The 57,494-nt window shown below is 62.1% G+C and carries 50 protein-coding genes and 2 pseudogenes (2 of these 52 running past the window's edge); 14 read left to right on the top strand and 38 right to left on the bottom strand.

Features of this window, described 5'->3' with window-relative positions:
• Window positions 1–357 carry the 3' end of an MFS transporter gene (locus OKW26_RS01850; protein ID WP_429352486.1) on the top strand. It extends 1,065 nt beyond the left edge of the window, so the window shows 357 of its 1,422 coding nt (coding positions 1,066–1,422); its start codon lies off the left edge, out of view; it ends in the stop codon at window positions 355–357.
• 109 nt (window positions 358–466) lie between these two features.
• Here OKW26_RS01850 and OKW26_RS01855 read toward each other — a convergent pair whose 3' ends face one another.
• Window positions 467–1,261: an IclR family transcriptional regulator gene (locus OKW26_RS01855; protein WP_429352487.1), complete on the bottom strand. Its 795-nt coding sequence runs from the start codon at window positions 1,259–1,261 to the stop codon at window positions 467–469.
• A 248-nt stretch (window positions 1,262–1,509) separates the two neighbouring features.
• Here OKW26_RS01855 and OKW26_RS01860 point away from each other — a divergent pair, with 248 nt between their 5' ends.
• Entirely contained in the window at window positions 1,510–2,274 is a 765-nt protein-coding gene (locus tag OKW26_RS01860) for an SDR family NAD(P)-dependent oxidoreductase (protein ID WP_018425469.1), read from the top strand.
• A 567-nt stretch (window positions 2,275–2,841) separates the two neighbouring features.
• Here OKW26_RS01860 and OKW26_RS01865 read toward each other — a convergent pair.
• A complete protein-coding gene (locus OKW26_RS01865; protein ID WP_090808861.1) occupies window positions 2,842–4,083 on the bottom strand; it encodes a CaiB/BaiF CoA transferase family protein in 1,242 nt (413 codons plus the stop codon).
• A 48-nt stretch (window positions 4,084–4,131) separates the two neighbouring features.
• On the bottom strand, window positions 4,132–4,926 hold the full coding sequence (locus OKW26_RS01870; RefSeq protein WP_429354162.1) for a crotonase/enoyl-CoA hydratase family protein: 795 nt from the start codon (window positions 4,924–4,926) through the stop codon (window positions 4,132–4,134).
• Between the two features lie 218 nt (window positions 4,927–5,144).
• On the opposite strand from OKW26_RS01870, the gene OKW26_RS01875 reads away from it, so the two are divergent.
• The 5 genes from OKW26_RS01875 to OKW26_RS01895 all read left to right on the top strand — a co-directional run bounded on the left by OKW26_RS01875 (window position 5,145) and on the right by OKW26_RS01895 (window position 10,750).
• Window positions 5,145–5,921 (top strand): enoyl-CoA hydratase, encoded by a 777-nt coding sequence (locus OKW26_RS01875; protein WP_429352488.1) that lies wholly within the window; start codon window positions 5,145–5,147, stop codon window positions 5,919–5,921.
• A 106-nt stretch (window positions 5,922–6,027) separates the two neighbouring features.
• Window positions 6,028–7,014, top strand: coding sequence for an NAD(P)H-dependent flavin oxidoreductase (locus OKW26_RS01880; RefSeq protein ID WP_187630157.1), 987 nt, complete (start codon window positions 6,028–6,030; stop codon window positions 7,012–7,014).
• A complete protein-coding gene (locus tag OKW26_RS01885) occupies window positions 7,011–8,198 on the top strand; it encodes a CaiB/BaiF CoA transferase family protein (RefSeq protein ID WP_429352489.1) in 1,188 nt (395 codons plus the stop codon). Before OKW26_RS01880 ends, OKW26_RS01885 begins: the two co-directional genes overlap by 4 nt.
• Window positions 8,199–8,211: 13 nt before the next feature.
• Window positions 8,212–9,504: an acetyl-CoA hydrolase/transferase family protein gene (locus tag OKW26_RS01890; protein ID WP_429352490.1), complete on the top strand. Its 1,293-nt coding sequence runs from the start codon at window positions 8,212–8,214 to the stop codon at window positions 9,502–9,504.
• A 49-nt stretch (window positions 9,505–9,553) separates the two neighbouring features.
• Window positions 9,554–10,750: an acetyl-CoA C-acetyltransferase gene (locus OKW26_RS01895; RefSeq protein WP_429352491.1), complete on the top strand. Its 1,197-nt coding sequence runs from the start codon at window positions 9,554–9,556 to the stop codon at window positions 10,748–10,750.
• 47 nt (window positions 10,751–10,797) lie between these two features.
• Here the strand turns inward: OKW26_RS01895 and OKW26_RS01900 are convergent, their stop codons facing one another.
• Window positions 10,798–10,968, bottom strand: coding sequence for a rubredoxin (locus OKW26_RS01900; protein WP_090808851.1), 171 nt, complete (start codon window positions 10,966–10,968; stop codon window positions 10,798–10,800).
• Window positions 10,969–11,001: 33 nt separating this feature from the next.
• The gene (locus OKW26_RS01905) at window positions 11,002–12,204 is read right to left on the bottom strand and encodes a cytochrome P450 (RefSeq protein WP_429352492.1); all 1,203 of its coding nucleotides are present in this window, start codon (window positions 12,202–12,204) and stop codon (window positions 11,002–11,004) included.
• Between the two features lie 152 nt (window positions 12,205–12,356).
• On the opposite strand from OKW26_RS01905, the gene OKW26_RS01910 reads away from it, so the two are divergent.
• Window positions 12,357–13,262: an SDR family NAD(P)-dependent oxidoreductase gene (locus OKW26_RS01910; RefSeq protein ID WP_429352493.1), complete on the top strand. Its 906-nt coding sequence runs from the start codon at window positions 12,357–12,359 to the stop codon at window positions 13,260–13,262.
• 74 nt (window positions 13,263–13,336) lie between these two features.
• Here the strand turns inward: OKW26_RS01910 and OKW26_RS01915 are convergent, their stop codons facing one another.
• The 6 genes and pseudogenes from OKW26_RS01915 to OKW26_RS01940 all read right to left on the bottom strand — a co-directional run bounded on the left by OKW26_RS01915 (window position 13,337) and on the right by OKW26_RS01940 (window position 19,972).
• Entirely contained in the window at window positions 13,337–14,158 is an 822-nt protein-coding gene (locus OKW26_RS01915; RefSeq protein WP_429352494.1) for an HpcH/HpaI aldolase/citrate lyase family protein, read from the bottom strand.
• Between the two features lie 68 nt (window positions 14,159–14,226).
• Window positions 14,227–15,078, bottom strand: a pseudogene (locus OKW26_RS01920) (FAS1-like dehydratase domain-containing protein); the annotation flags it as partial.
• Between the two features lie 8 nt (window positions 15,079–15,086).
• Window positions 15,087–16,253 carry a serine hydrolase domain-containing protein gene (locus OKW26_RS01925; protein WP_429352495.1) on the bottom strand — a complete coding sequence of 389 codons (1,167 nt, stop codon included), beginning with the start codon at window positions 16,251–16,253 and terminating at the stop codon, window positions 15,087–15,089.
• A 37-nt stretch (window positions 16,254–16,290) separates the two neighbouring features.
• Window positions 16,291–17,061: an enoyl-CoA hydratase/isomerase family protein gene (locus OKW26_RS01930; protein ID WP_429352496.1), complete on the bottom strand. Its 771-nt coding sequence runs from the start codon at window positions 17,059–17,061 to the stop codon at window positions 16,291–16,293.
• The gene (locus tag OKW26_RS01935; RefSeq protein ID WP_429352497.1) at window positions 17,061–18,659 is read right to left on the bottom strand and encodes a GMC family oxidoreductase; all 1,599 of its coding nucleotides are present in this window, start codon (window positions 18,657–18,659) and stop codon (window positions 17,061–17,063) included. The genes OKW26_RS01930 and OKW26_RS01935 overlap by 1 nt, the downstream gene beginning before the upstream one ends.
• Window positions 18,660–18,727: 68 nt before the next feature.
• Window positions 18,728–19,972: a cytochrome P450 gene (locus OKW26_RS01940; RefSeq protein ID WP_429352498.1), complete on the bottom strand. Its 1,245-nt coding sequence runs from the start codon at window positions 19,970–19,972 to the stop codon at window positions 18,728–18,730.
• A gap of 70 nt (window positions 19,973–20,042) precedes the next feature.
• Between OKW26_RS01940 and OKW26_RS01945 the strand changes: the two genes are divergently transcribed.
• The 3 genes from OKW26_RS01945 to OKW26_RS01955 all read left to right on the top strand — a co-directional run bounded on the left by OKW26_RS01945 (window position 20,043) and on the right by OKW26_RS01955 (window position 22,573).
• Complete coding sequence (locus tag OKW26_RS01945) at window positions 20,043–20,867, top strand: TetR/AcrR family transcriptional regulator (protein ID WP_429352499.1); 825 nt, start codon at window positions 20,043–20,045, stop codon at window positions 20,865–20,867.
• A 100-nt stretch (window positions 20,868–20,967) separates the two neighbouring features.
• A complete protein-coding gene (locus OKW26_RS01950) occupies window positions 20,968–22,221 on the top strand; it encodes an NAD(P)/FAD-dependent oxidoreductase (protein ID WP_429352500.1) in 1,254 nt (417 codons plus the stop codon).
• A 31-nt stretch (window positions 22,222–22,252) separates the two neighbouring features.
• Window positions 22,253–22,573, top strand: coding sequence for a 2Fe-2S iron-sulfur cluster-binding protein (locus OKW26_RS01955; RefSeq protein WP_184050275.1), 321 nt, complete (start codon window positions 22,253–22,255; stop codon window positions 22,571–22,573).
• A gap of 138 nt (window positions 22,574–22,711) precedes the next feature.
• On the opposite strand, the gene OKW26_RS01960 is transcribed toward OKW26_RS01955, so the two are convergent.
• From OKW26_RS01960 to OKW26_RS02030, 15 genes and pseudogenes are all read right to left on the bottom strand, one after another.
• On the bottom strand, window positions 22,712–23,290 hold the full coding sequence (locus tag OKW26_RS01960; RefSeq protein ID WP_429352501.1) for a nuclear transport factor 2 family protein: 579 nt from the start codon (window positions 23,288–23,290) through the stop codon (window positions 22,712–22,714).
• The gene (locus OKW26_RS01965; protein ID WP_429352502.1) at window positions 23,287–24,120 is read right to left on the bottom strand and encodes an SDR family oxidoreductase; all 834 of its coding nucleotides are present in this window, start codon (window positions 24,118–24,120) and stop codon (window positions 23,287–23,289) included. Before OKW26_RS01965 ends, OKW26_RS01960 begins: the two co-directional genes overlap by 4 nt.
• Before the next feature lie 15 nt (window positions 24,121–24,135).
• The gene (locus OKW26_RS01970; RefSeq protein ID WP_429352503.1) at window positions 24,136–25,278 is read right to left on the bottom strand and encodes an acyl-CoA dehydrogenase family protein; all 1,143 of its coding nucleotides are present in this window, start codon (window positions 25,276–25,278) and stop codon (window positions 24,136–24,138) included.
• A gap of 2 nt (window positions 25,279–25,280) precedes the next feature.
• Entirely contained in the window at window positions 25,281–26,483 is a 1,203-nt protein-coding gene (locus OKW26_RS01975) for an acyl-CoA dehydrogenase family protein (protein ID WP_429352504.1), read from the bottom strand.
• A 77-nt stretch (window positions 26,484–26,560) separates the two neighbouring features.
• Window positions 26,561–27,340 carry an enoyl-CoA hydratase/isomerase family protein gene (locus tag OKW26_RS01980; RefSeq protein WP_429352505.1) on the bottom strand — a complete coding sequence of 260 codons (780 nt, stop codon included), beginning with the start codon at window positions 27,338–27,340 and terminating at the stop codon, window positions 26,561–26,563.
• 48 nt (window positions 27,341–27,388) lie between these two features.
• Entirely contained in the window at window positions 27,389–28,282 is an 894-nt protein-coding gene (locus OKW26_RS01985) for a crotonase/enoyl-CoA hydratase family protein (RefSeq protein ID WP_429352506.1), read from the bottom strand.
• Window positions 28,283–28,314: 32 nt separating this feature from the next.
• Complete coding sequence (locus OKW26_RS01990) at window positions 28,315–29,847, bottom strand: class I adenylate-forming enzyme family protein (protein ID WP_429352507.1); 1,533 nt, start codon at window positions 29,845–29,847, stop codon at window positions 28,315–28,317.
• 33 nt (window positions 29,848–29,880) lie between these two features.
• The gene (locus OKW26_RS01995; RefSeq protein WP_429352508.1) at window positions 29,881–30,696 is read right to left on the bottom strand and encodes a 2-oxo acid dehydrogenase subunit E2; all 816 of its coding nucleotides are present in this window, start codon (window positions 30,694–30,696) and stop codon (window positions 29,881–29,883) included.
• 51 nt (window positions 30,697–30,747) lie between these two features.
• On the bottom strand, window positions 30,748–30,978 hold the full coding sequence (locus OKW26_RS02000) for a biotin/lipoyl-containing protein (RefSeq protein ID WP_018425497.1): 231 nt from the start codon (window positions 30,976–30,978) through the stop codon (window positions 30,748–30,750).
• A 43-nt stretch (window positions 30,979–31,021) separates the two neighbouring features.
• Window positions 31,022–32,015 (bottom strand): annotated as a pseudogene (locus OKW26_RS02005) (alpha-ketoacid dehydrogenase subunit beta).
• A complete protein-coding gene (locus OKW26_RS02010) occupies window positions 32,012–32,998 on the bottom strand; it encodes a thiamine pyrophosphate-dependent dehydrogenase E1 component subunit alpha (RefSeq protein ID WP_429352509.1) in 987 nt (328 codons plus the stop codon). The pseudogene OKW26_RS02005 and the gene OKW26_RS02010 overlap by 4 nt, the downstream one beginning before the upstream one ends.
• Before the next feature lie 16 nt (window positions 32,999–33,014).
• Window positions 33,015–34,724, bottom strand: a complete 1,710-nt coding sequence (locus OKW26_RS02015; protein WP_429352510.1) for an FAD-binding protein — start codon at window positions 34,722–34,724, stop codon at window positions 33,015–33,017.
• The gene (locus tag OKW26_RS02020; RefSeq protein ID WP_429352511.1) at window positions 34,724–36,082 is read right to left on the bottom strand and encodes an aromatic ring-hydroxylating oxygenase subunit alpha; all 1,359 of its coding nucleotides are present in this window, start codon (window positions 36,080–36,082) and stop codon (window positions 34,724–34,726) included. Before OKW26_RS02020 ends, OKW26_RS02015 begins: the two co-directional genes overlap by 1 nt.
• A 140-nt stretch (window positions 36,083–36,222) precedes the next feature.
• Window positions 36,223–37,155, bottom strand: a complete 933-nt coding sequence (locus OKW26_RS02025) for an electron transfer flavoprotein subunit alpha/FixB family protein (RefSeq protein WP_429352512.1) — start codon at window positions 37,153–37,155, stop codon at window positions 36,223–36,225.
• A gap of 2 nt (window positions 37,156–37,157) precedes the next feature.
• A complete protein-coding gene (locus OKW26_RS02030) occupies window positions 37,158–37,907 on the bottom strand; it encodes an electron transfer flavoprotein subunit beta/FixA family protein (protein ID WP_018425503.1) in 750 nt (249 codons plus the stop codon).
• A gap of 137 nt (window positions 37,908–38,044) precedes the next feature.
• Between OKW26_RS02030 and OKW26_RS02035 the strand changes: the two genes are divergently transcribed.
• Both OKW26_RS02035 and OKW26_RS02040 read left to right on the top strand, forming a co-directional pair.
• On the top strand, window positions 38,045–39,055 hold the full coding sequence (locus OKW26_RS02035; RefSeq protein ID WP_184061948.1) for a zinc-dependent alcohol dehydrogenase family protein: 1,011 nt from the start codon (window positions 38,045–38,047) through the stop codon (window positions 39,053–39,055).
• Between the two features lie 31 nt (window positions 39,056–39,086).
• On the top strand, window positions 39,087–39,869 hold the full coding sequence (locus OKW26_RS02040; protein ID WP_429352513.1) for an SDR family oxidoreductase: 783 nt from the start codon (window positions 39,087–39,089) through the stop codon (window positions 39,867–39,869).
• A 128-nt stretch (window positions 39,870–39,997) separates the two neighbouring features.
• Here OKW26_RS02040 and OKW26_RS02045 read toward each other — a convergent pair whose 3' ends face one another.
• The 4 genes from OKW26_RS02045 to OKW26_RS02060 form a co-directional block, all read right to left on the bottom strand.
• On the bottom strand, window positions 39,998–42,481 hold the full coding sequence (locus OKW26_RS02045; protein WP_429352514.1) for an efflux RND transporter permease subunit: 2,484 nt from the start codon (window positions 42,479–42,481) through the stop codon (window positions 39,998–40,000).
• Window positions 42,482–42,492: 11 nt separating this feature from the next.
• Window positions 42,493–43,557: a WD40/YVTN/BNR-like repeat-containing protein gene (locus tag OKW26_RS02050; protein ID WP_429352515.1), complete on the bottom strand. Its 1,065-nt coding sequence runs from the start codon at window positions 43,555–43,557 to the stop codon at window positions 42,493–42,495.
• A 180-nt stretch (window positions 43,558–43,737) separates the two neighbouring features.
• Window positions 43,738–45,087 (bottom strand): DUF1329 domain-containing protein, encoded by a 1,350-nt coding sequence (locus OKW26_RS02055; protein WP_311734815.1) that lies wholly within the window; start codon window positions 45,085–45,087, stop codon window positions 43,738–43,740.
• Between the two features lie 14 nt (window positions 45,088–45,101).
• A complete protein-coding gene (locus tag OKW26_RS02060; RefSeq protein WP_429352516.1) occupies window positions 45,102–46,799 on the bottom strand; it encodes a DUF1302 domain-containing protein in 1,698 nt (565 codons plus the stop codon).
• Window positions 46,800–48,160: 1,361 nt separating this feature from the next.
• Here OKW26_RS02060 and OKW26_RS02065 point away from each other — a divergent pair.
• Window positions 48,161–48,820, top strand: coding sequence for a TetR/AcrR family transcriptional regulator (locus tag OKW26_RS02065; protein ID WP_429352517.1), 660 nt, complete (start codon window positions 48,161–48,163; stop codon window positions 48,818–48,820).
• A gap of 144 nt (window positions 48,821–48,964) precedes the next feature.
• On the opposite strand, the gene OKW26_RS02070 is transcribed toward OKW26_RS02065, so the two are convergent.
• From OKW26_RS02070 to OKW26_RS02105, 8 genes are all read right to left on the bottom strand, one after another.
• Window positions 48,965–50,194 carry a cytochrome P450 gene (locus tag OKW26_RS02070; RefSeq protein WP_429352518.1) on the bottom strand — a complete coding sequence of 410 codons (1,230 nt, stop codon included), beginning with the start codon at window positions 50,192–50,194 and terminating at the stop codon, window positions 48,965–48,967.
• A 71-nt stretch (window positions 50,195–50,265) separates the two neighbouring features.
• Complete coding sequence (locus OKW26_RS02075) at window positions 50,266–51,399, bottom strand: acyl-CoA dehydrogenase family protein (protein ID WP_429352519.1); 1,134 nt, start codon at window positions 51,397–51,399, stop codon at window positions 50,266–50,268.
• 9 nt (window positions 51,400–51,408) lie between these two features.
• Complete coding sequence (locus OKW26_RS02080) at window positions 51,409–52,617, bottom strand: acyl-CoA dehydrogenase family protein (protein WP_184062012.1); 1,209 nt, start codon at window positions 52,615–52,617, stop codon at window positions 51,409–51,411.
• Between the two features lie 139 nt (window positions 52,618–52,756).
• Window positions 52,757–53,626, bottom strand: a complete 870-nt coding sequence (locus OKW26_RS02085) for a MaoC/PaaZ C-terminal domain-containing protein (protein ID WP_429352520.1) — start codon at window positions 53,624–53,626, stop codon at window positions 52,757–52,759.
• A 22-nt stretch (window positions 53,627–53,648) separates the two neighbouring features.
• On the bottom strand, window positions 53,649–54,455 hold the full coding sequence (locus OKW26_RS02090) for an enoyl-CoA hydratase (protein WP_429352521.1): 807 nt from the start codon (window positions 54,453–54,455) through the stop codon (window positions 53,649–53,651).
• Window positions 54,456–54,471: 16 nt separating this feature from the next.
• Complete coding sequence (locus OKW26_RS02095; RefSeq protein WP_429352522.1) at window positions 54,472–55,638, bottom strand: acyl-CoA dehydrogenase family protein; 1,167 nt, start codon at window positions 55,636–55,638, stop codon at window positions 54,472–54,474.
• A 34-nt stretch (window positions 55,639–55,672) separates the two neighbouring features.
• Window positions 55,673–56,827, bottom strand: a complete 1,155-nt coding sequence (locus OKW26_RS02100) for an acyl-CoA dehydrogenase family protein (protein ID WP_429352523.1) — start codon at window positions 56,825–56,827, stop codon at window positions 55,673–55,675.
• 31 nt (window positions 56,828–56,858) lie between these two features.
• A protein-coding gene (locus tag OKW26_RS02105; RefSeq protein WP_429352524.1) for an acyl-CoA dehydrogenase family protein crosses the window boundary here: on the bottom strand, window positions 56,859–57,494 show its 3' portion. 564 nt of this gene lie beyond the right edge of the window; the window shows 636 of its 1,200 coding nt (coding positions 565–1,200); the start codon falls outside the window, past its right edge; it ends in the stop codon at window positions 56,859–56,861.

Consider the following 57,494-nt stretch of genomic DNA (forward strand, 5'->3'; position numbering starts at 1 on the left):
TTGGGCTGGGCCTCGCTGATCGTGCTTCATCGCAGCCTGCTGCTCTTCGTTCCAGGTGCGGTGCTGTGCTCGTTCGGCCTCGCCTTCGCAAGCACGGCGCTGTACAACCAGATCGTGGAAGCGACGCCTGCACATCAGACAGGCGAGGCAACGGGCATGCTCTACGTTTTCTTCTCGTGTTTCTTCGCGGTAGGCGCCCAGGCGGTATTTGCGCTGCTGCGCAGCGCGACGGCGGGACACGACGGTGCATCGTTTCCGGCCGATAGTGGCTATGTTTCGGTATTCGTCTACATCGCCTGCAGTTCGATCGCCGGACTGCTGGTCGCCTTCATGCTGCCGAAGCGTCGTACACACTGACGCTCGTTGCGACCGATCCGTTGCGCGCGGGTACGACGCTTCTTCGACCGCACCGCGACCGCGGCGCATTGAAGCACCCGCTTCACTGCGCCGCCGGCCGACTGGCGAGTCACTCCTCTTCTGCCTCACCCAACGCAGACGCCCGCTGGGCGACTCTGATCATGTGCTCTTCGAGCCGGTGACGTTCGCGGTCGAAGCGTTCGAGCGGCGCACCAATTGCCATCGCCGCGATGACATTGCCATTCGGTCCGAAGATCGGCGACGACACGCCGGCCGAATCCGGCAGTAGTTCACCGCGACTCACCGACAGGCCGCTTTCGAGGATGTGGTCGAGTTCGTCACGCAACGCCTTCTTCGTTGCGATCGTTTGCGGGGTGCGGCGCTCGAATTTGACCGTCTTCATGTAGTCGGTAACGAAAGCGTCCGGTGCATGGGCGAGCAGCACGCGGCCCGCAGCCGTGCAATAGAGCGGGCGACGCAAACCGATGTGCATTGAATAGCGCACCGATTGCTCGCTCTCGATCACGTCGACATAGGTGATCTCTTTGTGTTCGACGTCAAGGACACCGACATACACGGTTTCATTGGTGCTCTTCGAGAGATCCACCAGGAACGGGCGCAGTATCTTCGAAAAATTCCACGCGGCCATCACGCCTGCCGACAACCGGAAGATCGACGGTCCCAGGCGATAGCGGCCCACGTCGTGCATCAAGTACCCCTCCGCCACCAGAGGTCGCAGCAGATTGAGCAGGCTGCTCTTCGGTGACTCGAGAGCGACATTCAGTTCTGCTAGCGACATCCCGTCCGGAGACTTCGCCAGCACATCGAAAATTCCGAGGAGTCGGGTCAGCGAGCGCGGCCCGCTGACGTCCCGGTCCGCCGGCGCTGAGGTCTCTTTCAACATGATTTTCCCCATGAATTGACTGTATAGATTATACGGGAACTATTCACATAGTTTTACATCGATCACAATCTGGCACACTTTTACACCACCCGAATGCGGGAATACGCCAGGGCGCTCTCTCACACCGCTTGAGATATATTTGAACATCGTTCGAAAAACTGAAATGTGGAAGCGTCATCTTCCAGACCATTTACGCAATACGCTCGCGCGTCGAACAGCAACATCAACCTTCACTTCTGGATTCACTCATGTACACGAAAAAACTGGCAGAAAAGGTCGCCATCGTGACCGGAGGCGGCCAAGGCGTTGGACTCGGCATCGCCCTTGCGCTTGCCACCGAGGGGGCGAGTCTGGTCCTCACTGGCCGCACGGAGGCCAAACTCACGCGGGCTGCTGAGGAACTGAGCGCCCTCGGTTCGCAAGTGCTGGTCGTGCCCGGCGATACGCGCAATCGCGCCGACGCCGTGCGGACGGTCGAGCTGGCCGTCGAGCGATTCGGACGTGTGGACGCACTCATCAACAATGCCCAAAGCAGCAGCCCGGGGGTGCCGCTCGAATCCGTTACCGACGATGACTGGAGCAACACGCTCGAATCGGGCTTGTACGGCACGCTGTATTTCATGCAGGCCGCATTGCCGCGAATGAAGTCGCAGGGCCGCGGCGCCATCATCAACTTCGGCTCGCGCACCGGTATCGAAGGCCTCAAGGGATTCGGCGCGTACGCCGCAACCAAGGAGGGCATTCGTGGGCTCTCGCGTGTTGCCGCGCGCGAATGGGGCGTCTACGGCATTACCGTCAACGTCATTTGCCCGGCAGCGCTCACGCCTGCCGCCGAAGCCTACCTCGAAGCCAATCCTCAGGAACGCACTCGCTATCTCTCTGAAATTGCGCTTGGCCGCTTCGGCGATCCTCAGCGCGATATTGGACGAACAGTTGCATTTCTATGTAGTGACGACGCTAATTTCATAACCGGGCAGACTATCAGTGTGGACGGCGGACAGTCAATGCTCTAGTGCGTCTTTTTGAACACGGTGCAATATATGAAACGTCCAGTTGCATTATCGCGAGCCTCGATCCGAGCAGTGAGCTTCCCGCCGGGCGCGTACCACGAAGCTTGAAGAGCGATCAGTTGTTTCTCCTCTCACACACTTCGCGAGAGCGTGTGGAGTTTGGCCTTGGCTGCGGGACACGGAGCCAAGGCGTTTTTTCGCCGTTACCTTTGGGACTCGATCGCGTCGGTTGAGAAATTTCTTAAAACCATTCCGACGTGAAGAACGGCAAGTGCACGTCCATCCAGTCGAACTCGCTGCGGCAGTTCGCCCAAGCCCAATGAGGTGACTTTCCGCTACGCACGGGAGTGTCCGAACGTTGATGCGGACGCGAGATATTCGGGGCGTCCCTACCGGAGTGGATACACCCGACTTCTACGTGGTCTGTACATACGATACGGCTGTTGCTTCTCTCAGTCGTCATGACTCCCCCTTAGCTGCAACTTTTCACCATCTCCTCGATCACCTTCTTCGCGTCGGCCGAACACGAGCACCACGTTGATCTTGCCGAACTCGCCGTTGATGTCCTTTCTATAGAATTTTCTTTTCGCGCAGGATATCGATATCCGACTGCGACATACTCAGCACATCACGCAGCACGTCGTCCGTATGTTGTCCGAGCATCGGCGGCGCCCCGTACGAATCGATAGGCGTGCCCGACATCTTGACCGGGTTGGCGACCATCCGAACCGCCTTATCCGTGAGCGGGTGCGCAACTTCGACGCACATCGCGCGTGCCTGCACATGCGGATCTGCGAACACCTGCTCCAGATTGTTGATCGGTCCGGCCGGCACCCCGGCGGCGTCGAGCGCTGCGAGCAGTTCATCGCTCTGCCATTGAAGGATCAGCGGCTCGAACACTTCGCCCAGCGCGCGACGATTCTTCACGCGCAGCGCAATCTCGCTGAATCGTGGATCGCTGACTAGCTCGGGGTGCCCCAGAACGTTACACATCCGCGCGTATTGCTCGTTGTTGCCCGCCACGATCATGATGTCGCGATCGGCGCAGCGGAACATGCGGGACGGCATACCACCGTTGCCCTCGGTACCGCGCCGGATGGGAATCTGGCCTGAAACGAGATACTGGCTTGCATAGTGCGATGTGGCAGCAATCATCGCGTCCAGCAACGCCAGGTCGATGTACTGCCCCTGCCCGGTACCGCCTTGCGCCGCGTCGCGATGATAAAGCGCTGCGATGATCGCCGAAGCGGCGTACTGACCACACAGGATGTCCGCAAGACTGGGCCCGGTTTTCATTGGCCCGCCGCCCGGCACGTCGTCGCCGTTTCCGGTCACGCTCATCAGGCCACCCATCGCCTGGAAAATCGAGTCGTAGCCGGGGCGCGGGCTATACGGTCCGGTCTGACCGAATCCGGTTATCGAACAGTAGATCAGGCGCGGATTGACCAGCTTGAGGCTGTCGTAGTCGAGCCCGTAACGCTTGAGGTCGCCAACCTTATAGTTCTCGATCAACACGTCGCAGTGCGCCGCCAACGAGCGGATCAGCGCCTGGCCTTCGGCCGTGGAGATATCGCACGTGATCGACTTCTTGCCTCGGTTCGCGCTGATAAAAAACGTCGACTCGCGCGTGACCTTTCCCTCCCGATCCATCAGGAACGGGGGGCCGAATTGCCGCGAATCGTCGCCCTTGCCCGGACGCTCGACCTTGATGACCTCCGCGCCGAAATCCGCCAGCATCTGAGCCCCCCAAGGCCCGGCGAGAATGCGGCTCAGGTCGAGTACGCGAACACCCGCCAATGCGCCTTTTGTCATAGCAAACGGTCCCCTTGAATTCACACCGGCTGCGCCGGAAGCCTTGCATCAGCGTCCGACGAACTTCGCCGTACGTTTTTCGATGAAGGACTGAACGCCTTCCTTCGCGTCTTCAGTGTTGTAGAGAAACTGCTGGGTCGACTGAATCGTCGCGTAAGCATCCTGCCAGCCTTGTCCCAGCGAAACGCGCGCGTTCTGCATCGTGGCCTGCACGGCTAGCGGTGCCTGCGCCGCGATTCGCTCGGCGATCGCGAGCGCCCGGTCGAACTCCTGCCCCGCAGGCACGACATCCTGCACGAAGTTCATGTGCCGTGCGTCGTCTGCGGTGAATTCGTCGCCGGTAAGCAGTACCTTCATTGCGTTGCCCCAGCCGGCTCGCTGCACCATGCGAAACGTCGCACCACAACCTGCCATGATCCCCCGCTTGACTTCAAGCTGGGAGAAACGGCAGTTGTCGGCCGCAACAGCCACTTCCGATGCAAGCATCAATTCGACCGCGACCGTGAAGCAGATTCCCTTCAGCGCAATGACGACCGGCTTGGTACGCAGCGGCGCGCGCAAGTTGAACGGATCGACCTCGCCTTCAGGAAGCAGCGGTTTCCCTTCGCGGCGCAACGGCGCGACCTTTGGCATGTCGAGCCCTGCCGTAAAATGATCGCCTTCGGCGTATACCAGCCCGCAAAAAATATCGCCGCTCTTCTCGAGCTGCGTGTAAGCCATCGCAAGCTCGGTGAACATTTTCGGCGTGAAACCATTGCGCTTTTCCGGCCGGTCAATGCCCATCAAGAGCAGGTTCCCACGCTGCTCAACGCGAATCTGTCCGTCCTCGTGACGAGTGGTCATGCAGTGTCTCCTCGCGGTGTTTTCCGTTAGCAATTCTGACCTCGCGCTCAATTGACAAAGCTGGGTCGCACATTCAGAATCATAAACGTCGTTCACAAAATTGGCAACGCACGATACGCTCGGACGCTGCCGAGCGGCGCACCGCAGACACGCAAATCATCGGCGAGCAGGCCCCATCCGGGTCTAGGTGTTCACCCTCATTCGTTCAAGGAAGAACCATGGCCTACGAGACGATCATCGTCGAAACGCACGGGAAATCCGGCTTGATCAAGCTGCACCGTCCGCAAGCCTACAACGCACTGAACAACCAGCTGATGGACGAGCTGACGGCGGCACTCGACGACCTCGAAACCGACCCCGCCATCGGCGCCATCGTGATGACCGGTAGCGAAAAGGCGTTCGCCGCCGGCGCCGACATCAAGATGATGAACGAATGGACGTACATGGACGTGTACAAGAATCAGTTCATCACGTCGAACTGGGAACGCACGTCGCGTTGCCGCAAGCCGGTCATCGCCGCGGTCGCGGGTCTTGCGTTAGGCGGAGGCTGCGAACTGGCCATGATGTGCGACTTCATTCTCGCCGCCGACAACGCCCGTTTCGCCCTGCCCGAAATCACGCTCGCGACCATTCCCGGCGCCGGCGGCACGCAGCGCCTTACGCGCGCGCTCGGCAAATCGAAGGCGATGGAAATGATCCTCACCGGCCGCAGGATGGACGCCATTGAAGCCGAACGATGCGGCCTTGTGAGCCGCATCGTGCCCGCCGACACGCTCGTCGAGGAAGCGCTGAAAACGGCCGACGAGATCGCGCGATACTCGCAACCCGTCGTAGCGATGGCCAAGGAGTGCGTCAACCGCGCCTACGAATCGAGCTTGGCAGAAGGCATCCTGTTCGAGCGGCGTATGGCGTATTCGACCTTCGCCACAGAAGATCGAAAGGAAGGCATGGCAGCCTTCGCCGAAAAGCGCAAACCCCAGTTTCGCGATTGTTGAATGGCTAAAAAGCGCCACGCTGTCGTGGCGAACAAAGCCCGCCAGGTTACGCGCGTCACGCGCATTCTCTGGCACCCATACTTCCTATCCAGGCTACAGGCGCGCGATGAAACCGTATGTCAATCGCATTACTGAATTACTCGGCATTCAATATCCCATCATTCAAGGCGGCATGCGCTGGGTGGCGCGAGCCGAACTGGCGGCGGCCGTGGGCAATGCCGGCGGTCTCGGCTTCATCTCCGCGCACACCCATGCAAGCGCCGATGCACTCGCGCGCGAAATCGACAGGGTGCGTTCGCTCACCGACAAGCCCTTTGGAGTCAACCTGACCGTTCTCGGCGCCAATGTCGGTCTCGACTATGACGCGTATGTGCGCACGATCGTGTCTCAAGGCGTCCAGGTCGTCGAGACAGCAGGCAGCAATCCGGCGAAATACATCGCCGAGTTCAAGGCGCAGGGCGTCAAGGTCGTGCACAAGTGCGTGACGGTTCGCCACGCGGTGAAGGCCGAATCGCTCGGCGCGGACGCCGTCAGCATCGACGGGTTCGAATGCGCGGGGCACCCTGGCGAAGACGACATCCCTGGACTGATCCTGATTCCCGCTGCCGCCGACAAGCTGAAGGTGCCGATTCTCGCGTCCGGCGGCTTTGCCGATGGCCGCGGGCTGATGGCGGCTCTCGCGCTCGGCGCGGACGGCATCAACATGGGAACCCGATTCATGCTTACGCAGGAGTCCCCCGTCCACCCTGCGATCAAGCAACGGCTGCTGGAAGCGAGCGAGCGCGATACGGTGCTGGTTGGCCGCTCGATCGGCGATTCAAGCCGGGTGGTCAGGAACAGCGTGAGTCTCGCCGCGCTCGAACTCGAGCGCGCCGGCAACGTGACGCGCTCGGACCTCTACGCGCTGACCGGAGCACAGCGCTGGATGGACGCATTCGTGACAGGAGAAGTGGAAGGCGGCGCCTTCCCCGCCGGTATCGTGACCGGCCTCATTCACGACTTGCCGACCTGTGCGGAATTGATCGGTCGCATCGTGAAGGAAGCCGCCGCGATTGCGCAACGCCAGCTCGGCTTCAGCGCTGCTCTGGCATGAAACTGACCGGCCTTCGCGTCGTGGACCTGTCGCAATTCATGCCGGGTCCGTTCCTCGCCGCCAACCTCGCCGATCACGGCGCGCACGTCGTCAAGATCGAACCGGTCACCGGCGACCCCACCCGCGGCGCACCCGGCACCGACGGCGCGTTCTTCGCCGCGATCAACCGCGGCAAGCGCAGCATCGCGCTCGATCTGAAACATCCGGACGCACGCGAGGTCGCGCTCAAGCTGATGAACGAGGCCGACGTCGTGATCGAATCGTCGAGGCCGGGCGTGGCCGCTCGGCTTGGCATCGACTACGACACGATCAGCCGGACGAACCCGGGAGTCGTTTATTGTGCGATTACCGCATTCGGCCAATCCGGCCCGCTCTCTCATTTGCCCGCACACGATCCGGTAGTTCAATCGCTTGCAGGCACGCTGCCGCGCGATGGCCGGGGAATCCCAATTGCCACGGGACCGTCGCTCGCTGCGCTGGCCGGTTCATTGACGGCGTTGTCCGCCGTGTTGATGGCGCTGCTGCGCGCGCGGGAAACGGGGCGCGGCGACTACATCGACATGGCGCTTTTCGATGCGGCGCTCACCTCGCAGCCGTATCTGAGCGGCCGCTTGCTCAACGCGCCGGACAGCCAATTGCGAGGGCCGACTGAAGGCGACAGCGGGCTCGCGTTGCTCGACACCTATGAGACCGCCGATTCGAAGTGGCTCTGCCTGGGCGGCCGGGAACACAGCTTTGCAACCAACCTGCTTACACCACTCGGCCGTCCGGATCTCGTCGCCGACGCGATCGGCCCAGCCGGTGAAGGCCAGATACGCGTCCGGGCGTGCCTGACCCAAATCTTCCTGACTCGCACACTCGATGAATGGCTCTGCTGGTTCGAAGGCCGAAACATCAGTGTGGCGCCGGTGCTCTCGCTCGCCGAAGCGCTCGACCATCCGCATGCGCACGAGCGCGGGATGGTCCAGAGGGATCCGTCCGGACGCAACCACGTTGCAAGCCCGATTCACTTCCGTTTGGAGCCTGGGTCGCCACCGCTCGCCGTTCCACACCTTGGCGAGCACACAGAACTCGTGCTGCGGAGCATCGGCTACAGCGACGAACGGATTGCAGAACTCGTCGCGACAGGCGCAGTACGTGGGCAGCACGATGAAGCCCAGGCCCTTGCGCAACCCGCCACCTGACGCAAACAACACCATGCCCTTACAGCTAGAGGCGGACGCCGTCGATTTCGCGTCCATCATCCGCCCCGGCGATACCGTCGCATGGGGCCAATCGAACGCAGAGCCCCTTGCGCTCACGCGCACTCTACTTCAGCAGCGGCACAGCATCGGCGCGTTCCGGGTCTTTCTCGGCGCCGGCAACTACGACACGTGCCGGCCTGAGCACGCGGACTGCATCGATTTCGTTTCGTACTGCGGGAGCGGCTCCAACCGCGCACTGGCCAAGGCTGGCGCGCTTGATATCCTGCCCTGCCATTATTCGCAGTTGCCGGAGATGATGGAGTCGGGTCAGCTATCGATCGACGTCCTGCTACTGCAGTTGGCGCCACCCGATGCGCACGGCCACTACAGCTTGTCCGTCGCGCATGAGTATCTGATCCCGGCGCTCGAGCGCGCGCGCGTCATCATTGCGGAAGTCAACGAACAGGCACCCTGGACGTACGGCGAGCGATATCTTCGCGACGACGACCTCGACTTCATGGTCCCGACGTCGCGCGCTTTGCCCGAGAGTTCGCCCAGCGCCGTCAGCCCGACGGAGCTGGCGATTGCACGGCACACGGCCGGTCTGATCGAAGACGGCGCCACCATTCAACTCGGTCTCGGCGCGATTCCAGAAGCGATCCTCGCCTGCCTCGGCGACCGGCGAGACCTTGGCATCCATTCCGGCACGATCGGCGACAAAGTCGCCGATCTGATGGAAAGCGGCGTGATCAACAATGTGCGCAAGACCATCGACACGGGCAAGACCATTGCTGGCGTGATGATGGGGGGTCGCCGCATACACGAGTTCGCGCATCGAAACGACGCCGTGCAGTTTCGTTCGACCCGCTACACGCACGATCCGAACGTGCTCGCAAGCATCGACCGGTTCGTCGCCATCAACTCGGCGGTCGAGGTCGATCTGAGTGGCCAGATCAACGCCGAAATTGCCGGTGGCGTGTATGTGGGCGCGGTGGGGGGCGCACTGGATTTCCTGCGCGGCGCGCGGCGCTCGCGTGGCGGCGTTCCTGTCATCGCATTACCGTCCACAGCGGGCAAAGGCGCGACCCGCATCGTCGCGTCGTTGAACGGACCGGTCAGCACGCCGCGCAGCGACGCCGCCATCGTGGTGACCGAATACGGCGTGGCCGATCTGCGCGGCCTGACGCTGCGCGAAAGGCGCGAACGCATGCTGGCAATCGCCCATCCGGATCATCGCAGCGCTCTCGATCAGATGGCGGGCGTCCCGCCTTCCAATCGCTTAAGAAGCGCGACGCTCGTCGGCTGATTGCAACCGCACCCGAATCAGAACTTCAAACCTTGCAAGGAAACGTCCGATGAAACGCGCGGCAATTGTCTCCCCTGTACGAACGCCCGTCGGCACCTTTGGCGGTAGCCTGCGCGGCGTTTGCGTCGAAGATCTCGGCGCGCTCGTTGCGAATGAAACGATCCGGCGCGCAGGACTCGATCCCGCTCGCATCGACGACGTCGTCTTCGCGCAAGCGTACGCAAACAGCGAAACACCTTGCGTGGGCCGCTGGATTGCGCTGCAGGCGGGCCTGCCCGTGGAGGTGCCGGGCATGCAGCTTGACCGACGTTGCGGCGGCGGCCTGCAGGCGCTCGTCACCGCCGCGATGATGGTGCAGACCGGCGCCGCCGACGTGGTGTTGGCCGGCGGCGTGGAAAGCATGAGCAATATCGAGTACTACAGCACGGACATGCGCTGGGGCGCACGGTCGGGCTCCGTCCAGTTTCACGACCGGCTCGCGCGGGGCCGCGAGCGCTCACAGCCGGAATCGCGCTTCGGCTTTATCTCCGGCATGATCGAGACCGCGGAAAATCTGGCCACCGACTATGGCATCAGCCGCGAGGCCGCCGACGAGTTCGCGCTGCGCAGCCATCAGCGCGCGGCCGCCGCATGGGAGTCCGGCCATATGGCCGAAGAGGTCGTGGCGGTCAGCGTTCCTCAGAAAAAAGGCCAGCCGCTTCTGTTTTCCAAAGATGAAGGATTCCGCGCCGACGCCAGCATGGAAAGCCTCGGCAAGCTTCGCGCGTTGATGCCGGGCGGCACAGTCACCGCAGGCAACTCCAGCCAGCAAAACGATGCCGCTGCCGCTTGCCTCGTCGTCGCGGAAGACCGCCTCGAAGCGCTCGGACTCGAACCCATGGCCTGGCTGACCGGCTGGGCCGCAGCCGGATGCGAGCCATCACGCATGGGCATTGGGCCCGTGCCCGCAGTGCGGAAGCTGATGACGCGCATCGGGCTTACGCTCGAGCAGATGGATCTTGTCGAAGTAAACGAAGCATTCGCGTGTCAGGTGCTGGCAGTCCTCAAAGGCTGGAACTGGCACGATACCGACCGGCTCAACGTGAACGGCTCTGGCATATCGCTGGGCCATCCGATTGGCGCAACGGGCGTGCGCATCATGACAACGCTGTTGCACGAGTTGACGCGCCGGAAAGGACGTTATGCACTCGAGACCATGTGCATCGGCGGTGGCCAGGGTATTGCCGCCGTGTTCGAGCGCGCCTGATCCTGAGCGATGAAGCGCACGGCCTTGCGCCGTGCGCGCGCCCGCGCTCAGGCCTCCACTTCGAACATCACGAAGTCGGCCTTGGTCGCACCGCACTCGGGGCATGCCCAGTCATCCGGGATGTCTTCCCAGCGAGTGCCAGGCGCGATGCCCTCCGCGGGAAGTCCCGCTGCTTCGTCGTAGTAAAAACCGCAAAAAATGCATTGCCACTTTTTCATGATCGTCGATGAGTCGTTGAGGGTGGGGATACTTCAGGGCGCTACGTCCCAGACGAGCGGCAGATAGAGCATGCCGTTGACGGAGCCCGAGCCGCATCGGGGCTTGTCGCCCTCGCGAATGCGAAAATCGGGAATGCGTTTGAGCCACTCCTGGAGGAAAACCTTGATCTCCGTACGCGCAAGGAACGACCCCGGGCAGCGATGCGGGCCGTTACCGAACGCGGCGTGCAGCACTGGCTTGCGCGTCAGATCGACAGCGAGCGGATCGCCGAACTTGCGCTCGTCGAGGCCAAACAGGGAGTTTGGCAATTGAATCTGGTCACCCTTTTTGAACTGGATGCCCTTGTATTCCATGTCCTGCGTGATGAGCCGCGCGGTGTTCGCCACGCCAAAGCGACGAATCATCTCATCGACCGACGACACCATCAGATCGGGATTCTCGATCAGTTGCCTCCGGTGCGCCGGATTCTCCGCCAGAAAGCGCGCGATGAAACCCATCATCGACGCGACGGTATCGAGGCCGCCAAACAGCACGACGATAAACATCCCGAACATCCGCTCGGGGCTGATCGGCTTGCCGTCGATCTGCGCGTTGGCGATGAGGCTGACGAGATCGCCGCCCGCCTCTGCCTTGCGCTTCTCCACCCAGGTGGAGATATAGCCAATCAGCCGGTGCTGGGATTCGTTGCGCTGCTCGACGTTGCCGCGCACGGCCCATTCCGCCCATTCGAGCAATTGTCCTCGATCGCTCAACGGAAGATCGGCAAGACGCAGGAAAATCACGATCGGCAGGATCTTCGCGAACTCCGAGACGAACTCGCATTCGCCGCGTGGAGCGATTTCTTCCATCAGCTCGATTGCGAGGCTGCGCACGTCGCTTTCCAGCGAGGAGATAGCTTGCGGCAGGAAAGCGGGCGTGATCAGGTTGCGGTATGCGGTATGTTCGGGCGGGTCAAGCTCGAGCGGCACGAGCTGCGTTTCGTTGAGCGGCGGGATGTTGACACTGCGATGCGAAAAATGGGTGTGGTCCTTCTGCATCGCCTCGATGTCTTCGCCGCGCGTGGCGATCCAGTGGCCGCCATGATACGGGGACCAGACGATATCGGGCCCGGTGTGCAGCGTCTTCCACGCCATATGAACATCGTCTTGCACGCCTGGCGGATTCATATAGTCGAAATCGACCACGAGTTCTCGCGGAACATGGTCCGGCACGGTCCAGTCTTTCGTAGGGTTCATCTCGCGTCTCCTATCATTTGGTCGTCTTCGAATGGATGAGTCGTCACACTTTGCATCAACGTGCCAGCGTTCATATTATGCAACGCCGTTCAGTTTTGATATTATACCGAAGCGAGCTTTTTTACATCAACGCCTATCGAACGGAGACAAGAGTGAGCGATTTCGTCAAGGACAAGGTGGTAGTGGTAACGGGTGCGGGTGCCGGCATCGGGCGCGATTTTGCGTTGCAATTCGCGGCGAACGGCGCAAAGGTCATCGTCAACGACCTGGGTCGCAACGCCGAATCCGGCCAGTTCGCCGCAGAGCGCGTCGTCGAAGAAATCAAGGAGGCCGGCGGGCAAGCGCTTGCCTCGACGGATAGCGTCGCCGAATGGGATTCCGCGCAGAAGATCGTGCAGGCCGCGCTGGACACGTTCGGCCGCGTCGACTGTGTGGTCAACAACGCCGGCATCGTGCGTGACCGCATGTTCTTCAACATGAGCCTCGACGAGTGGAAGGCCGTAGTCGACGTGCATCTGAACGGGTCGTTTTTCGTGGCACGCGCGGCGGCTCCGCATTTCAAGGCACAAAACGGCGGCAGCTTCGTTCACATGACCTCCACCTCGGGTCTGATCGGCAACATCGGACAGGCCAACTACTCCGCCGCCAAAATGGGGGTCGTCGGTCTGTCGAAGTCGATTGCCCTCGACATGGCGAAATTCAACGTGCGCTCGAACTGCATCGCACCATGGGCATGGACCGCGATGACGGCCTCGATCCCCTCGGAGACGCCTGAGCAAAAAGCACGCGTCGAAATTCTCAAGCGCATGGAATCGCGCAAGATCGCGCCGCTCGCGGTCTACCTTGCGTCCGACCAGGCCGCAAAGGTTTCGGGTCAGATCTTCGGCGTGCGCGCCAACGAGATCTACTTCTTCAACCAGATCCGCATGATCCGCTCGCTGCATCGCGACGGCGGCTGGACGCCTGAAGCGATTGCCGAGCAGGTCATGCCGGCGTTCGAAGCGAGCTTCTTCCCGAACGTGCCGTCCATGGCGCTCACGCCCTGGGATCCGGTGTAAGCGATACCGTGTCACGCCCGTGCCACATGATGCGGTGGTGGCGCGGGCGGTGCGGCGCTCACCCGTCACACCACTCACCCTTCCTCTGAACCTCGCACGCTTTCCGACAAGCCAACGATGCGTCTTGCCTTGAGCAATACCGGCAAGTCCACCATCCGTCCATCTACTGACACCGCCCCGCCTTCTGCCCGCTCATACGCGTCGACGATTCGCCGCGCCTTGGCAATTTCATTCGCGCTCGGGCTGAACGCCGCATTGACCGCTGCAACCTGGCGCGGATGAATACATAGCTTCCCGCCAAAGCCCAGCGATCGCGCCTTCGACGAGTCGTGCGCGAGTTGTCGTTCGTCATCGATTGCCACGCTAACGCCATCCACTGGAGACTGAATGCCCGCTACGCGGGAGGCCAGCACGATACGCGAACGCGCGAGCAGCAACGCGTCCCATGAGCCGTCACAATCCACATCGAGCTCGAAGTCAACCGAACCGAATATGAGTCGCTCGACGCCGGGCATGCGCGCCACGTCCAGTGCGTTCCAGACGCCCTCGGCAGATTCGATGATCGGCAATATGGGTTTCGCCGTTGCCGCCGCGACAGCGGTCAGAGCAGCCGGATTCTCAGCCTTTGGCAACACCACGCCATCGATACCATCGAACGCTGCGAGCGAGAGGTCCTGCTGGAACCACTGCGTACCCGCTCCATTGATGCGCAACAGTACGCGAACCGCCGATGCCGAAAATGTTCGTACCGCACCGGCAACACGTGCACGCGCCGACGTTTTGTCCGCATCTGCGACAGCGTCCTCCAGGTCCACGATCACCGCATCGGCGCCTGCCGCGAGCGCCTTGGCGAATCGTTCAGGCTTGCTGCCCGGCACAAAAAGAAACGAACGCATAAAGTCTCCCATTCAGCGTCCGGTCCGGCTATGGCGACCCCGCCAGCGGACCGGCTCGACGAGCAGATCAGAGTAGCCGTGGCTTCCATGCGCAACGATCCGTCGCTGCCGGCGATCCACAAGCTCACCTTGCTTTGGTCCGATTCGTGTTGCTTTCCGCAAACATAGAAAGGCGAAGTGTCCACCACCGGTTTGATCGCGCGGAACGAAAACGCTCCGACGCGCGCGCCCGGCAGCTCCGATCCGAGCGAGTCCATCAGTAGCGTAGCGAGCAGCGGGCCATGCACGACGAGTCCCTCGTATCCCTCTGCGCCGATCGCGTAAGGCCGATCGTAGTGAATGCGATGACCATTCAACGTAAGCGCCGAGTAGCGAAACAGCAGCACAGGATCGGGATTGATCTCGCGTGCCCATTGAGCGCCGATGGGCGCGGCCTGTAATGCTGCGGGCTTTTCGCTGGCGGCCGGATGATCGCGATACACGATATCCTGGCGTTCGACGATCGCAAGGCCAGCAGCGTCGCTGACCTCGTGCTTGACCTTCACGAACACGAGATCGCCGGTACGTCCATGCTTGTGCGTAACACTCTCGATGCATGAAAGACGCGTGATCGCGCTACCCGCTTTCAGCGGCCGTAGAAACTCGAGTTGACTGCCCGCCCACATGCGGCGAGGCAAATCGACCGGCGGCAGAAAGCCGCCGCGTTTCGGATGACCGTCCGCCCCCACCATCGACTGGCGATGAACCGGCAGAAAATAAAGCCAGTGCCACAACGGCGGCAAGTCATCGCCACGTGCTGAAAGCGCGTCATCGTGGTCAAGCATGGCGCTGAGGGCCGCCATCGGCGTGGAGGTGACCTGGTCCCGCACTTCCTCAGTGCGCCCAGTCCATTGCTGCAAATACTCGATATCCATGCGCATCGTGCCAATCACTTCAGATCCAGTGCGTCGCGAATCGCCGCAGCGATCGGAAGCAGCGGATCTTCTTCCGGCGTGGTTGGGTTGAACAGCTTGTTATGGCAGATCGCGACGGCGAGCCCGGTATCCGGGTCCGCCCAGCCGATCGAATTGCCCTGCCCCGGATGGCACAAAGCGCGCGGTGAACGTGCCGCCGTCACCGGCGGATGGTTGCCGCCGAACCAGAAGCCGCCGATCGTGATTGGAATCGGAAAGCCGAACATCACCGGGTCGGGCTCCTCGCTATTGGCGCGTGGCGTGTTCAGCGTGGCGACGAGCTCCTTGGAGAGGATCCTCACGCCGTCCAACTCGCCGCCGCATGCCAGCATTGCCCAGAAGCGCGCCTCGCTGCGCGCGTTGAAGATCCCGCCAACGCCCGCGACTTCCGCGCGCCGCACGTCCGGGCGCTCGAACACTGGCGGCGCCAATGCGACCTGTTGCGGCATCGAGCGCAGGAACAGCGGCGGCAGGTATTCCGCGGGAACCGGCACCATCGCATCGGTGAGACGTGCGATGCGCGGTTCGACTTCGTCGGGAATGCCGATCCACAGATCGTCGATGCCGAGTGGCATCGCAATCTCCTCCCGGACAAAACGGCCCAGCGAGCGCTTCTTCGGATCGGCGCGCCGCACCAGTTCGCCAACGATCCAGCCGAACGTCATCGAGAGGTACAGCGTCTTCGTCCCCGGCTCCGCAAGCGGCTCAAGGTTGGCGATGGCGCTGGTCATCCACTGCCAGTCACACATCAGCTCCGGTGTGACGCCTTCGGGCATTTGCGGCACACACGCGCGATGAGTCAGCACATCGCGCACCGTCGTTTTCTGCTTGCCGTGGGCACCGTACTCCGGCCAGTAGCGCGTCACCGGCGCGTCGTATTCGATGAGCCCGCGGTCGGCCAGGATATGCAACGCGGTTGCTGCAACGGCCTTCGTCACCGAATACACATTGAACAGCGTTTCGCCGTCGACCAGACGGCCGGTGGACGGATCGGCCACGCCGCTCCATGCGTCGATCATGAGCTTGCCGTTCAGATAGGCCGCCACCTGCACGCCGACCTCACCGCCTTCCCGCGTGGCGCGGTCGAGCGCCTGCTGAACGATCGCGTTGCCCTCCATTGATGCTTGCACTACCAAGGTCATATCGTGTCTCCCATTCGTGAACATTCGCGTTGACGGGCTACCTCTTGCCGGACTGCGCGGCAATACCGGCAAGTCCTTCGAGCGCGAGCCCGTAGCCCAGTTCGTCAACCATGCGGCGCTTGAACGACTGCGTGAAGACCGCGCGCGTGTATCGCAGCGTTTCGATCGGCTTGGCCGCGAGTTCGTGCGCCATTTGCCACGCACGTTCGAGCAAGGTGTCGTGCGCGACGACTTCGCCGACGACGCCAAGCTCCCACGCGCGCTGCGCCGTGATGCGCTCGCCGCTGAGAAGAAAGTAGCGGGCGCGGTTGTGACCAATCAGCATCGGCCAGACGATCTGCACGCCGTCCGCCGGCACGACGCCGTGAACGAAGTGCGCCTGGTCCGAGATTTCGGCGCGACTGGAGGCCAGCACGATATCCGACAGCACGAGCAACTCGGCATGAATGAGTGCCGGCCCGTTGATCGCGCCGATCACCGGAACCGGAATGTCCAGCAGTTGCATCAGCAGGTCCTGCCCCTCGCGCTGCAGGCGCGGCCAGACTTGCACAAGCGGCTCCGCCGGCAACTCGGCGTCATTCATCGCGTCGCAGAACGAATCGCCGGTGCCGGTCAGGATGACTACGCGATTGTCGAGGTCGCGTGCGATCTGGTAGAACGCCTCGCCTAGCTGGCTGTGAATGCTGCGATCGAGCGCGCCCCACTTGAGCGGGCCGCCATCGGTATGCAGGCGCACTTGCAAAACGCCGTCGCGCCGCTCGAAGTCGATGTTCGTAAAGCGCCCGCTGTAGTCTTCAAGGCGGCTCATCACGCGTCCTCCAGGATCAGGCCGGCGGCGCGCCATGCCATCGCCATCATGGGGCCATTCGTGTTGCCGGAGATCATCGTGGGTGTTACGGAGAGATCCATCACGCGCAGGCGTTCGACACCGCGCACGCGCAGCCGCGAATCGAGCACGGCAAGCGTGTCCGATCCCATCTTGCAGGTACCGCAAGCGTGATAGCCGGATTGGCCTTCACGCCGGTAGAGGTCGAGAATCTCGTCATCGGTCTGGACGGCGGGGCCTGGGCGTGTCTCCCCTGCCAGCAGGCTGGCAAGCGGCTCGGCGGCCAGCACGCTGCGCATGAACCGGAATGCGTTGACAGCCATCTGCCGGTCGTACGGATCGGCAAGGTAGTTCGCGACGACTTCGGACGGCACGCGGGGGTCCGCGGACTGGATCCTGACGTGCCCTTCGCTGCGCGGGCGCAGCGGGTAGCTGAAGAGCTGCATGCCTGGGAACGACTCGAACGCGTAACCGGCCGCGCCGAAATCCATCGAGTACGGCGCCATCATCAGTTGAACGTCGGGACGCATCGCATCAGCCGCGGTCTTGACGAAGCCGCCCACCTGGTACGAGCCGAGCGACATCACGCCACGGCGGAACAGCAGATACTGCATCGCGTTGCGCCATAAGCGCATGCCGCTGAACTGTCGGTTCTGCGAATCACGCCAGTGCCGCAAACGGGCCTGCAGCATATATAGATAGTGCTCGCGCAGGTTCCGTCCGACCCCCGGACTCGCCGCCACGACAGGAATGCCAAGCGACTGCAGATGGCCGGGATCGCCAACGCCCGACAACTGCAAAAGCCGCGGCGACTCGATCGCGCCCGCCGAGAGCACGACCTCGCGACGCGCACGGTAAGCGATCTGCTGCCCCGCGCTTTCGCACTGCACGCCGACGGCGCGCGTGCCGTCAAACACGATTCGCGCGGCTTGCGTGCCGGTAGCGACCGTGAGGTTCTTGCGCGCCCTCGCAGGCTTCAGAAAGGCTTCGGCCGAGCTTTGCCGACGACCGTTGCGTATCGTATAGATCAGATAGGCCACCCCCTCATGATCGAGCCTGTTGATATCTTCCACGCGCCGCACGCCGAGCGACCGGCACGCTTCGAGTACGGCCTCGCCAATTCGATTGCGCTGCGCGTACGGTGACAGTTTCAGCGGGCCGCCCTCTCCACGCAGCTCATCGGCGCCGAGCGCGTGATCTTCGATGCGCCGGAAGCAAGGCGCCAGGTTCTGCCAGTTCCAGCCCTCGACACCCAGTTCGGCCCATCCGTCGTAGTCCTCGGGATGACCTCGCATATACACCATGCCGTTGATGCTGCTGGAACCGCCGAGCATCTTGCCGCGAAGCCAGATTTCGTTGCGATGCCCGTTGCCGTGATCGGGCTGCACCGGAATGAACCAGGCATGAGCTGGGTCGCCCAGCAGCTTGCCAAAGCCCTTTGGCATCCGGATCAACGGATTGCGATCTTCCGGACCTGCCTCGATGAGTAGCACGGTATGGTGCCCGCTCTCCGAAAGACGATTGGCTAGCACGCAACCCGCCGCACCCGCGCCAATCACGATAAAGTCAAACTCGGTCATCTATGCGTTCTCCACCGTCCGTGCCTTGTCGGCCAGCCCCATAGCACGCGAGGCCGGCGTGGTTCCTGTTAGCCGAAGATGACGGGAATCGAATGCGGAACCCGCATCATGATCCCGTTGATCGGTGGAGCTGGCGCGGCCGGATCGAGCCGAAGATTGGGCAGGCGATCGAGAATCGCGTTGAGCGCGCGCGTCATTTCCACGCGCGCCAGGTGCTGGCCGATGCACACGTGCGGGCCATAGGCGAATGCAAAGTGCCGGTGAGCCGCCTTGCGATAGATGTCGAACCTGTCCGGATCGGCGAAACGGCTGGGGTCGCGATTGGCGCTGCCCGCCACCACGTCGAGAAATGCGCCGGCAGGAATCTCGACACCGCCGAGCGTGACATCACGCGTCGCCATACGCGACTGCATCAGCACGGGGCCGTCCCAGCGCAGAGCCTCTTCGATCGCCGCCGCGACCAGCGTGCGATCCTGGCGCACCGCTTCGAGCTGTACCGGATCGCGCAGCAACGCGAGCAACAGTACGCTGGTCGCGCGATAGGTCGTGTCGCCGCCCGCATTCACCAACTGGCGAAGAAACGAAATGACGACCTCGTCCGGTAGCCGCTCGCCGTCCACCTCCGCGGTGGCCAGCGAGCTCACCAGATCGTCGCCGGGATGACTGCGGCGCTCGTCGACGAGCCGCGCGAAATAGGTGCCCAGCTTCGTCGATGCCTCCACGCCATGCTCGACATCGATCGAAACCAGCGTCTGTGCGATGGCGAGCTTGTGAAAGATCTTTACGTCTTCCGGCGGCAATGCCAGTTGCCGATAGATGATGTTGAACGGGTAGTGAAGCGTGAACTCGTTGACGAGATCCGCCTGTCCGCGATCCATGAACTTCGACATCAGCTCGCTCACCACTGGGTCGACCAGCGTATCGCCCCATGCCGCGACGGTGTGCGGCAAAAAGGCCTTCTGGAAGATGCGGCGGTAGCGCGGGTGCTCGGGCGCATCCATCGTCGAGATACTGCGCCCGAAGCTGATGCCGAGATTGCGCTCGTAAGACTTGTTTGAAAACGTTGCCGGGTCGCCAAGCACCTTCGAGACTTCGTCGTATCCGAATACGGAATAGTGCGCGACATCGGACATGGTCAGATCCGCCGCGCCGCCCATCAGCACACGGTAGTCACCCTGCTGAACCGCAGCCTTTTCCCGCAGTTCCGCAATGCGTGGATAAGGGTCCGCATCGGCACCGTAAGCGAGTGAATCCTCGAAAAAGGGGTTGAACTCAGGATCGTCGAAGTCCTCAAGTCGCAGCGCGCCGGCCATGGTTCCCGTCTCCATTGATCGTTTGTTTGCAGGCACCTCTGCTTTTGCGCGAGGTACCAATAGTTGAACTATGTTCTATTTTGCACAAGTGTGCAAGATCGATTTATCATTCACGGAAGGGGATGTTGCGCGCTTTCTGGCTCGCGCCCGCCATCAAAGGGAAACCATGCCGTCCAGCACCACGCACGCCGCCAGCAGACGGGCGACTGCCATCAATGTGCCGCGTGCCGCGGCGCGCAGCACGACGCCAGAGCGCATTCTCGATACGGCCGAGCGGCTGTTCGCTATGCACGGCTACTTCGGCACGTCGATTCGCGACATCATGCAGAGCTGTGGCATGGAGCTGAGCCTCGCGCGGTACCACTTCGGCAGCAAAGACGCGCTGTTTCAGCAGGCGATCGGCCGTCGCGCCGCGGTGATCAGCCGGCAGGTCATCGAATCGCTCGAGGCCGAACTGGCACCGCTGCAAGGCAAGCGCCCCGACGTGGAAGCAATCGTGACCGCACTTTCCGCACCGGCCTTCGCGCATCTGAAGAGCGGCGATCCGGGGTGGCGAAATTACTTGCGCCTGCTAACCCAGATTGGCTGTCTTCTGGAGCGCCCCGATCTCACGGCGCCGTTTTATGACCAATACGCGCCTGCGGCCGCGCGCTACCGTGACGCCTTCGCCAAGGCACTTCCCCGCGTCACGCGGGAGACCGTCGAACTGGTGCAGCATTTCGTCGAGTCCGTGTTTCATCTCGTGCTCAACGAGCTTTACGCGCAGGAAGCGCGCTCCGGAGCCAAGGCACTTACGACAGCACATATCGAGCGCATGCGCACCTATCTGATTCGTTTCGCGGTTGGCGGCATCGAGGCGATGGTCAGCTCCGCCTCGGCCCAACGGGGTTCATGAGCATTGACAGTCGCAGCGACCGTCGTTCACAATTTAGAACATTATTCAGACTTACTGTGGCAGCAGCGAGCCTGCGGCCGTGCGAGATGGAGTTAGCCTCATGACAGCTGGAGACGCAGAGAACATCGCGCTGATCGTCGGGGCGGGTCATGCAGCAGGAGAATGCGCGACCGCGATCCGAGAACAGGGATGGACGGGACGCATCGTGATGGTGGGAGAGGAACCGCATTTGCCCTACCAACGGCCGCCGCTCTCCAAGGCATTCCTGTCGGGCGAATCGACCGCCGAGCAGCTGTACCTGAAACCGCTGTCGACGTACGACAAAGCGCGTGTCGAGTTCATCCCGAACACGCGCGCGCAGCACATCGACCGTGATGCGAAACGGGTCACGCTGTCCAACGGCAGCGAAATCAGCTATACGAAACTGGTTCTGGCCACCGGCGGCCGCGCGCGGCGCCTCGCGTTGCCGGGTATCGAAGCGACCGAGAAGCTGCAGAATTTTCACTACCTTCGCACGCTCGATCACGTCGCGCGCATTCGAAACCAGTTTCATGCCGGCTCGCGCCTCGTGATCATCGGCGGTGGATATATCGGGCTGGAAGTGGCCGCGGTAGCCGTGAAGCGCGGCTTGCGCGTCACCGTGCTCGAAGCGTTGCCGCGCGTCCTCGCGCGCGTCACGGCTCCCGAGCTTTCCAGGTTCTACGAGGAAGTTCACCGCGAAGCCGGAGTCGACATCCGTACCGACGCGATCGTGAGTGGGTTCGAACTCGACGCATCCGGCGACGCCGTTGCCGCCGTGTGCTGCGCGGACGGCACGCGCGTCGCCGCGGATCTCGTCATCGTCGGCGTGGGACTGGAGCCCGCCACCGAACTCGCGCAAGCGGCCGGCCTTGCTGTCGACAACGGCATCATGGTCGACGAACACACGCGCACGTCCGACCCCGACATTTTTGCGGTCGGGGATTGCACCAACCACCCCAACCCTTCCCTTGGACGCCGCCTGCGTCTCGAGTCGGTCCCTAACGCGCTGGAGCAGGCCCGCACCGCCGCTGCGTCGTTGTGCGGCAAGGAGCGTGTCTACAACAGCGTGCCGTGGTTCTGGTCCGACCAATACGATCTGAAGCTCAAGATGGTCGGCTTGTCCCTCGGCTACGACGAGTTCGTCCTGCGCGGCGATCCCAAAGCCCGCTCTTTCTCGGCGTTTTATCTCAAGGACGGCGTCATGCTCGCAGCCGATACGGTCAGCCGTGTACCCGAATTCGTGCTGGCCAAGCGTTTCGTTGCCGAGAAAATTCCGGTCCGCGCCGCCGATCTCGCCAACGAATCGATCCCGTTGAAAAGTCTGCTTCCCTAGTCCAATTCATTTTTCATGAGGTTCACAAGCCATGCCGCTCATTCGATTCATCCAGCCGGACGGCAGCGAGGCCGCCGTAAGCGCCAACGTTGGCGATTCAGTCATGCAAACAGCGGTGAACAATCAGATCCCAGGCATTCTCGGCGATTGCGGCGGCAGCTGCAGCTGCGCAACCTGTCACGCGTATGTCGACGACGCCTGGAGCAGCCACATGCCAGCGGCGGAATCCTATGAAGTCGACATGCTCACCTGCGCGATGGACGTGCGCGAAAACAGCCGTCTGACATGCCAGATCTTCATGACGCCGGAACTGGACGGGCTGGTGGTGCGTCTGCCCGATCTGACGGCGTAAGCGCAATGGGCACAGAGGCCTGCCGCACGACGCTGATTACCACGATGCGAAAGTTTGCGCGGACCTCACTCCTTGCATTCCTCGCCCGTCCCACGAATGGCTACGTGGCGGGGCCAGGAGCCGAAGACGAGACCGCGCTTACGGCGCTTTCGTCAACGCGTCGATCGCGGGCTGTTCGCTGTTGCTCCAGAACGCCGCCCACGTCGGAAATCCTTGCGGAAGACGCGGCTGATACCGATCGCCTTCATACTTGCCGGGCCAGTTCTGCAAGCGCGGCGCACCGGGGCGAGCGAGCCAGTCCGTCGAATACCAATGCTGTTCGTCGCGACGCTCGAAGCACCACTGCCCGTCGCGCCGCACATAGTGATCGAAGTAGCAGATCGCCATCACCACCCACGCTCCGTTGTCCTCGTGCTCCGCGCGACAATAGACGCTTCCCGTCGCATGGTCGGCATCGATGAAATCGACGACGTGGCCGCAGATCTGGTGAATGCTGCGATAAAAGCCGCGCAGAATATGCTCGGACCCGTAGAACGTCTTCAATGCCGCGCGCCCGACGCCCCATCGGCCGCAATCGACGTCTTCGGCGAACAGTTGCACCAGGCTGTCCAGATCGCGCGAATCGACCGCGAGCGCGTATCGGACGGGCAACTGCTGGATGGCGAGCTGCGCCTCGATGCGCTCGATACGCGCGAGCAGCGCTGAATCCGTCGTCATGCCTTCCCCTTCGTAGCGTTGGCCATCGCGGCCGGGCGCGCGCGGATTTCGTCGGCATAGTAAGGCTGGTGTGAAAGAAGTCCGCCATCGACGTTGAACACCTGGCCCGTGACGAACGCCGCCTCATCCGAAGCGAGGTACACCACCGCGTGTGCAATGTCTTCGGGCTGCCCGAGGCGAGGCGTGAGATGGTGGCTCAGCATCATCTCTCCGGTGACCCCCGCGTAGTACGCCTGGGTCACCGGCGTGACGATCAGGCCCGGAGCGATCGCGTTGCAGCGTATCCCCTCCTTGCCGTGCTGCGCGGCGACGTAGCGCGTCAGCGCCTCGATACCGGCCTTGCAGACACCGTACGCGCTGTACCCCAGCGCGCCCGCCTGAGCGGCACCGGAAGAGGTATTGATAATCGAACCGCCGCCTCGTGCGCGCATCAGCGGCAGCGCGCACCGCGAGGCCAGCATGGTGCCGCGAAGATTGATGCGCATCGTGTCGTCCCAGACGCCGACGTCGAGTGCCTCGACTGCCGCATCGACCGTACTGGAAAGCGATGTGGCCGCGGCGTTGTTATGCAGGATATCGAGCCCGCCCCAAGTCTCGAGCGTCAGATCGAACAATGCATCGATCGAACTTTCGTCGCCGATATCGACCTGCGCCGGGACCGCGTGGCCCCCCGCTTCGTTAATACGACGAACCTGTTCCTGCGCGCCTTCGAGATTCAGGTCCGCCACGACGAGCAAGGCGCCCTCCTGCGCGAGCATGGCGGCACAGGCAGCGCCGATACCGGATGCGGCCCCGGTCACGATGGCAATCTTTTGCTTCACGCGTTGCATGATCTGCTCCCTGTCTCAGGCCGTTATCGGTGTCCGGCCGCCTGCTGCAACGCGGTCGAGATGAAAGTCGATATCGCCGAACATCTTCTCCATCATCGTCATCTTGCGGAAGTAGTGCCCTACCGGATATTCCTCGGTGAGCCCCATGCCACCGTGCAACTGGATGCCCTGCGCGCAAACGAAGCGATTGGCGCGCGCGGCAACGGCTTTGGCCGCCGAGATGACGCGGCTGCGTTCGGCCGCCGGGCCGTTCAGGTGCGCGATCCCGCAGTACAGCATCGAGCGCGCTTCCTGCGTGGCAACGAACATCTCAGCCATGCGATGCTGCAACGCCTGGAACTTGCCGATCGGCTGGCCGAACTGCGAGCGTCCCTTGATGTACTCCGAGGTGATCGCCATCACGGCTTCCATCATGCCAAGGCTCTCGGCCACGCTCGCGAGACTGGCGAGTTCCGTTGCCTGCGTGAGCACCTGCAGCGAGCGTTCAGGTCCGACGATCAATGCATCTTCACTGAGCTCGACGTTATGCAGGTCGATATCCGCGGCACGCGATCCATCGAGCAAGCGGTACGACCGGCACGTTACGCCCGCGGCCCGGCGATCGACAAGAAAAACGCCCACGCCTTGCGACGCGCCTTCGACTCGCGCGGTCACGAGCAGCTGGTCCGCCGACGCGCCGGCGATCACCAGCGTCTTCGCGCCGCTGATCAGGTAACCCGAGGCGCTCTTGAGCGCGTGCGTTTGCGCGTGGCATCCCAGCTTGTACCGGCTTCCCGCTTCGCTGTCCGCGAGCGACAGCAGCAGCGTGCCGTCGATGACGGCGGGCAGCAGCGACTCACGCCGGCGCCGCGCATCGCCTCGTTCGATGATCGTGGCGCAAAGCAGCGCCGTCTGCACGACCGGCTCGAGCGCCATACCGCGGCCGAGCGCCTCCATCACGATCGCCGTTTCGACGAACGAGCACCCGAGACCGCCGACGTCTTCCGGCATCGTCAGCCCGAGCCAGCCAAGTTCGGCATAGGCGCGCCAATGTTCGCGGCTGAAACCCTCTTGCCCCGATGCAATGCGCGTGCGCGCCTCGAATCCATACTCCTGCTGAACGTAGCGCTCTGCGCCGTCCTTCAGCATCGATTGTTCTTCGGAGAAGTTGAAGTCCATGGCTACAGTCCAAAAGCCAGCTTGGCAATGATGTTCTTCTGCACTTCGCGCGCGCCGCCATAGATCGTGGAAGCACGAGCGATCAGATAGCCCGACGTGCGGCCGCCCATGTAATCCGGCCAGTTTTCGTCGACCGCCAGATCACCCTGCGGCTCGCCGTGGTCGTCGAAACGCATCGCGCGGGGACCGAGTGCGTCCATTTGCAGTTGCGTCACGCGCTGTTGCATCTCCGACCCGCTGATCTTCAGCGCAGAGACGACCGCATCGAGATTGCGCTCGCTCTTCTCTTCCGCAAGGATGCGGAGCACCGACCATTCGAGCGCCATGAGGTCAGCTTCGACCTCCGCGACCTTGCGCGCGAACCCGGGTGTATCGATGAGCCGCACGCCGTCCTCCCGCTCCTGCTCCGCGATATCTTTCGCGCGCTGCAGCTCGCGTTTGTTGAAGTACAGGAACGCGCTCGCCGTGCGCTCCTTCTCGAGGAGGTACTTCGCATAGGTCCATCCCATGCCGGCCTCGCCCACGAGATGCGACTTCGGCACACGCACGTTTTCGAGGAACACTTCATTCAGGCCCTTGCCGCCCTCGATCGAAACGATCGGACGCACCGTGATGCCCGGTGTGTCCATGTTGACCAGCAGGAAGGAAATGCCTCGTTGCGGCTTGACGCTCGTATCGGTCTTGACGAGGAAGAAGCCCCAATCGGCAATCGTTGCGTCGCTGGTCCAGATCTTCTGGCCGTTGATCACGTACTCGTCACCGTCGAGCACGGCCGTGGTCTTCAGTCCAGCCAGATCCGAGCCCGCGTTCGGCTCCGAAAAGCCCTGGCACCAGAACTCGTCGCCGCGCAGAATAGGCCCGAGAAAACGCTGCCTCTGCCAGTCCGAGCCGAACGCGATGATGACGGGCGCCACCATCTGCGTCGACTGCCACCCATAGTCCATGGCATCGGCGTTGTACAGCTCTTCCATGAAGATATGCTTGCGAAGCGCGCTCCAGCCGGTGCCGCCATGTTCGACGGGCCAATGGGGCGCACCCCAGCCGCGCTCGTACAGAATGCGCTGCCATCTGCGGATGTCATCGCGCGCAGGCGGATGCACGCCGACACGCCAGCGGCGTGAAATGTCGGCCGGCGCATGCTCACTGAAAAACGTTCTGACTTCCCGACGAAATGATTCGTCTTCCTCGCTATAGCCGAAATGCATGCCTGACTCCTGAATCTCTTGCGCCCTCGTTGTCTGCTCTGTCGCGCCACTGCGCCGCGCTTGTGCGGGTGCTCCGCCTAGCGGCCTCTGAAAGCCGGGGCGCGTTTTTCTCTCGCGGCGAGCCGGCCCTCCGCGGCGTCCTCGGAGTTCACCGCGAGCGCCACCGCGTTCAGTTCCTGCGCAAGAAACTCTTCCATGCCACCGGGGTTCAACCTGAACAACTGCTTGGTCAGCCCGAGCGAGAAAGTCGGGCCAGCCGCCAGCTCGCCAGCCAGCTTTTCGGCGGCCACGTCAAGCTCGCCGTCCTCGACGAGATGGCTGGCAAGACCCATATCGAGTGCTTCCTTGCCGCTCAGCCGGCGATTCAGATACATGATTTCCTTGGCGCGAAACTCGCCGCAATGACGCGCAAGCAGATGCACCATGCCGCCTTCCGGTAAGGTGGCGCGCATCAGGAAGGCGGGAATGAACTGCGCCGTATCGGAAACGATGAGCTGGTCCGCGCACAGCGCAAAGCTCCAGGCAATTCCCACGGCAACCCCGCGTACCGCCGCGACCACTGGCTTGTTCAGGTTGTACAACCGAAGCGCGATCTTCTGATACACCGCCATCGATGCGCGCGCGTGCGCCACGCTCATCTGCGGTGGCGCGGCGCCGCTGCCCTTGATGTCGGCACCGGCGCAAAATGCGCGGCCTGCGCCAGTGAGAATCACCGCGCGAATCTCCGGATCCTTTTCGATGCGATCGAGGTGGCCGAGAATCAGATCAAGCATTTCCGGCGTCAGCGCGTTGAGCTTCTCGGGGCGGTTCAGACACAGCGTCGCAACCGCGCCGTTCAAAGTGAGTTCAACATCCATGATGTTCGGCTCTTCGTCTGAGTTTGGTTCGTCCGTTCGACGGTCTGGTCAACTGCCGCGAGCATGCAGGCGGATCATCCCGTCGCCGAACGGCTCGTCGCGGCGCTTGAGCGCTTCCTTCAGGCCAACCGCTTCCATGTCCGCCTTGAACTGCGCGCGGCGCGGCCCCAGGCTCTGGTGAGCCCGCGAGTCGTTTTCCACCGCGAGCCGCTGAAGCGTGCGCGAACCGGCCAGCTCCAGCCCGATGTTGACAATGCGCTTGTTGGCCGCAAGCAGATCGGCATCGACAAACGACAGACGGCGTGCCAACTCGCCCACCTCCGCTTCGAGCTGCTCTGCCGGCACCGCATCCATCACGAGCCCGATCTTCGCGGCATCGCGGCCCGTCAGCGAGTCGCCAGACAGCAGCAGGCGCTTCGCCCACTGCGGGCCGACGTGATAGAACCACATATGCGCAGGCGGCGAGCCGTTCGCGCGCGTGGCGGGAAAGCCGATCCTTGCGTTGTCGGCGGCGATCACCATGTCGCACGCCAGCGCGAGATCCGTGCCGCCCGCAAGACAGTTGCCATGCACCTGCGCGATGATCGGCTTGTGGATATCGGCCATCAGATTGACCGTCTCCGACTGCCGCTCCATCGACCAGCAGTCGTCGTCGAAGCTGCGAATCGTTCCACGATAGTCACCCGGATCAGCGGCGTCCGCGGCCCGATCCGAATACGTCGTCACCAGATCGTAGCCTGCGCAGAAGTCGCGGCCAGCTCCCGACAGTACGATCACGTTCACCGATTTGAGGTCGTCGGCTTCGAGCAACGCCGCCTTGAGTTCCTGCAGAAGCGGATTGTTGATGGCGTTGCGCTTGTCCGGACGACTCAGCGTGATGCGCGCAACGCGTTGCGCCACTTCAAACTTCACGTACTCCGATGTTTTCAGCCATTTGGCCATGGTCGATTCCCTCCAATTGAGGCGATTGCCGTTCACCGGGCAAACTGCGCGCGCAGACTGACCTTGCTGATCTTGCCCGTCGGCAGCCTCGGCAATTCGTCGACGAATGCAATGGCTTTCGGACATTTATAGCTCGCGATCAAGCCGCGACAGAACTCGATCAATTCGGCTTCGCCCGCTTGCTCGCCACGGCGCAACACGACGATCGCCTTGACGCACTCTCCCCACTTCTCGTGCGGCGCGCCGATCACCGCCACGTCGACGACTGCCGGATGCTGGAGCAGCGCATCTTCGACTTCACGGCTGTAGATGTTCTCGCCGCCGGAAATGATCATGTCCTTCTTGCGGTCGACGAGGAAAATGTAGCCCTCCTCGTCCTGGTAGCCCATGTCGCCCGAGCGATACCAGCCATCGCGCAGTGCTTCCACCGTCGCCACGCTGTTGTTCCAGTAGCCACTCAACTGCGTCTGCGAGCGCAGCCAGACCTCGCCGGTCTGGCCTTGCGGCAGATCGTTGCCGTGATCGTCGACGATGCGCAGGTCGATGCCGGGGCACGGGCGCCCTACCGATGCGAGACGCCGTACCTGTTCAGGGGACCCTTTGGGCTTGACCTCGTGCGCAGGCAACCAGCAGGCGTTGCTCTCGGTCATGCCGTACTGGACCGAAAACACCGGGCCGAGCACCTGAATGCCGCGCGACAGCAACGGTGCAGGCACCGGGGCTGCCGCCGTGACGATGTTTTCGATGCTGGACACGTCATAGCTCGACAGTTCGGGCACATCGAGGACCGCCTGAAGCATCGCGGCAACCATGAACGTGAAGGTGATGCGTTCTTCGGCGATCGTCTCGAGCATTTGCTTCGGCTCGAAGGTGCGATGCACGACCGTCGTGCCGCCCATCCAGGCCACCGAATTTACGAAGCCAATTCCGCCGACGTGGAACGCCGGCGTCGTCTGTAGCACGCGGGTATTGCCCGAAAACTCCGTCACCAGCGCGCAGCTTTCGGCGGTGACGCACATGGCATGGTGCGTGCGCACGACGCCCTTGGGACGCCCCGTGGTGCCGCTCGTGTACATCAGGTACGCGTAGTCTTCCGGTTTCGAACGGATCGGCGGCCCTTCCACTGGGCCGGCTTCCATCACCGCCTCGAACGAAACGGCCCATTCCGGCGCGTCGCCAATGCAGATGTACTGCTCGATTTCGGGCAGTTGCGAACGCAGTCCGTTCACGACATCGGCATACTGAGCCTCGAATACGAGCGCCTTTGGGGCCGCGTCCTTAAGAATATAAAGAATCTCCGCGGGGGCCAGCCTGAAATTGACGGTTGCCAGAATGAAGCCGGCCCACTCGCATGCACGGTAGCTCTCGTAGTACTCCGCGCAATTCATCGCGAGGATCGCAACCCGGTCCTGACGCCGCAGGCCGCGCTCATATAGCGCTCCCGACAAGCGGCGTGCGCGCTCCGCCAACTGACTGTGCGTCAGACGCCGGTCGGCGTACACGAGCGCCGTGTGGTCGGCATGCAAGCGAGCGTTTCGCTCGATCATCTCGCCAAGGGTTCTCATCTCAATCCTGTCGTTGTTTTGTCAGATCGACTGTTAGCCAGCGAGCGTCTGCGGATCGGCCAACACGGTTCCAATGAATGCGGCGAACCGCGCCGCGTCGGCTCCGTTGATCACTCGATGGTCGTAGCTGAGCGACAGGGGCAGCATCTTGCGCCAGCTGACGCCGCCGTCGTCCGCCGGCGCGGCTGCCAGCCGGGTTTTAGTCACACCGAGAATCGCCACCTCCGGCGCATTGACGATAGGCGTAAAACCAGTACCGCCAAAGCCGCCGAGCGAACTGATCGAAAAGCAACCGCCCGACATCTCTGCCATCGATAAACCCTTTTCGCGCGCCTTCTGCGAAATTGCTGCAAGTTCCACCGAGAGTTCTTCGACGCTCTTCCTGTCGCAATCGCGCAGCACCGGCACCAGCAATCCGAAGCGCGTGTCCACGGCGACCCCGATGTGGAAGTACTTCTTCAGAACGATGTTTTTGCCGTCACCGTCGAGCGACGCGTTGAATTGCGGGAACTCCTGCAAAGCCCGCACCACGGCTTTGATAAGGAAGACGAGCGGCGTCAGCTTAACCGCCGTGCTCGCCTCGTTACGGGCCTTGCGATAACTTTCGAGCGACGTAATATCAGCGTCGTCGTGGTGGGTCACATGCGGGATCGTCAGCCAGTTGCGCGACAGGAAGGCTCCTGTGAGCTTCTGGATGCGCGACACCGGCTTGACTTCCACTTCGCCGAATTCGGCGAAATCGACCTGCGGCCAAGGCGGCAGATTCGCGCCGAAAGCGGGGACTGCAGCCTCGCCGGGGCCGGTATTCACATCGGACTGCGGTCGCGTAGCAACGGATTCGACACTCATCGCGGATGCCTCTTCGAACGACTGTTGGACAGCGTGACGGCCTACGGCCAATCAGACGATTTCCGCCAGCACCGTGCCGACGGGATACACTTCGCCAACCTGGGCAACGATGCGCAGCGTGCCCGACGCGGGCGACTCGACCTCCTGAATCGATTTGTCGCTTTCGAGCGCGTAGAGAATCTGCCCTTCGCTCACGGTTGCGCCGTCGTCCGCCAGCCATTCGGCTAGCGTGCCTTCGTTCATGGAAAAGCCCAGTTTGGGAAGCAGAACTTGTGTGGTCATGGCCTTGCTCTATTGATGATGGAATTCCGGGTGTTCGTGCTGGTCATTTCAGCGTCGCGCGAACCGCCGATTCGATTTCGGCCACGCCCGGTACGAACGCGTCTTCGAGCGGCTTCGAGAACGGCACGGGGCAGAATTGCGCGCCTACGCGCTGCACGGGCGCCTTGAGCTCGCGAAAGAGGGCTTCGTAGATACGGGATGCGATTTCCGCACCCACGCCGAACGGTTTGACGGCTTCGTGCACGACAACGGCGCGCCCGGTTTTTGCAACCGAAGTCAGGATAGTTTCGGTATCCAACGGAGAGACGGTGCGCAAATCGATCACTTCGCAGGCGATACCATCTTTCGCCAGCACTTCGGCAGCAGCCATGGCTTCCTGCACGCGGCGGCTGTAGCTGATCACCGTCACGTCGGTACCCGCGCGAATCACGTTGGCTTTGCCAAGCGGAATCGCCACGCCGCGCTCCGGCGCACTGCCCGGATTCCAGTAGGTCGGCATGTTCTCGATGAAAAGGCAGGGGTCGTCATCGCGGATGCAGGACAGCATCAGGCCATACGCATCGGCAGGATTCGACGGTGTGACGACCTTGATGCCGGCAACGTGCGCAAACCAGGCCTCGAGGTAGTCGGCGTGCTGACCACCCGTGCCGAAGCCCGCACCCGTCATGGTGCGGATGACGATCGGCACATTGGTCTGTCCGCCCGACATGAACCGCAGCTTCGCGGCGTGATTCACGATCATGTCCATCGCGACGGTCGTGAAGTTCATCAGCATGATTTCCGCCACAGGACGCATCCCCGACCATCGAAGCGCCGATTGCCGCACCGATGATGGCCTGCTCCGAAATCGGCGTCGAACGCACCCGCGACGTGCCGTATTTCGACGACAGTCCCTTCGTTACGCCGACAATGCCGCCCTCCTGGCCGTCGGCAACGTCTTCACCCAGCACGATTACGTTGGCGTCGGCGGCCATCGCGTCGTCGAGCGCGAAGTTGACCGCCTGGATGGTGTTGATGTTGGTTGGCTGCTGGCTCATGCAAGCACCTCGTCCTTGAAGATGTCGCGCCGAAGCTCCGCGACATCGGGATATTCGCTCGACAGCGTGAATTCGACCGCGGCGTCGATCTGCGCCTCGTGTTCGGCTTCCATCGCAACCAGTTGCTCCTCGGTCGCATGCTTCGCATCGATGAGCCACTGACGGAACAGCGGCACCGGATCCTTCGCGAGCCAGGCGGCCTTTTCGTGCTTGTCCATATAGGCGTCCGGGTCGCCGAACACGTGCCCCTGAAAGCGGAACGTGTTCGCTTCGATCAGCGTCGGGCCGCCGCCATTGCGCGCGCGTTCGACCGCTTCGTGCGCCGCCTTGTGCATCTGAATCGGATCGTTGCCGTTCACCGTGATGCCCGGCATCTGGTACGCGACGGCGCGCTGGGCGATGTTCGGCGCGGACGTGCCATACGCGTATTTGGTGTGCTCGGCATAGCCGTTGTTCTGGCAGACGAAAATCACCGGCAACTTCCACACGGACGCCATGTTCAGCGACTCGTGGAAGGCGCCAATGTTTGATGCGCCGTCACCGAAGTAGGCCACGGCCACGCGCGATTCACCACGAATCTGCGCGGCGAGCGCAAGCCCATTTGCGATCGGCATCGAACTGCCGACAATGCCGGTCGTCACCATGACGCCCGACGCGGGATGCGTGACGTGCATCGGGCCGCCCTTGCCTTTGCAGGTCCCCGTCACTCGCCCTCCGAGCTCGGCCCAGAGTTCCTTGAGCGGCACACCTTTGGCGATCATGTCGTGGACGCCGCGGTAGATCGTGCAGATGTAGTCGTCGTCGGTGAGACACACCGACATCGCCGACGGAATCACTTCCTGGCCGCGCGGCGAGTAGTACGGCATCACCAGCTTGCCGGCCTTGATAACGGCACGAAAGCGCTCATCGTTCTGCTTGATGAGAGCCATGCGCCTGTAGATGTCGACCAGGATTTCGCTGCTGGGCGGCTGATAGGCATTCATTCGTCACTCTCCTGTGTCACCAGATCTTTTGCGCGCCGCTCGCATGCAGCGCCGCGATGTAACCGAACACGAACGATGCGCCGATGCTGCTGCCGGCGCCCGGATAACACCGGCCAACCACGGATGCCGTGCAGTTGCCGGTGGCGTACAGCCCAGGGATTTGCGAACCATCGTCCTTCAGCACGCGCCCGTATTCGTCGGTCACGAGACCGCCTGCCGTGCCCACATCCCCTGGATACATGCGCACGGCGTAGAACGGCCCCTCCTCGATCGGCCCGAGATTGGGGTTCGGTTTGATGGTCGGGTCTCCATGACAGCGATCGAATGCGCGCGAGCCGCGACCGTAATCTTCGTCGACGCCCGTTTCGCAGAAGTCGTTGAAGCGCTTGACGGTCCCGAGCAGTCCAGCACGGTCGATATTGCATTTCGCGGCCAGTTCTTCGAGCGTGTCAGCCTTGATCATGTATCCACTGTCGAGCCACTTCTGCGGAATCTGGCCCGGCATCGCCGTGCCCCACGGGTAGTACTTACGCTGCCGGCTGTCCATCACGACCCATGCGGGAACGGCCTTACCCGTCTGCTTGTGACGCTGGTACATGCGTTGACCGATTTCCATGTACGCTCCCGCTTCGTCGCAAAAGCGCTCGCCGTCCTGATCGACCATGATCGAAAACGGCAGCGACAGGTCGAGGTGATGCATGAACGGCAGCGGCGAACCATCCGGCGCGCGTGCACCTTCGGGCAGTTCCTCGTTGGGACCGAGCGACGTCACGACCCACCACGCTTCCTCCATGCAGTCCACTGCGCCGCCGAGCGCAATCGCGGCTTGCAGGATTTCACCGGTATCGCCCGGATTCGCATTGGTCCAGTCCGCGGACGACGGCTGCGGCTGGTACCTGCGGCGCATTTCCGCGTTGTGTGAAAAGCCGCCGGTATTCAGCAGGACGCCTTCGCGAGCGCGCACGCGCAACTCGCGGCCGCTGCGTACCGCGACGATGCCGGTCACGCGTCCGTCCTCGACGATGAACTCGCGCACCGGCGTGTCCGTCCAGATCGGCACGTTCGCGCGCAGCGCCATCTGCAGCATGCGCCCCTGAATCGCCGCGCCGTTGGCCACGAGTTCCTTGCCGGTGATCTTCTGATAGAGCATCCGGCCACCCAGTTGCATCGCCTTGCGCTTGCCGCCCCACGTCCGCTTCATCAGAAACAGTTGCGGATACTCGTCGGAGTTGGCCGGCATCGACGGGCCCTTGTAGCGCGACAGACGCGGCGCCCATTCGCCCAGTTCCTTCACGTCGAACAACCTGGCCAGCAGCGACCGGCCACGCGGCTCGCCGCCGGGCAGCGTGTCGTAGTAATCGGACCAGCCGTCCGCGTACACGAACTGCATCCCCTGCTGCTCGAGAAACTCGGCCATCTTCGGGCCGGTGCGCAAGTAAGCCTCGCGTCGCGCGTCAGAAGTCCCCGGCCCTTGATAAGTAACCGCCGCATCGAAGTACTGGCGTGCGCGTTCATAGGAATCGCTGACGCCGTGACGCTTCATCACATGATTGTTCGGAAGCCACCAGACCCCGCCCGAATATCCGGTCGAGCCGCCGACCTTCGCCTGCTTCTCGATGATCAGTGCTTCTTTGCCGACCGACTTGCAGGCAAGCGCCGCACACATCGAACCCCCGCCGCTGCCGACCACCACGAAGTCGTAGGTTGCGTCCCAGTTCGTCGACATCACTCATCCCGCGCGATGAATTCGCGCAGCGCGCGATGGAAGTTCGAAACCGACGATTCCTGCAGCGGATTGGTGCGCAAACCCTTGAAGCCGCGCGACTTCATGCCCTGCTGAACGTTGGTCATGTTCTGGAAGTCCTGCCACAGGATCAGGCCGAAGTTCTCCTGCGCGTTCTCCTTCCAGTCGTCCACGCCGTAATAGAACTCGCGCTTCAACGGCGGCTCCGCCCCAGGCGCGAAGCGCTGCAGCGACCAGATGTCGTAGATGCACGAATCCGGGTTGTCGCCGTCCGGCCGCGCGCGATAGAACAACGCGCCGTCCGGGTACGGCAGGAACACCAGATTCGGAAAGACGTGCCAGTCCGCTCCCGCGCGACCCAGTTGCTCGAAAGAGATCTCGGGCCAGCCCGCACCCTCGGCGATGGCCGCCTCGCGCTGAAATTCCATCGCCTTGCCAAGGACTTCGAACTGGTTACCCGACGGCGACATTTCGGTCATCAGGCGCTTCGCGGCTTCGTAATCGCGCGCGGTATTGATCGCCTTCAGAGTCTCTTCCATTACCCGGAAAAAGTTCACGAGCCCCTGGCGTACGTCTTCCGGCATCGGCTTGCCGGTTCGCGGCGAGGGCGCGCCGATCATCCGCGTCGCCGTCGAATAACCAAACATCCCATGGCGGCCATAGGAGAAACTGCGCGTCACGTCATCGCCGGCGACGTCGAGCAGTTGCGGATGGGTTGCCGCTACGTGATAACCCTCGTTGAACGCTTCGAGTGCAACCTTCCAGTTGCACGGCAGACGAATCGACTTGTACCAGCGGTAGCGCATCTTTTCGAACTCGAAGCAGTTCGTGATCTCCGGCACCGGGTCGAGAAATTTCGCGAGCGGCTCTGCGTCCGGATCCATATTGATGAACACGAACCCGCCCCACGTATCGACCAGCACGTCCGTGAGACGAAGGTCCCCGTCAGCCATGTCCGGGCAACCTTCCCAATCTTGCCTGTCGAGCACACGCGCAAGACTGCCATCCAGATTCCACTGCCAGCCGTGATAGGCGCAGTGAAATTTCGCGGCCTTGCCACAGCCATTAGTCAGGCGCCGGCCACGGTGCTGGCAGACGTTGAAGAAGGCCTTGATCTGATCTCCCGCGGTTCGCACCACGATGATCGATTCGCCGGCCACGTCGAAGGTCACGAAGTCGCCCACGTTGGGAATCTCTTCCAGACGGCAGGCGACCTGCCAGATTCGCGGCCAGAGGCGCTCTTTCTCGCGCTCGAGAAACTGCTTCGACAGGTAACTGTCCTTTGGGACAAAATCGAGGCGGACAGTGTGCTCACTCGAATCGGGACTGGTGTTACCCATTGTTATCTCCTTCGTCATATGGCCGGCGTAGGCACCGGTTCCGGCTTTTTATGTGGCGGCCGCGCAGTCGACTGCCATATTGCAACTAGCTGTTCAATTATCTTGAACAGCGTTCTGGTCGGTGTCAATCCGGGCGAACGTCAATCGAGCGCCGCGGTCATTGCCGGGACAGCGTCGAAAAGGTCGGCGCTCAGACCGTAGTCGGCCACCTGAAAGATCGGCGCCTCGCTGTCCTTGTTGATCGCGACGATGACTTTCGAGTCCTTCATACCGGCGAGGTGCTGAATCGCGCCCGAGATACCCACCGCGATATACAACTGAGGCGCGACGATCTTGCCGGTCTGGCCGACCTGATAGTCGTTCGGCACGAAGCCGGCGTCGACCGCGGCGCGCGACGCGCCGACCGCGGCGCCAAGCTTGTCCGCGAGCGCGTCGAGCAGTTTGAAGTTGTCGCCGTTCTGCATGCCTCGGCCGCCCGACACCACGATGTTGGCTGCCGCAAGCTCCGGCCGGCTCGATTTCGTCAGTTCCTGGCCGACGAAACGGGCCTTGTCGAAAGCCGCTGCGGATGCGACGGCGCGCGACGGCGCGGCGGCCGAACCGGTCGCGGCCGCATCGAAGGCGGTCGGACGAATCGTGACGACCTTGATTGCGTCGCACGATTGGACCGTGGCGAGTGCATTGCCGGCGTAGATCGGACGCACGAACACATCGGGGGCCTTGAAAGCGATCACGTCGGAAATCTGCGCGCTGTCGAGCAGCGCGGCTAGCCGCGGCATGAAGTTCTTGCCCACGGCCGTGGAGGCCGCGATCACGTGCGTATAACCGCTAGCCAGCGAAACGACGAGTGCGGCCAGATTTTCCGGCAGCCCATGCGCGTATTCGGGTGCATCCGCGACGAGCACTTCGGCGACGCCGGCAACGTTCGCGGCCTGCTCTACCACCGCCGACGCGCCGTGGCCTGCGACCAGTACATGAATGTCGCCGCCCGCAGCGCCCGCCGCCGTGATGGCGTTGAGCGTGGCGCGCTTGAGGCTTGCGTTGTCGTGTTCGGCGATAACGAGAATAGTCATGATCAGATCACCTTCGCTTCGTTACGAAGCTTTTCAATCAGCGCTGCAACATCGGGAACCATCACGCCGCCCTTACGCGCCGGCGGCTCGGTCACTTCGAGAACCTTCAGACGAGGTGCAACGTCGACCCCCAGCGCGTCGGGGCTCAGCGTCTCCAGCGGCTTCTTCTTCGCTTTCATGATGTTGGGCAGCGTCACGTAGCGCGGACTGTTCAGACGCAAGTCCGTCGTGACCACCGCCGGCAGATCGAGCGCGACACGTTCGAGTCCGCCATCGATCTCACGCGTGACGAGTAGTTGTTGACCGTCCACTTCCGTCTTGAACGCGAACGTGGCTTGCGGCCAGCCGAGCAACGCGGCGAGCTTCTGGCCGGTTTGTCCCGCGTCGTTGTCGATGGCCTGCTTGCCGAGCAGCACCAGTTGCGGAGTTTCCCGCGCGGCCACGGCGGCCAGCAGCTTGGCGACCGCGAGCGGCTGCAGATCCGCATCGCTTTCCACCAGCACCGCGCGATCAGCCCCCATCGCGAGCGCCGTGCGCAGCACCTCCTGCGATTGCGTGGTTCCCGCCGACACCACGACGACTTCACTCGCTACGCCCGCTTCCTTGAGGCGCACCGCCTCCTCCACCGCGATCTCATCGAATGGGTTCATGGCCATCTTCACGTTGGCCAGATCGACGCCCGAACCATCGGACTTCACCCGAGGTTTCACGTTGTAGTCGATCACGCGCTTCACCGCGACCAGTATTTTCAATTTGACGCTCCGAACGCTTTGTTGAACAATGTTCTATATTCTGAACTCATCTTTTTATAGCTGTCAACGAGAAGAATGAGGAGAACGTCGCTTTTCGCTCAATTCGACGCCCTCGTTCGACACCATGGAGACGACCAATGAAGCTCTATCGATGTGAACGGTTTGAAGGTATTGCGGGTCTGGCACTACGCGAGGAACCCGATCCGGCGCCGCCCGGCGCTCATCAGGTCCTGGTACAGGTCAATGCGAGTTCGTTGAATTTCCGCGAGTTGCTGCTGATCAACGGTGCGTATCGCGACTGGATGGCGCCCAACTTCATTCCGGCCTCGGACGGCGCGGGCGTCGTGCTTGCCGTCGGCCCAGGCGTGCGGCGCTTCCGACCCGGCGACCGGGTGATGGCCAATTTCGCGCAGAACTGGCACGGCGGCACCCGCCCGCAACACGCGGATACGCTGGGCCGCGGCGCTATCGTCGAAGGCATGCTGCGCGACAAGGCGGTGCTGAGCGAGGAAGAACTGGTTAGCGTTCCGGATCATCTTTCCGACGAGGAGGCCGCAACGCTGCCTTGCGCCGCGCTCACCGCATGGAACGCGCTGTGCCAGCATGCGCCGCTGCTGCCGGGCCAAACCGTGCTCGTACAGGGCTCTGGCGGGGTATCGCTGTTCGCTCTGCAGCTCGCCCGTCTGTTCGGCGCGCGCGTGATCGCGACTTCGTCGAGCGAAGCGAAGCTCAAACGGCTTGCCGAACTCGGCGCCGACGCCACGATCAACTACCGCGACACGCCGAATTGGGATGACGCCGTGCTGCGCCTGACCGATGGCTTTGGGGTCGATCTGGTCGTCGAGGTGGGCGGCGCCCAAACCTTCGGCAAGTCCATTGCCGCCACTCGCGACAGCGGGCGCATCAGCGTGGTCGGACTGCTGACCGGCGCCCCTTCTCCCGGCGAAGGATTCTTCACGCGCGGGCTGTCGATCGCGCCGATCCGCGTCGGCTCCCGTCAGGATTTCGAAGCGATGAACCGCGCGATCGGACTGCACAAGCTCAAGCCCGTCATCGACTCGGTTTATGACTTTGCGCGCGTACCGGATGCGCTGCGGCACCTCGAAAGCCAGCAGCATTTCGGCAAGATCGTCATTCGCCACCGGTAACCAGCCTTCGCATGATCCACGGAGTCAGACTATGAAACTCTTTTCACTGGAAGGACAGATTGCGCTCGTCACCGGCGCGTCGCGCGGCCTCGGTTTCGCCATGGCTAACGCGCTGGCGGCAGCGGGTGCGACGGTGATACTGTGCGCGCGTTCGCGCGCGAGCCTCGAAACCGCTGCGGAATCGATTCGTAAAGCGGGCGGCGACGTCGATATCGAACCGTTCGACCTCACCGATCAGGGCGCAATCAGAAACGGCGTTCGCAACGTCCTTGCACGCCACGGACGCATCGACGTCCTGCTCAACAATGCCGGCATTTGCGAGTGGAGTGATTTTCTGCAGTCGAACCTCGACATGTGGCAAAGAACGATGGATACCAACGTCACGGCCGCCTACGTGCTCGCGCAGGAAGTTGCGCGCCCGATGATCGAACGCGGACACGGACGCATCATCAACGTCGGGTCTTATGTGTCGGTGCTCGGTCGCGAGAAGCTGCAGGCATACGTGGCCAGCAAGCACGCGATTGCCGGACTGACGAAATCGCTCGGCGCGGAACTGGGCCGACACGGCATTCGTTGCAACGGCATCTGCCCCGGCTACTTTCTCACCGAAATGGCCGAGCCCGTCACGTCCAACCCGCAGATGAAGGAAATCGTGCGTTCGCATATCTCGGTGGGACGCTGGGGGAACCCCGAGGAACTCGGCGGCGTCGCGGTTTTTCTCGCCTCCGAAGCGAGCTCCTACATGAATGGGCAAATGCTGATGGTCGACGGCGGGGTCTCGGAGATCCTGAGCTTCTCGATGTCCGTGGTGTAGCGCAACGAGTGGCTCGCCCCAACGCGCCGCGTGACCTGCAGGCAACCCGGCCCGCTATCTCCATAGATAGCGGGCCAATTCTTTTGTCCTGCCAGGGTGCCGCGCGAAGAGCGGCACCCGTTCCGCAGTCACGACCGCAGCGTTGCCTCACCGCTACAGGCCTCGACCTTCGTGGAACCGGCGGCGCCGCCCTTCGCCACTGCTTTACGCGAAATGCCTTGCAGCAGGAAATGCGACAGCGCCGGAATGAGGATCAGCGCGCCGATCATGTTCCACAGGAACATGAACGTGAGCAGGATGCCCATATCGGCCTGGAACTTGATCGGCGAGAACGCCCACGTTATGACGCCGGCAGCCAACGTCACACCGACCAGCGCCACGACCTTCCCGGTGAACTGCACCGCGTGCCGATAGGCTACACGCAGCGGCTGCCCAGCGCGCTGATACGCGAGCTGCACACTCAGCAGATAGAGCGCATAGTCGACGCCGATGCCCACGCCCAGCGCGATCACCGGCAGCGTTGCCACCTTCACGCCGATGCCGAGCTTGACCATCAGCGCCTCGCACAGCACCGACGTGATCCCGAGCGGCACGACCGCCACCACGACCGCGCGCCAGCTGCGGAACGTGATGAAGCACAGCAGGATCACCGCTGCATACACCATCAACAGCATCGTGCGGTTCGCCTTGGCAACAACGACGTTCGTCACCGCGTCGATGCCCGCCGACCCGGCCACCATCAGGAACTGATGATCGGCGTCGCTATGGGTTTTCGCGAATGCCTCTGCAGCCTCCATCACGCGCGACAGCGTCGCCGCTTTGTGATCGGTCAGATAGGCGATGACCGGTGCGGTGCCGCAGGTCTGGCTCAGCAGATCAGGATGATCGAGCAGGATCTGCCACACCGTCTTGTTCACGATCGAAGGCACGCGGTCGATCGTGTACCACTTCGGGTAGCCCTCGTAGAACCCGGACGTCATCCAGCGCGCGAGACCGCCGACCGAGGTGGTGGTCTGCACCCCCGGCACACCCCGCAGTGCGGTTTCGAGCCGGTCCGCCTCGAGCACCAGCGGGAAGTTGTTGGCGTCGCAGGTGCCGTGCGACGACTTGCCGATCACGACGAACAGGTCGCTCGACAGACCGTAGTGCGCGTTGGTGTACGCGTTGTCGAGGTTATAACGCGACTCCGGCCTGAGTTCCGGCGCGCCCGAATCGAGGTCGCCGATCTGCAGGTGCTGACTGATCGACCAGCCGAACACCGTGAGCGCCGCCGCACAAACGATCGCACCGACGGCCCAGCGGCGCTCGGTGAAGCGATCGAGCAGATTCCACAACGCGCCCGCCGACGAGGTGCCGCGCGCGTCGTTCTGCTCGCCACGCACGCTGCGTCGTGCAGCCGACGGACTCACACCAATATATGACAGTAGTACCGGCAGCAGCAGCAGGTTGGTGAAGACCAGCACGCCCACGCCAACGCTCGCGGTAAATGCCAGATCCTTGATTACCGGAATGTCGATCACCATCAGCACGGCAAAGCCAACCACGTCCGCGAGCAACGCCGTGAGACCGGCGAGGAAAAGCCGCCGGAACGTGTAGCGCGCCGCCACGTAGCGATGCGTGCCACGCCCGATGTCCTGCGTGATCCCGTTCATCTTCTGCGCGCCGTGCGAGACGCCGATCGCGAAAACGAGAAACGGTACGAGCACCGAGTATGGGTCCAGCACATAGCCGAGCGTGCGAATGATGCCGAGCTGCCAGACCACCGCAATCAGCGAACACCCCACCACCAGCAGCGTGCTGCGATAGCAGCGCGTATAGAGAAAGATCACGACGAGGGCGATCCCCGCGGCCACGCCGAAGTACATCGCTACCAGCTTGAGTCCGTCGATCAGGTCGCCGATCAGTTTCGCGAAGCCCACCACGTGAACCCGGACCTCGCCGCGGCCCTCCGCTTTGATGACCTCGTCGATGCGGTGCGAGAGCTTCGCGTAGTCGAGCGGCTTGCCGGTATCGGCGTAATGATCGAGCAGCGGCAGCTGGATCATGCTCGAATGCAGATCGTTCGACACGAGGCTGCCCACGATGTTGGCGCGGGCAACGTTGGTGCGCAGCTGTTCGACTGCCTGCGCGGACGCGTCGAAGCCGTCCGGCATCACCGGTCCCCCTGCGAAGCCGCGCTCCGTGACCACGTTCCAGCGCACGATCGGCATCCAGAGCGACTTCACGCCAGGCCGGTCGACGCCCGGAATCAGGAACAACGCGTCGTTGATACGCCGCAGCGCCGCGAGATATTTCGGATCGTAGATGTCACCCGACGGATTCTCGACGACGATCCGCAGCGAATTGCCGAGTCCTTTCAGATCCGCCTTGTTGGCGAGGTAGTTTTTGATGTACGGATGCGACAGCGGAATCATCTTCTCGAAGCTCGCATTCACATCGAGCCGCAGCGCCTGAAATCCCAGCACCGCCGTGATGATCGCGCAGATGATGATGAGCCACGGACGCCGGTTGAAGATCAACCGCTCGAGCGCGTTACCCGAGCGCGTATCGAAGCTGGCAAGATCCGCCACCACGGGCATCTTGTCGAATTGGGCATTGTTGCCGCCAGCCATGTCTGCTCCCCCTAGTGCAACTTCGACAATGCGATCCGCGACAGGCCGGCCGCACCGGCCAGCACCGCGGTGTCGCCGCGCAGCGCCATGGCGAAGATGCCGCCCGGCTGGCTCGCGCCGAGTGTATGAAACGTTGCCCCCTGGTCGACGCTCTCGAGCAGCTCGCCCGCCTGGGTCGCGAGAATAAGGTGACCGTTCGGCAGTTCAGCCGAAGCGAGAATGCTCGCGCCGGTCGGCAGCGTGATCTTGTCCCACGTCGCGCCGCCGTCGGTGGAGCGATACGCGTTGCCGAGCAGACCGTAGACGATCAGCGCGTCGCCCGACGAAGCGAGACCGAAAAAGCTGCCCTTCGAAGGCGTCGGCACCGCGACGAAACGCTGCTTGTCGGGATCGAGCCTGAGCAGCAAGCCCTGCTCGCCCGCGATATAAAGCGTCCCGTTGATGCGGCGCATCGCATGCAGATTCAGTGCGTTGGGATTGTCAACTCGATCGAACCAGGGCACCCAGCTCTTGCCGCCGTCGTCGGTATGAAAAATGATGTTGAACGAACCGATGACCCAGCCGGAACGCTCGTCATCGAACCAGACGTCGAGAAACGGACGGCCTCCCTGGTCTGCTTCAAAGCGCTCGGCCTCTTCGCGCGATGCCTTGAGATCAGGTGAATCGCCGTGTTGCTTCGCGTAGTACTCGCTCATCAGCCTGGCCGCCTGCTGGCCGTCGAGCTGTCGCGTCCAGCTATTGCCACCGTCGGTGGTATGGAGCACCTCGCCGTCGTGTCCGACCGCCCAGCCCTGCGCGGCCGACTTGAACGTAACGGCCACCAGATCGGAACTCACCGGCACCTGTACCTGGCGCCAGTGCACGGCGGCGTCGTCCGATACGAGGATTGCTCCGCGCGGACCTACCGCGACCAGGCGCTGTCCGGCCTGCGCCAGCGCCATCAGCGGTTCATGCGCGGCCTGCGGGTTGATGACGGCGGGCGAGCGCATCGGGTCGGCGAATTCGGCGTAGACCGACCCGCTCGCGGCGCATGCCGCGGCGACGATTGCCAGCCAACGAAACAGGGTCTTGCGCATTGTGTCTCCTTCACAGTAACTGGCGATCGATCACGCGAACAGTTCTGAGCTTTTTATGAAAACTTCTTTGTGCGCCATGCCATAGCCGGCACGGCGCACGTGCTGCGCCCTTCCTTGTGCCCGCCAGGCAAGCCGGGCAGGACGCATCACTCAATACCTCATCCTCAACTCGGCGCGCAATTAGCGCACACCCGCGGATTGCATACGCTCCGGCGTGAAGTAGTCATTTGGGAAATTCACGTTGAAGAAAATCCCGGGCGAGTCCGCCGGATGGCTGCCGAAGATATAAATGCCGCTGTTGAAGTCGTAGAACCAGTTACCGAGCGAATACGGCACCTTGTAGTCGTACGCTGGAACCGTGGTCTCAAAGCCGGCCCGATAGAGCTTGCCGGACTGGTCGTAGGCATCCATCATTCCCCCGCCGCCATCCTCGTCGAAGTACAGCGTCTTCTTGCTGTAGATGTGACGCGCGCCCGGCTTGAGCGTCAGCTCCACGACCCATACGCGGTGCAGCTCCCACCGGACATAATCGGGATTCACGAAATGCGGCGTGGTGATCTTGCTGGCCGGCGTGTCGTACTGCTGCTTGTAGTCGTTGTACGGAATGTACATTTCCTTCTTGCCGACCAGCTTCGCGTTCCAGCGATCGATCTTGCCGTAGAACAACTGGATGTCGTCCATCGTGATCGCGCCGGAATAGCCGGGGTTCGGCGTGTCGTAGGCGAGATCGGGCGCCACGCGCACGCGGCGTTGGCCCGGGTTGTATTCCCACGATTGCTGATCGTGATCGGCCGAATCCGTGAAGTACCAGAAGAGCGTCGTGTCGCCAATCAGGCGGGCCGGCGACGCGTAGTCGTTATATACCTGATACCAGATCGCGAGGGGGCCCTTCTTGCGAAACTCCGCTTCGTCCTTCGGCTCGAAATACGGATAGAGCAGCGAACTCTTGAACTGCGCAGCAAGAATCGGCGTGCCGCTCGAATCGACGAGCCACGTCTTCACGTTGTTTTTCTGGGCCGTTCCGACGTAGCGTAATTCCCAGTCCCACAGCGCCTCCTGACCGTTTTTCGGCACCGGGAACGGCTTGCCGCCGAACGCCCCATCGATATAAAGGCCGTTTTTTTCGAGCTTGGCACTTTCCGCGTCCTTTTCCGAGTTCTGGAGATACCAGTCCGGATACGAAACCGAGCGGTGCGTCGGGTAAACGTCCATCCGGTAAGTCGGATAGCGCTTGAACAGCTCGATCGAGGCGGCGCTCAGTTTGTCGGCGTATTGCTGATAGTTCTGAGCCGTGATTTGCAGAACCGGCTTTTCACCGGGAAACGGGTCGGCCCATTTTCCGGAGTCGGCCTTGAACCCGGTCGGAAAGTCCTTGATGCCCCCCGTGTAGGCCGGAATCGTGCCGTCCTTGTTGCCGGCAATTTCCGCGCCGAACGGCGTGATCCCACTCTCGATCGCCAGCGTATACGGTGAGGCCCAAACCGCGGCGAGTATCGCCAGCGCCTTAAGAAGCTTTGGGAAACTTTTCACACGTGCCTCCATCATCAAAACGTTGTCTGATAGGTGATGCCGATCCACGACTTGTCGCTGTACGGTGCACCGAGCGCCGTCGCGGCTCCCGCCGTTGAGTACCCCTTCTTGTTCATGTAGTAGGTGTAGGTAATGTCCACCTCATGCTTGTTGTAGATCGTGAAATCAAGCCCGACCACGAAGGTGTTCTGCCCCTGTGCTTCGGCCGCTGGCGCGATGACAGATGAGTAGCCCTTCAGATTCAGATTAACGAACAGCGGCATCGTCAAATCAACCCCAGGGAATACCTGATACCACTGCGGGCTCGCACCAATGCCGATCCCGGCCCAGAAGCGCGTCGAGCAGTTGTTAAACGCGGAGTTGCCCGATGCCGAACATTGGCCCGTGGTGTCATAGCTGGAGTTGGCAAAATTCCGCGCATTCGATTGCACGCTTAGCAGCTGGTTGAACGCGAATTCCGCCTGCAGGAACATGTTGTCCCACATGGGCGTCTTGCCGAACGACTGCGTGACGTTCAGCAGACCGTGCAGCGTGCGACCCGTCGGCGCATCGTTGACCGTCGTCGTGTTGACGGCATTGAGTGGCATGTTCCAGCGATACGACAGCTCGCCTGCCACTGCCGCGCTGCCGATCGCACTGTTGAAGCCAGCGCCGATCAGGTTCACGTCGTTGCCGTACTTCGCCGTAACACCGGGAAGGTTGGTGCCCGGGAAGAGTTCGGGTCCGGCACCCGGGAGTAGCACCGCCGCCCACGGCATCTTCATGGCGAAGTGGCGGTACGTAAATTCATAGGTCGTAGCGATCGAATCGACACGCCACTTGCCGTCGATGCCGATATCGCCGATCTGGCCTTTCGTCGGCGCGATGCGCGGAATCGCGAATGTGCCCAGCCCCGGAATGTTTTGGTAGCTGGCGATCGGAGGGCCGTAAAGAATAGGATCGGCACCGCCGAAATATGTGCCGCCTTCAGGCAGCCGATCGTGATTCCATTCGAACGTGTACTGCGCGCCGAGAGAGAACGTGTCGGTAATGCTCGTCGTCACGTTGGCCTGAGCCGTCGGCAACACGATTTCCTTGAGCGAAGCGCTCGGGCTCTGCGTCAGTTTCATCAGGTCGAGCGGCTGCTGACCGATGGCCACCGAGTTCGCGCCACCCAGCGTAGCAAACGCCGACTGCCCCCAGGTGACTGCCGTCCGGCCGAGCTTGACGTTGACAGAGTGACCACCGAGGTCAAAAGTGTGGAACACGAACGCATCACGCAGCTCGGCGCTCGGCCCCTGGTAGTACTTCTTGATGTAGCTGGTGTACTCGTTGTTCGGATAGTTCGGAGGAAATGCAGGATTGCTCGTATTGTGATTCTTGAACGTCGGGTCGTACCACGCGTCCATACTGATGCGGAAGCCGGACGTGTCCTTGTACTTGAAATCGAATTCGCTGTAGAGGTTCAGCATCGACTGGATCGTGCTGAACTTCGGCGTCGATAGATCGCCCTCGTCGTAGGTCGGGCTGTTCGTGTAGAAGTGGCTCGGGTTCTGAAGCCGGATGCCGTAGTCCGCACGCACCGTGTTGTCCCATTCCATGTCGATGTCCGGGTTCGGCACATCGAAGTGGAAGGCGTTGGCGTTCGCGCTCCACAACCCGCACGCTGCAGCGATGCAGGTCGCGTGCACGCCAAGGCTGATCGCACCTGGCTTTAGACTCTTCTGTTTCATGCGTCTCCTCTTGTCTTTGTCGCGCTGCCGCAGAAAAGGCCCAGGCCGTTGGACTGCCGCAGACTTTTGCAATGAAGCGAAACCGGCCTCCCTACCTCGTCAGCATCGCGCCTCGGATACCTCCCACAGCGCCACCAGAATGCGAATGCTGTTCGGAAAGATAAACGCTCGAAACTCGACTGTCAACGCTCGCTCACCCCTAAGTGATGCAATTTTCCGAACGACGTTCAAAATGAGGGGTAAACGTGGATTTGAGTTTGGTGATGAACTCGAAGCGGTCCGCGCATGACCAGGGTCGCAGTGGTGCCCAATGCGTGCAGAGCGCGTGACGCTGACGAGACAGTGGCGACGCTTGCATTTGCGAAGTGTCCGATTCGACTGCGCAGATTGACGATGCAAACCATGGATGGCTTTCGGAACACCGTCCGAGCCGATGATGAATCGATAGGCAGGCCGGGCGCAGCCCGGATTCTTCGATTCTAGTCCGGTACGCGGTACAGGCCACGATGAGCCGGCCTTTCCGTCTTTCCATTCAAGCGCGAAAGCAGGACGAATCGCAGAAGCAGCCGAAAACGCTTGTGCGATCGGATCAGTTTCCTTTGCAGTCCTTTTATATAGGCTGTTCATGGACCGCGATCAGACGAATCCCTTATCCCGTTCCTGCGTAGAAGTGCCTTTCTGGTTTGCGGGGAGGAGGCGGGAACACGCGCCATGCCCCGTCGTCGTGCCGAAAGAAGAATATCGCGAGGGAGTTCTCAGCGGCGGACGACCGCGCAAGTACACACCTCGTCTGGCCTGAATTTGCGAAAGTACATCGGGTGATGTGCACCGAGGTGGTTGCAGTGGGCGCAATCCACTTGTCGATCAGCCAACGCAAAGAACCTTCCCCAACCTTCATGTCCAGCTCCTTCTACCGCCCTGTGCGCGCTGCTGACATCACAACCACGAACGCAAATTGGCGACTCTAACCGGCCAACCCCAAACCCTGCGGATCTGCTGCTTCGGCTTGCGACACACGGGAATGGTCGGTTTCCGGCGTAATGTGTCGATTGACTAAATAGTAGTAGTCAGCCGACCCATTATCAAGCCCAGATGACACCAGGGGAAATGCTGGTATGGACAAATCTACCCTTTATTCGGGTAGGATATGTGATGCCGCGAGTGACTGGATCAGGCTTTAGCTAAAAGCTAATTAGTCAGAAGACGCATATTTATTCGTCATCCGACTATCATCAGGTCAATGCCGGCGCTGCGCGATCAGGATCGAACGCCGTTCGTATCAGGCGGGGTATAGCCCGCAGATACACATCCCGGACTGGCAACAAGCGCGAGGGCAGCAGACGCCAAGGAGAGCACAACAGATGAAAGACCTGACCATCTCATCGGCAGACCTCGGCAACACGGCAGCAGACGGGCCCAGACGGCGCGGGAACAGAACGACCCGCGTGCCCGCCATCATCGAAGTGGCGATCGAGGTCTTCGCATCCGAAGGTAACGCTGGTTTCACTCAACGCCGAATTGCCAGCGAGGCAGGGATTCGACTGAGGACCTTGCAGCACTACTTCAGCACTCGCGAAGAACTATTGCGGGCCACGATCGAGGCATACACGGATCGCTATTTCGAGCACTATCGGACGATCGCCCAAGACCAATCCCGTCCACCGGAGGCGCGACTGGATGTCATCGTCGACGAGGCGTTCTCCGTACTGACGGCGACCGGCGGAAATCGCGTTAGCGCCTTTGTGCTGGAATCCTGGAGTCTCGCAGAGCACGAGCCCTTTCTGCATGCCCTGATGGCGAAATCTACTGCGGATTTTCAGGGTCTCCTGGCGGAACTGATCGCGCAGATCAGCCCAACCTTGCCCTCGGGAGAATGCACGTTGCGCGGCGCCCTACTCCTTTCACATCTGCAAGGTCTGGTCGTCTTTCTTCGCCGGTCCGACGCGGACACATTTAATGCGGACTCATTCCGTCACGCCATGAAGGTCGTCTGGCGAGCGTTGAGCAAGGCATCTCCGTAAAACTGCAAGGCAGCTGCTTGTGCCAGAATCGCGCCCGGCCCGGATGGAGCGGTCGGCGCCATGTGACGGGCGCACTGAGCCGCAGATCGCCTTCTACAGACGCACATGATCACAATGGCCAGCTCAGGCCATCGTGACCGATCCTCAGCGGACTACGTCCCAGACAAGAGGCAAGTGGTATAGCGTGCCGTTCACACCTCCGTGGACACCCGCTTTCTCGCCAGGCTTGATCTGGAAATCGGGAATCCGCTTAAGCCATTCCTGAAGGAAAACCTTCAACTCCACGCGCGCAAGGAACGAGCCGGGACAACGATGCGCGCCATTGCCGAACGTCGAATGAATCGGCGTAGGCCGAGCGAAATCGACGCTCAGCGGATCGTCGAACTTTCTCTCGTCCAGACCGTGCAGTGTGGTCGGCATGATGATCATGTCACCCGCCTTCATCTGCACGCCCTTGTACTCGAAATCGTGTGTGATCCGCCGCCCTTGATTGACCACCGGGAAGCGCCGCAGAAGCTCGTCCACGGCCTTCTGCGTCAGTTCGGGGTTATCGATGAGCTGCTTGCGGTGGGCCGGGCTCCCGGCGAGGAATCGCGCGATAAAGCCCATTGCCGAGGCAACCGTGTCGAGGCCGCCAATCAGCACGAGACCACAGAGCCCCCGCACTTCTTCGTCGGTGAGCGCGCGCCCGTCGATCTTCGAATGGACGATCTTGCTGATGAGATCGTCACCCGGGTTCGCGCGGCGTTCCGCAATCTTCACCCCCAGGTACTGAAAGATCGCACCGAGCGCCTTGAGCTTCTCGTTGGCATCGACCGGGCGGACCATCTTGTCAGCGAGGCCGAGCAAGTACTCGCGATCCTCGGCGGGCAGCGCCACCATGTTCATGAAAATGCCGATCGGAAGATGCTGCGCAAACCCCGATACGAATTCCACCTCGCCCTTAGGATAAAAGCCGTCGATCAGTTCGATCGCCATTTCGCGCGCCTTCTCCTCGAGCTTGCCGATTGCCTGCGGCATGAACGCGGGCGCGATCAGCGCGCGATAGGCGGTGTGCTGCGGAGGATCGAAGAAGATCGGCGGCAACGGTTGATGCTCGACGAGCGGCACTGTCAGCTGCTTCGACGAGAAATTCTCGTAGTCCTTGAGGATCTGATAGATGTCATCGCCGCGCGTCGCGATCCAGTGTCCGCCGTTGCGGGGTGTCCAGAGAATGTCGGGAATGCCTTCGGCGTGCAACTGCTTGAGCGAGAGATGGTAGTCGTCTTCGGCACCCGGCGGATTGTAGATATCGATGTCGAACACTCGTTCAGGCAATACGTGCGCGGGAATTGGCGCCAGATCCGGAGTCCCGCCATGAGCAGCTACTGACATTAGTTGTCTCCTTTCTTCGAATCGACCGGTATGGGCGGTCGGGACCATTCTTGTCGTCTGATTAACTGCAATTACAGGAACGCACCGTACAGCTCGAGATGGTGTTCGGTGTTTCCCCAAGTCATGTCGATGCAGGTGAGCCGCTTCACGTACCACCCCACCGCCAGTTCGTCCGTCATGCCCATTCCGCCGTGCAGTTGCACCGCTTGCTGTGCCACGAAGCGTGCACTACGGCCAATGAGCGCCTTTGCGGCTGTAACAGCACGATGGGCTTCCAGGTCATCGTCCTCGCCAAGTTTCGCGGCAGCAAAGAAGACCATCGATTTCGCCTGCTCTACCGCGGTCAAGATATCGGCGGCGCGATGCTGCAGCGCCTGGAACTTGCCGATCGGCGAGCCAAACTGCTTTCGCGTGCGCAGGTATTCAAAGGTCAGATCGCTCAGCCGCGACATCGCGCCGACCGCTTCCGCGCACAGCGCAAAAATGCCTTGATCGACGACCCACTCGAGCAACGGGTAGCCCTGAACGACGGCGCCGATGACAGCCGTTACACCGACGTGTACGTCGTCCAGCACTACCTCGGCGACACGCTGGCCATCGAGTGCCGGAAATCCTTTGACGCTCACGCCTTGCGTTCGCGCATCGACGGCGAAGAGAGTGATGCCGTGCTTGTCGGTCTGCTCGCCTGCGCTACGCGCCGAAACCAGCAGAATGTCCGCGCTGTCGCCGTGCAGTACAACGCCTTTGCGTCCATTCAGGATGAACCCGTCACGCGTTGGCTCGGCCCTCGTCGCAACGTTCCACAAATCGAAACGCGCACCAGGTTCGAGCGTCGCGAGCGCGGTCTTCAGGCTGCCGTCGGCGATACCGGCCAGCAGCTCGGCCTTGCGCGCCTCGTGTCCCGCGCGCCCGATCAGCTTCGCGCCGATCACGGCCGTCGAAACAAACGGCTCCAGTACGAGTCCACGGCCGAAGGCCTCCATCACGAGCATGGTCTCGACCGGGCCCGTGCCAAGGCCACCATGATCCTGCGGCACGTTCAGCGCCAGCACGCCCATTTCGGCCAGCGTCGTCCAGTGCGCAGCCGACCAGCCCTCGGGAGTAGCGGCGAGACGGCGCCTCGCCTCGAAGTCGTATTCCTTTTCGACGAAACGGCCGACCACGTCGGCCAGCATCTGTTCCTCTTCAACCAGCGTGAAGTCCATGGCGTGTCCTCAGATGCCGAGCGCCTGCTTGGCGATGATGTTTTTCTGCACTTCAGTCGAACCGCCGTAGATCGAAATCTTGCGCCAGTCCAGGTAGTGCGCGGCCAGCGCGTTGAGCAGCTCGCCGTTCGCGGTTTCGCCGCGCCAGTGCGCCTCCAGCGCTTCGCTTACAAAAGGCACCGCATAGGGGCCTGCGCATTCCATGATCAGCTCCGTAAGCTCCTGCTGAATCTCCGAACCGCGGATTTTCAGCACCGAAGCCTCCGGTCCGATGGGACGTCCTGCAGTTTCGGCTGAGACGACGCGCAGCAGCGACCATTCGTGCGCGATCAAATCGATTTCCACCCTGGCGATGCGATCGCGAAAGCGAACGTCCTCGATGAGAGGCTTGCCGTGCTTACGCTCGGTGCTGGCAATCTCCTTCAGACGTCGCATGAAACGCTTGCAGTTGCCGAGGCCGGCGATATTGGTCCGCTCGTGGCCGAGCAGATACTTGGCGATCGACCAGCCGCGATGCTCCTCACCGACGAGATTGCTCACTGGCACTGCCACATTGTCGAAGAACACTTCGTTGACGTCGTGGCCGCCGTCAAGCGTGCGGATGGGTCTGACCGTAATGCCGGGCGTCGACATATCGATCAGCAGGAACGAGATGCCTTCCTGTGGGCGGCCGCTGCCATCCGTGCGGACCAGGCAGAAAATCCAGTTCGCCCATTGGGCAAACGAGGTCCAGATCTTCTGGCCGTTGACGACGTAGAACGGTTGACCGTCGCGCTCGACACGGTCCGCACGCGTCTTGAGCGACGCCAGATCGGAACCCGCACCCGGCTCGGAGTAACCCTGACACCACCAGTCCTCCATCGAGATGATGCGCGGCAGGAACCGTTCGCGCTGCGCGTCGGTGCCGAACTTCTGGATTACAGGTCCAACCATCGAAAGGCCAAACGGCATCTGGCGCGGCGCGCCGGCGGTAAAGCATTCCTCGTCGAAAATGTTGCGCTGCGCGGCATTCCAGGCGGCGCCGCCGAATTGCGCGGGCCATGCAGGTGCGCCCCATCCCTTCCCGGCCAGAATGCGTTGCCAGCGCACGTAGTCTTCGCGCGGCACATGGCGGAAGTTCAGCACCCGTTCACGAATGTCGTCGGGCAAATGAGTCGCTACGAATTCGCGCACCGTGGCGCGAAATTCCTTGTCGGCGGGACTCTCTTTCAGGTCCATTTCAGCCTCCCGCCGGGCCGCCCCCAAGGGAGGCTGAAGCCCCCCCGGGGGGCCGCGAACAACAGTGAGCATGGGGGTCGTTTCATTTCAGGCTCCAGTCGCGGCCCGGCAAAGCTCGTTGGCGCTGCCGGGCGCGGTTTCAGGCAATTTCCACGATTCCGTTGTTCAGCACCACCACATCGCGTGCGTCGACGCGCGCCCGCAGATGCAGACGCGTGTCACTGTCCCGCCAGAACTGGAAGCGCACTTCTTCGCCGGGGTACACCGGCGCGGTCAGGCGCAAGGCGAGTCGCTTCAGACGCGTTGCATCGTTGCCCGCGAAGGTGCGAATCGCGGCGTAACCCGCCATGCCATAGGTCGCGAGGCCGTGAAGAATGGGCCGCTTGAATCCGGCTTTCGACGCCACCTCCGGGTCCGCGTGCAGGGGGTTGGCGTCGCCCGAAAGGCGGTAGATCAACGCTGCATGCGCGCCGGTCGAAAACACGTATTCCGCGTCCGGCGCGCGCTCCGGCACAGCCGGAAGGGCTTCGGGCGGCGCGTCGCTCGCGCCCGACCCGGCGCTGAACCCTCCGTCGCCGCGCAGAAAGGACACCTGCCGGACTTCGGCAAGTTGTTCGCCCGTCGAGGCGTCGATGATGTCACGCTTGAGCTCGACGATCGCGCCCTTGCCCGCGCCCTTGTCCGAGATGCGGCTCACCCGCGTCTTGCTGACGATGGTCGCTGCAACCGGCATCGGGCGCATGAAGCGAACGTCCTGCTCACCGTGCACGAGCTTCAGGTAGTCGATGCCCGTACGCGAATCGCGCATCCACGATTTCGGCCATGCGAACGCGGCCGCGCAAGTCGGCATCGCTTGCAGGTCCTTTTCATAGACGTAGCGCAGCTGTTCTGCGTCCAGCGGGTCTGCGCCCAACCCGAGACCCAGCGAATACAGCATCACGTCGCGCTCGCTATATGTCTGCGTGACATCTTCGATCGGCCAGTTCTTGACGACTTCGTAGTTCAGCATGAGGTGGTAGTCCTATGTATGCTCAGTAGTCCGTGAAGTTGGGCTTGCGCTTCTCGAGAAAGCTCGCCATGCCTTCCTTGTAGTCATCGCACTGGTTGGCGATCGGCATGTCCAACCCGGCGTGTATCACCGCCTCGTGGGGCGTCTGGAACGGCACCTCCCAGACCTGCTCCTTCATGATGCGCATCGATCGCGGCGAGCAGAACTCCGCCATTTCGCGCGCGTAGGCATAGGTCTCATCGACCAGCTTGTCCGCCGCAATTGCCCGATTCACGAGTCCCATACGTTCGGCTTCGCGCCCCTTGATCTTGCGTCCCGACAGCAGCAGGTCGAGCGCGTGTGCCTGGCCGACGTGGCGCGCGAGTATCCAGGCCATGCCGTATTCCGCGCTCAGGCCGCGGCGCGCGAATGCCGTCGTGATGGTCGCGTCTTCGGACGCAAAGCGGATGTCGCAGAAAAGGGCGTGGATCAGGCCAATGCCGACAGTGGCGCCGTTGAGCATCGCGATCACCGGCTTCGGAATGGCCGGGTAGTAAGAGCAGCGCGTTTGCCAGTCGGCGCGCTTGCGCATATCGAACGGACGCGGGAGCTTCGTCATGAGCGCGGCGGGATCACCGCCGAAGCTGTGAATATCGCCGCCCGCGCAAAACGCCTTGCCCGCGCCGGTGAAAATGATGACGCGAACGCCACGGTCCGAGCCGGCCGCCTGCATTGCCTCGTACACTTCGGTCGCCACCTGGTCGTTCCAGGTGTTCATGTGTTCCGGACGGTTCAGCGTGATCGTCGCTACCCGGTCCTTGACGTCGTACAGAATGGTCTCGAAGCGCATCAGATCCCTCCAAAGCTCAGAATGAACGCGGCAGGTCGAGCACGTGCTCGGCGACGTAGGACAGGATCAGGTTCGTCGAAATCGGCGCCACCTGATAGAGCCGGGTTTCGCGGAACTTGCGCTCGACATCGTATTCGCAAGCGAAACCGAAGCCGCCATGGGTCTGCAGACAGGCATTGGCGGCTTTCCACGAAGCCGTGGCCGCGAGATGCTTCGCCATGTTCGCTTCCGCGCCGCACGGTTGATGGTTGTCGAACAGTTCGCAGGCCTTGTAGCGCATCAGATCCGCCGCGCGCACGTCGATGTAGGCCTCGGCGATCGGGAACTGGATGCCCTGGTTCATACCGATGGGCCGGTCGAACACGATACGCTCGCTGGCGTATTTCGACGCGCGCTCGACGAACCAGTAGCCGTCGCCGATGCACTCGGCCGCGATCAGTGCGCGCTCGGCGTTGAGTCCGTCGAGGATGTACTTGAAGCCCTTGCCTTCTTCGCCAATCAGGTTCTCTTCAGGAATCTCCAGATTGTCGAAGAACAGTTCGTTCGTCTCGTGATTGACCATGTTCGGAATCGGCCGCACGGTCAGGCCATTGCCGATAGCCTGGTGCAGGTCCACGAGAAAGCACGACAGCCCATCCGACTTCTTCTTCACGTCCGACAACGGCGTGGTGCGTGCGAGCAGGATCATCATGTCCGAATGCTGCACGCGTGATATCCACACCTTCTGGCCGTTCACCACGTACCGGTCGTCTCTTTTTACAGCAGTGGTCTTCAGCTTCGTCGTGTCCGTTCCGGTGGTCGGTTCGGTCACAGCCATCGATTGCAGACGCAATTCTCCGCTCGCGATCTTCGGCAGGTATTTGCGCTTTTGCGGCTCCGAGCCGTTTCTGAGCAGCGTATTCATGTTGTACATCTGGCCATGACAAAAGCCAGAGTTGCCGCCGTTGCGGTTGATTTCCTCCATGATCACGGACGCCTCGGTCAACCCGAGACCTGAACCGCCATACTCCTGAGGGATCAGCGCGGCCATCCAGCCGGCCTTCGTCAGCGCGTCCACAAACGCCTCGGGATAGACGCGCTCGTGATCGATACGGCGCCAGTACTCGTCCGGGTACGCCTTCGAGAGGTCGCGCAAGGCGTCGCGCAGTTCCTGATATTGATCGGGTGGGGAAATTCGGCTCATGAATGGTTTCCGTTTGCTTGGCTGGACGCGCGGCTCACGCTGCTGCATCGATCAGTCCGCCTGCATTGGCGAGCTGGGTCAGATGATGTTCGGTCGAGCCGAACTGGATATCGATCACGCTCAGGCGTCTCAGGTAGTGACCGATCTTGCACTCCTCGGTCATCCCGATGCCGCCGTGCAATTGCACGCCTTGTTGACCGACGAACCGGCCCGAGCGCCCGATCTGCACTTTCGCCGCCGACATACTGCGATCGCGTTCCGCCGGGTCCGGCTCCTCGCTCATCATGGTCGCGAAGAGCGCCATGCTGCGCGCCTGCTCCACCATGACGAGCATGTCGACCGCGCGATGCTGGAGCGCCTGGAATGATCCGATAGGCACCCCGAACTGCTTGCGGACCTTCAGGTACTCCACGGTTTCTTCGTGCGCAGCTGCCATTGCACCTACGGCTTCCGCGCTCACCGCCGCGATCGCGTGCGCAACGACCGTTTCGATGAGCGGCAATGCAGCGCCCGCCAGGCCCAGAACGTCGCTATCCGGAACGCGCACCCGCGACAACTCGACGTCGGCCGCACGCAGCCGGTCTTGCGTCGGATACGTGTGGCGCGTCACGCCCTGCGCGTCGGCCCTGACCACGAACAGCCCGATGCCGTCACGCTCGCGCCTACCACCGGACACGCGCGCCGACACCACGAGAACGTCGGCGCTGCCGCCGTGGAGCACAACGCGCTTGGCGCCGTCGAGCACCCAGCCGGCGGCTTCGCGTCGTGCCGAGGTCGCAACGTCCGCCAGGTCATACCGCGCCTGCGCCTCGCTGTGTGCGAACGCCATCTGCAACTCGCCCTGCGCAATCTGCGGCAGAATCGCCGCGCGTTGCGCCGCGTTGCCGCCGAGCCGCACCAAGCCGCCGCCCAGCACGACCGTCGCGAGATACGGTTCGACCGCGAGAGCGCGACCCAACGCCTCCATCACGATCATCGTTTCGACAGGGCCGCAGTGGCTGCCGCCGTATTCCTCGTCAAACGAAAGGCCCAGCAGACCCATGTCGGCGTAACGCGCCCAAAGCTCGCGGCTGAAACCGTCCGGCTCAGCGAGATACTTCGCGCGCTGCTCGAACCCGTACTCGTCTTTGACGAGCCGGTCGACGCTGTCCTTGAGCATGCGTTGCTCATCGGTGAAATCAAAGTCCATATCTGATGCTTCTCCGCAGTTCGCCCGTCGCTCAAAGTCCAAGTACGGACTTGGCGAGAATGTTCTTCTGAATCTCGTTGGAGCCGCCCACGATCGAGACGTGGCGCGCGAAGTAGTGATTCGGCGCAACGGTGAGCGCCCATTCGGGTTCGCGAACCGGATCGGCAAGCCCACGCAGGAAGTCGAGGTCGAGCGGTAGAGCATCCGGCCCTGCCACCTCGAGGAGCAATTCAGCTGCGAGTTGCTGCAGCTCCGAACCCTTGATCTTCAGGATCGAGGTCTTCGGGTCGGGCACGTGGCTCTGCTGCGCGCTGCTCTCGGCGATTACGCGCATCTGCGTCATCTCCAAAGCCTTCAGTTCCACCTCTACGGCCGTGACTCGTTCGCGAAAACGCGGGTCATCCCATAGCACACCGTCGCCACAGGGCACGCGCTTCGCCAGATCCTTCGCGTGACGCACGCGCATCTTCGAAACGCCTACGCGCGCAATGCCGCTGCGTTCGTTGCCAAGGAGATACTTCGCGTAATCCCAACCCTTGTTCTCTTCGCCAATTCGATTCGCAACCGGCACGCGCACGTTGTCGAAGAACACCTCGTTGGTTTCATGGTGGCCGTCGATCGTGACGATCGGGCGCACGGTCAGGCCCGGTGTCTTCATGTCGATCAG

It is taken from the genome of Paraburkholderia sp. 32 (genome assembly GCF_050435345.1).
Lineage (GTDB): Bacteria > Pseudomonadota > Gammaproteobacteria > Burkholderiales > Burkholderiaceae > Paraburkholderia > Paraburkholderia tuberum.

Excerpts from the sequence above, each read along its gene's own strand:
- OKW26_RS01855 (WP_429352487.1), bottom strand. The coding sequence starts at position 1,261 with ATGTTGAAAGAGACCTCAGCGCCGGCGGACCGGGACGTCAGCGGGCCG.
- OKW26_RS01860 (WP_018425469.1), top strand. The coding sequence starts at position 1,510 with ATGTACACGAAAAAACTGGCAGAAAAGGTCGCCATCGTGACCGGAGGC.
- OKW26_RS01865 (WP_090808861.1), bottom strand. The coding sequence starts at position 4,083 with ATGACAAAAGGCGCATTGGCGGGTGTTCGCGTACTCGACCTGAGCCGC.
- OKW26_RS01870 (WP_429354162.1), bottom strand. The coding sequence starts at position 4,926 with ATGACCACTCGTCACGAGGACGGACAGATTCGCGTTGAGCAGCGTGGG.
- OKW26_RS01875 (WP_429352488.1), top strand. The coding sequence starts at position 5,145 with ATGGCCTACGAGACGATCATCGTCGAAACGCACGGGAAATCCGGCTTG.
- OKW26_RS01880 (WP_187630157.1), top strand. The coding sequence starts at position 6,028 with ATGAAACCGTATGTCAATCGCATTACTGAATTACTCGGCATTCAATAT.
- OKW26_RS01885 (WP_429352489.1), top strand. The coding sequence starts at position 7,011 with ATGAAACTGACCGGCCTTCGCGTCGTGGACCTGTCGCAATTCATGCCG.
- OKW26_RS01890 (WP_429352490.1), top strand. The coding sequence starts at position 8,212 with ATGCCCTTACAGCTAGAGGCGGACGCCGTCGATTTCGCGTCCATCATC.
- OKW26_RS01895 (WP_429352491.1), top strand. The coding sequence starts at position 9,554 with ATGAAACGCGCGGCAATTGTCTCCCCTGTACGAACGCCCGTCGGCACC.
- OKW26_RS01900 (WP_090808851.1), bottom strand. The coding sequence starts at position 10,968 with ATGAAAAAGTGGCAATGCATTTTTTGCGGTTTTTACTACGACGAAGCA.
- OKW26_RS01905 (WP_429352492.1), bottom strand. The coding sequence starts at position 12,204 with ATGAACCCTACGAAAGACTGGACCGTGCCGGACCATGTTCCGCGAGAA.
- OKW26_RS01915 (WP_429352494.1), bottom strand. The coding sequence starts at position 14,158 with ATGCGTTCGTTTCTTTTTGTGCCGGGCAGCAAGCCTGAACGATTCGCC.
- OKW26_RS01925 (WP_429352495.1), bottom strand. The coding sequence starts at position 16,253 with ATGACCTTGGTAGTGCAAGCATCAATGGAGGGCAACGCGATCGTTCAG.
- OKW26_RS01930 (WP_429352496.1), bottom strand. The coding sequence starts at position 17,061 with ATGAGCCGCCTTGAAGACTACAGCGGGCGCTTTACGAACATCGACTTC.
- OKW26_RS01935 (WP_429352497.1), bottom strand. The coding sequence starts at position 18,659 with ATGACCGAGTTTGACTTTATCGTGATTGGCGCGGGTGCGGCGGGTTGC.
- OKW26_RS01940 (WP_429352498.1), bottom strand. The coding sequence starts at position 19,972 with ATGGCCGGCGCGCTGCGACTTGAGGACTTCGACGATCCTGAGTTCAAC.
- OKW26_RS01945 (WP_429352499.1), top strand. The coding sequence starts at position 20,043 with ATGTTCTATTTTGCACAAGTGTGCAAGATCGATTTATCATTCACGGAA.
- OKW26_RS01950 (WP_429352500.1), top strand. The coding sequence starts at position 20,968 with ATGACAGCTGGAGACGCAGAGAACATCGCGCTGATCGTCGGGGCGGGT.
- OKW26_RS01955 (WP_184050275.1), top strand. The coding sequence starts at position 22,253 with ATGCCGCTCATTCGATTCATCCAGCCGGACGGCAGCGAGGCCGCCGTA.
- OKW26_RS01960 (WP_429352501.1), bottom strand. The coding sequence starts at position 23,290 with ATGACGACGGATTCAGCGCTGCTCGCGCGTATCGAGCGCATCGAGGCG.
- OKW26_RS01965 (WP_429352502.1), bottom strand. The coding sequence starts at position 24,120 with ATGCAACGCGTGAAGCAAAAGATTGCCATCGTGACCGGGGCCGCATCC.
- OKW26_RS01970 (WP_429352503.1), bottom strand. The coding sequence starts at position 25,278 with ATGGACTTCAACTTCTCCGAAGAACAATCGATGCTGAAGGACGGCGCA.
- OKW26_RS01975 (WP_429352504.1), bottom strand. The coding sequence starts at position 26,483 with ATGCATTTCGGCTATAGCGAGGAAGACGAATCATTTCGTCGGGAAGTC.
- OKW26_RS01980 (WP_429352505.1), bottom strand. The coding sequence starts at position 27,340 with ATGGATGTTGAACTCACTTTGAACGGCGCGGTTGCGACGCTGTGTCTG.
- OKW26_RS01985 (WP_429352506.1), bottom strand. The coding sequence starts at position 28,282 with ATGGCCAAATGGCTGAAAACATCGGAGTACGTGAAGTTTGAAGTGGCG.
- OKW26_RS01990 (WP_429352507.1), bottom strand. The coding sequence starts at position 29,847 with ATGAGAACCCTTGGCGAGATGATCGAGCGAAACGCTCGCTTGCATGCC.
- OKW26_RS01995 (WP_429352508.1), bottom strand. The coding sequence starts at position 30,696 with ATGAGTGTCGAATCCGTTGCTACGCGACCGCAGTCCGATGTGAATACC.
- OKW26_RS02000 (WP_018425497.1), bottom strand. The coding sequence starts at position 30,978 with ATGACCACACAAGTTCTGCTTCCCAAACTGGGCTTTTCCATGAACGAA.
- OKW26_RS02010 (WP_429352509.1), bottom strand. The coding sequence starts at position 32,998 with ATGAATGCCTATCAGCCGCCCAGCAGCGAAATCCTGGTCGACATCTAC.
- OKW26_RS02015 (WP_429352510.1), bottom strand. The coding sequence starts at position 34,724 with ATGTCGACGAACTGGGACGCAACCTACGACTTCGTGGTGGTCGGCAGC.
- OKW26_RS02020 (WP_429352511.1), bottom strand. The coding sequence starts at position 36,082 with ATGGGTAACACCAGTCCCGATTCGAGTGAGCACACTGTCCGCCTCGAT.
- OKW26_RS02025 (WP_429352512.1), bottom strand. The coding sequence starts at position 37,155 with ATGACTATTCTCGTTATCGCCGAACACGACAACGCAAGCCTCAAGCGC.
- OKW26_RS02035 (WP_184061948.1), top strand. The coding sequence starts at position 38,045 with ATGAAGCTCTATCGATGTGAACGGTTTGAAGGTATTGCGGGTCTGGCA.
- OKW26_RS02040 (WP_429352513.1), top strand. The coding sequence starts at position 39,087 with ATGAAACTCTTTTCACTGGAAGGACAGATTGCGCTCGTCACCGGCGCG.
- OKW26_RS02045 (WP_429352514.1), bottom strand. The coding sequence starts at position 42,481 with ATGGCTGGCGGCAACAATGCCCAATTCGACAAGATGCCCGTGGTGGCG.
- OKW26_RS02050 (WP_429352515.1), bottom strand. The coding sequence starts at position 43,557 with ATGCGCAAGACCCTGTTTCGTTGGCTGGCAATCGTCGCCGCGGCATGC.
- OKW26_RS02060 (WP_429352516.1), bottom strand. The coding sequence starts at position 46,799 with ATGAAACAGAAGAGTCTAAAGCCAGGTGCGATCAGCCTTGGCGTGCAC.
- OKW26_RS02065 (WP_429352517.1), top strand. The coding sequence starts at position 48,161 with ATGAAAGACCTGACCATCTCATCGGCAGACCTCGGCAACACGGCAGCA.
- OKW26_RS02070 (WP_429352518.1), bottom strand. The coding sequence starts at position 50,194 with ATGTCAGTAGCTGCTCATGGCGGGACTCCGGATCTGGCGCCAATTCCC.
- OKW26_RS02075 (WP_429352519.1), bottom strand. The coding sequence starts at position 51,399 with ATGGACTTCACGCTGGTTGAAGAGGAACAGATGCTGGCCGACGTGGTC.
- OKW26_RS02080 (WP_184062012.1), bottom strand. The coding sequence starts at position 52,617 with ATGGACCTGAAAGAGAGTCCCGCCGACAAGGAATTTCGCGCCACGGTG.
- OKW26_RS02085 (WP_429352520.1), bottom strand. The coding sequence starts at position 53,626 with ATGCTGAACTACGAAGTCGTCAAGAACTGGCCGATCGAAGATGTCACG.
- OKW26_RS02090 (WP_429352521.1), bottom strand. The coding sequence starts at position 54,455 with ATGCGCTTCGAGACCATTCTGTACGACGTCAAGGACCGGGTAGCGACG.
- OKW26_RS02095 (WP_429352522.1), bottom strand. The coding sequence starts at position 55,638 with ATGAGCCGAATTTCCCCACCCGATCAATATCAGGAACTGCGCGACGCC.
- OKW26_RS02100 (WP_429352523.1), bottom strand. The coding sequence starts at position 56,827 with ATGGACTTTGATTTCACCGATGAGCAACGCATGCTCAAGGACAGCGTC.